The sequence below is a fragment of the Micromonospora sp. NPDC048169 genome, from assembly GCF_040652815.1.
Lineage (GTDB): Bacteria > Actinomycetota > Actinomycetes > Mycobacteriales > Micromonosporaceae > Micromonospora.
On sequence record NZ_JBEZMS010000017.1, the window covers coordinates 57,672 to 115,137 of the forward strand.

Below are 57,466 nucleotides of genomic sequence, written 5' to 3' on the forward strand. Positions count from 1 at the left end.
CCAGGTGAGCAGCACCCGCCGGGCGGGGAGGCGGTCGACCAGGCGGGCGGCGATCGGTACGAAGATCGCCAGGGCGCCGGCGTAGCCGGTGAGAACGAGACCGCCGGAGGCGTACGAGCCGGTCGCGGCGACCACGGCCAGCAGGAGGCTGAGGGCCAGCATGGGTGCGGCCAACCTTGTCAACAGCAGAATGAGCGCCATCGAGCGGACCTCACGGATGGCAAAGAGTTCCCGGTAGGCGCGCATTTATCCTCCAATGGTGGCCGGAACGGCCGTCCACTCCGGCAGGATCGACCGAATCTGGATGGTCATGCCGTCGCAGTAGGCGATGTTGTCCTGTAGCGGCTGGTCGGCGTGGAACGGCATCTTGCGCCGGTACGGGTGCCTCAGCAGCAGCGGCCCGTTCCCGGACAGTGGAACGCTGTCCAGGTCGGCGAGGATCGCCACGGCCGCCGGCGGCGCCGTGACCTCCATCGAACCGTCCGGCCGTGGTGCGACCCGCAGCTCGGTGAATGCATAGTCGGGCAGGGACGGCTTTTCCCGGTACACGAACGGGCGCGCCAGCAGGTCCAACTCGAAGAGGGCGCGGGCGTCCGGGTCGGACCAGAACGGCTGCGTGCGGACGAACCCGGCCAGCAGCCGGGTGTATTCGGCCCGCTCGCCGTGCAGGAGCATGTGCAGGTAGGTACCGCTGTTGAGCAGGTAGTAGTTGCCCAGGTCTCGGACCGAGTCGGCGACGAACCGGCCGATCGGCGAATCCTCCCGGTGACCGGCGAGATACCGCGCGGCCGCGGCGAACAGCTCGTCGAAACTCATCGCCCCGGTGCGGTCGAGGTAATTGGCCAGATAGTAGAGGCCACGCAGACTGTAGAGGCCGTGGACCGCGTAGTAGAAGGCCACGCCCTCGCGGTACTGCTCCTCGGTCACCCACTTGGTGGCGACCACCACGTCCGCCTCGGCGGCCGGGTCGGGCACCCGGCGGACCGTGATGCCGAACCGCTCCCGGTTCTCGTAGATCGGCGTGTTGTGCAGCAGCAGTTGCGGGTATACCACGATGGTGCCGCTGCGAGCGCGGCACAGCTCGGCGATGCCCTTGCGGAACGACTCTACGGTCTCGCCGGGCAGCGGCCAGATCACCTCGGTGTAGGAGCTGATGTTCTGCCCGCGGAGCGTCTCCTGCAGAGTCGTGTAGGTCGCCGGGCGGATGTTGTCCCGCTCGATGAGCTTCAACACGCCGCTGTCCATCGACTGCAACGACACCGGCTGGCTGGTCAGCATGCCGCCGTCGACCAGCAACCGGGTGATGTCCGAGACCCGGTCCGGCTTGTTCTTGGCGGCGCTCATGCCCATCATCAGCGGGTAGCCGGTGCGCTCCCGGCAGGCTACGACATGCCGGGTGATCTCCACGTCGCGCGGGAAGATGCCCCAGTTCGCGTCGGCGATGTAGAGCACGCTCAACTCGTTGTCGCTGATCCAGGTGATGTCGTCGAGGACGCGCTGGGTCTCGAACCGGTTCACCTTGGAGTTGGTCGCCGCACCCCAGAAACAGAACCCGCAATTGTATGGACAGCCGCGATTGGTCTCCAGGATGGCGTAGGTGTAACGGCCCGGCTCGAACACCCCGCCGAGGTACGGCGAGGGAATTTCGCTGAGTTCCTTGATCCGCTCGGGCCGGTCGGTGGTGACCAGCTCGCCGTCCCGCCAGAAACTGATCCCGGGCACCCCCGACAGGTCGCGCTCGTCGTTCAGCAGCGCCCGCAGGTAGGCGCGGAACGTCCGCTCGCCCTCGCCGTTGCAAACGGCCACGTCGGGTCGGCTCGGCGGCACGTATCGCTGCGCATGGCCCATCACCTGCGGGCCGCCCAGCAGGAAGCGGGTGCCCGGACGCCGCTCGGCGAGCTCGTCGACCAGCCAGCGGACCAGGCCCATGTTCCACACATAGCAGCTGAATCCGTAGACGTCGCTCGACTGCTCGACGAGGTCGGCCAGGATCTGCTGGCGGTCGGCGGTCACCGGCGCGTCGTAGAGGCGCAACTCGACATTGTCCGCGATCTCCGCAACTTCGCGAGCGTAGGCCCAGAGGCATCCGGAGGCCAGGGGAACGATGTTTGCGAACGTCGCCAGCTCGACCAACGTAACAGTCTTCACTGTTCTCGAACTCCCCCGTCGAACACGAATTGTCGATCGTCGCTACTGCCGACCCATTCAGCATGCCCGAGTTCCGCCGAGATGAAAAGGCGCGAGGCTGTTGACACTGGGTCTGACGAGGTCATATGGTGCGGACTTGCTGGTGCTCGCTCGGGCTGGGGAGGACGCCGTGACCAATCCGTTCGATGACGACGACGCCGAGTTCACGGTCCTGGTCAACAACGAGGGCCAGCACTCGCTGTGGCCCATCTTCGCCGACGTGCCGGCCGGCTGGCACGTTGTGCACGGTCCCGGCACCCGAGCGGCTTGCCTCGCCTACGTCGAGGAGAACTGGATCGACATGCGCCCGCGAAGCCTCGTCGACCGAATGAGCGGCACCGGTTCGTCCTGAACGCACTGGTCGCTGCCCCGGGGCGGCGGCCGGCCGCCGGTCAGACCTCGCGGTAGCGCGCCTCGCTCTCGATCAGTTGCCCCGCTGCACGGCGTTGACGTGGGCCGGCCCGGACCGTGGCCTCGGCCGCGCGTTGGCAGACCACCCGATTGTCTCGTCGCTGACGTGGCGGGACGCCCCGCCGGTCGTGGATTTGGCCGTCACTGGTCTGCAGCACCTGTCGCTGGCTGGCGCGGATGTTCGCGAGGTGCGGCTGCCCCGTGGCCTGCACGGCCTTGAGCTGGCCGCAGTGGCCCGGGGCCTGACCGTGTCCGCGGCGGACGACGGCCGATGGCTTCGTCTCACCCTGACCGGCGCCGACGCGGGAACTACGGTTCCTGCCGGCCTGCACGGTGTTCGAGAGGTCGCCCTGGACGGCAGCGGCACCATGTCCGCTGCTGCCCTGGAGGAACTGAAGGAATTGGAGAGCCTCCGGATCTACTGGCGCAAGCCCCCGGGTCACCTGGTCGATGCCGCTGCCCTGGCCAGCTTGACCCATCTGGCCGTTCTCGAGTTTGTCGATGGCTACGGCCTGGACGCGGATACCCTGCCAGACCTGGCCTCGCTGACGCAGCTGAGCATCAGCGGTCTACGCCGATCGATCGTGCCCGCCTTGAAGGCCCGGTACCGCGGCACCGGGGTGCGCCTGGTCATCGAAGGCGCGAAGCCCGATACGTGGCTGGCCGCCAACCTGAACAACCCGTTCCGGGACTGGGTCGACGACGAGGCCCGAGGCGGAGCCGCCGCCTGCAAGGCATACGCCAGCGCGGTCCGCACCATTGACAAGCTTCCGCAGGACCACGGTGGGCGGGCCGACGAAGCTGAAGCGGCCTTGCGCAAGCTGGTCGAGGCGCTCAACGGCATCGACCAGAAGTACGAGATCATCGACACGCTACGCCGAGAGGAAGCCTTCGACGCGTTCGTGGAACTCGCCGCCCGGGCTGAAGTGCCAGCGCATCTGGCCGACCAGCGGTTCGACGAGTGGCGTGACTTCTAACTGACTCCATGCGGGCCTGCTGCCCGCGTCTCCGGGCGATGCAAGATCAGACCAGGCTCCACCGGTATCGGGTTCGCCCGGTTGGATACCCCCAGCAACCGCTATCGCCACTGACGGCGCGGGTTCCATCCGATGTACGACGTCATCAATGAGGCGGGTCTCGGGGCGGATGGAAGGGCGGGGTTGGCCGCCGGCGGGAGAGAGGTCGCCTGGGGGCAGGATGGCGGGGTGGCGGTGGGGTTGGACTGGGCCGGCTTCGAGGGTGCGCTGGTGGACGCGTTGGTGCAGGCCGTTCGGTCGGCCGTCACCGAACATCCCGGCGAACGGTTCTACGCCGCAGTGCTGGACGGTGTCTACCGCGAGACCGATGGTCAGATTACGCTACCCAACCTCGGGATGAACAGTGAGCCCTTTTCATCCTGAGTAGCGGCTGGTCTCGACGCGGTGCAGGACGAGGATGGCCTGCACGATCGCGGTCGCGCGGCGGGGGCAGCAACGCCGTTTGGTCAGGACCTTCCAGCACTTGAGCGTGGCGATGGCGCGCTCGCCGCAGGCGCGGATACGGGCATGTGCGCGGTTGACGGCCTTCTGCCGGCGGGACAGCTTCGGCCGGTAGCGGTGGCGCTTGAACGGCGTGCGCACGCTCCCACCGGCTGCCTGATAGCCCTTATCCGCGAACGTCATCACTCCAGCGCTGGTCAGCGCCTCGATGATGCCGTGAACGCGGGCGGCGCTCAGGTCATGGGTGGCACCGGGCAACGCGGCCGACGCCCAGACCAGGCGACCTACCGCGTCCGCGATGACCTGCACGTTGACCCCATGCCGCTTGTGTTTGCCCGAGTAGTAGGGCCTCTGGTCGGCGACCCGGTCGATCGAAATCAGCGTGCCGTCGAGGATCGCGCACGCCAGCTGGCGGACTCGGGCCATGACGGTAGCCAGGTCGTCGGCGGCTGCGGCGAGCAGGTCGACGGCTTCGCGGACGTAGCGCCAGGCGGTGGCGACGCTGATGCCGAATCCGGCGGCGAGGCGGGTGTAGGTGTCGCCGTTGCGCAGGTGAGCGAGGGTGAGTAGGGCTTGCCGGCCGGGGTCCAGGCGCCGCCACCGGGATCGACGCTGTCGGCGGTGGGTGCGGACGAGCTCGGCGAGGTGGTTCAGGGTTCGGCTGGACAGCGGGATCGTGGCGGGGTAAGACAGCACGGCGAGGCTCCCGGCAGGGGCATCGGATCTTGGTCGACTGCTGTCCTACCTGGAGCCTCGTTCTCATCGATCTCGAGGGCACCTGCACCCGCCGTGACCAGCATGATCACGATGAAAAGGGCTCAGTATCGAGGCGTTGGCGCAGCTTCCCGTCGAGGACCAGGCGGATGTTCGGTGAGCGCAGCCGACTGGGACCACTACGACGACGAGTGGCTTGCCGGAGACCTGGCCCGAGATTGGAGCGGCAACTGACCGCGGAGGCCTGCCGAGGGACAACGCGGCAGTGGCAGGCGACGTTCCGCAGGTACCTTTCAATGCTCGGGGGTATTGCGACATCACTGTCGACGAGGTGGACGAAGCGATCCGCGGGCTGGCCTCGCCACACGTCGTCATCCGCCGGCACGCGGTGTGCGTACTCGGCGAACGACGTCTCGGTGCCACCGTCGCCGGACGAGTCATGCCGCTTCTCGGACAGACCGTCAGCCAGGACCCGGACGCCACCGTGCGGAGGCTGGCAATCCTGTCCCTGCTGTGGTGGCGCAAGGACCCCCACCGGTACGCGAACGTGGTGCGCGAGGCGCTCAACGACCCAGCCGCACAGGTCCGCGAGGTCGCCGCCTACTGGCTGCGGGAACAGGATGGCCGACCGGCGTGACCGCCTTCGTGCTTTGGTGGGGATGGCGCGGACGTCTGTAACGACGGCAGCTCGGCGGTGGTGCTGGTGGCGGACCTCCGCGCCGCGTCGTGCCAGATCAGCGGGTTGAGGTCGTCGGGGCCCGGTGGGCTGGGCAGTTCGATGAGGGTTTTCTGGCGGGCGAACCGTATGGTCACTCGCCACCCTCGATGACCCACCCTTGCCGAGATTCAGCGCCGCGTCGGGGGTTGCCATCGACGCGCCCTTCTCTCTGATGCCACACTGCTAAAATCACGGCATGAGCACCCATGCTGAGCATGGGTGCTGCAAATTTGTGTTTAGCTCCCCCCTCGGACACGACCATTGCCCCACGGTGCGCGTTGAGATCCACTTCAGCGCGCACCGTTTGCGTTTCTGGCTGGTAGTTCAGTCGGAGGCCGAGTTGCCGGTAGACATCGACCTTGTCAGCGGTAGTATGCGTCGCCGTGGTTGTACTGGCCCTGCATGCGACGGTGGCAGGCTGCGCAGTAGATGAGGCCGCGGAACACGTAGGGGTAGCGGGTGCGCTGCCGGACGTGTTGTCCGCCGGCTCCTCGGCCCCGACGCTGCAGGATCGCTTGGGCCTGCTCGAAGGTCGCGTATACGAACACCAAGTATCGGTCCGCTGAACAGGGATGACATGGTGCACTCCCGAAGAGCCGACGACTTTCGGAGTCAGTCTTCACCGAGCGGCGGCGTAGGTCGGATCCTTGATCTGGCAGGGATCGGGTTCACGACTGCCTTGGGTGACCGAGGGCTCCTACGCTGAAATGTGTGGAAGATGTCGATGACGCCCGCGAGCTCGTTGAGCAGCGGATGCGCGCCACGGGGTTCGAGGAGGACATCCTCGACAAGGTCTTGGATCTGCTGGAACGCTTCGACACCGATCGGGAGAAGCTGTTCGAGGAGATGCTCTCCAAGCTGGAGCAACCGGGCTATGACGGCCTGACCGACCGGTGGGAGACCAACTGCGAGCAGGCCGACGCGCTGATGGAGCGCCTCGAATCGGACATCCGGTCGGTGCTGGAGGACAGCCAGGCCAACGCCATGTCCGTCGACGAACGGTGGACCGCGGTCGGCCCGCGTGACTTCCTCGCCGGGGAGCGCAAGATCTGGGCGCAGGTCGCCCGGCTCGACGTCCCCGAGGTCGCCACGCTGATGAGCAAGGTCCTGGAGGCCGACCTCGCGCTCATCAAGAAGTGCGAGGAGGACCTCAAGAACGCGCGCAGCAACGACGCGATCGTCGAGCAGCTGCTCCTCAAGAACTTCGGCTCCATCCAGGACACGGTCAAGAGCCTGCTCGTCAAATACCTCCCGACCTCGGGCGCCCGCCTGATCGTCCTCTTCATGAAGGACCCGTCGTCCAAGGAGGCCGCCAACGAGGCGATCAAGAACTTCGAGAAGCTCACCGCGGAGAACCTCATGGCGGCCAAGCAGAAGCGTGCCGCGAAGCAGACGGTGGTCGACAACATCAAGCTGCTGACCGCGGCCCGCGAACAACTCGACGAGGACTGGATCGACAAGCTCTTCGCCCGCGGCGCCGAGGCGGCGGGGAACTGGCGCGGCATCGGCGCGTCCGGCGACTACCGGGCCACCGACTGGGACTGGATGAAGGAGAACGTCCTCGACCGAGGGCTCGACACGCGGGCCGAGGCGGCCAAGGAGCAGTCCAGCAAGCTCTACGACGAGCTCTTCCCCACGCTCGTGGAGGAGAGCACCAACGCCTTCGCCCAGCTGACCGATGATCCGGGCACGCTGGCGAAGTTCAACGAGGAGCTGGCGAAGGCCTCGGCATCCCTGGAGTCGCTGCTGGCGACCGAGGAGGAATACGTCAGGGACCTGGCCGAGGGACCCTACAAGCAGACGGGTCTCGCCGCGTTCGCCCAGGTCAGAGACGCGGTCAAGGTGGGCTTCAAGCTGCTCGCGGACAAGACGGAGGAAGCCGACGACGAGGTGAAGAAGTCATGACCGACCTTTTCGTCGCGGCTGGCGGCCCGGTCGGAGACGGCACCCGGGCCCGGCCGTTCCACGACCCGTGGCTCGCCCTGCGGCAGGCTGCGCCCGGCGACCGCATCCACATCGCGGCGGGCACCTATACCGGGCGCGGTGAGCGCTCCTCGTGGGTCGTCGACACCCCCGAGCTGACAGTGCTCGGCGGATACAGCCCCGACTTCGCCCGCCGTACCCCCTGGCAGACACCGACGGTCTTCGCGGCAAAGGCCGGCCTGCGCGTCCCGAACGAGCCGAACATGCTCCAGGGCATCGGCGGCCACGACGGCCTCGTCCTGGACGGGCTGTTCTTCGACGGGGCCGGGCGCGACGACTACGACGAGCAGGGCGGCCTGCGGCGCGCCTCCTACGGGGACGGCCCGCTGGTGAGCCTGCGCGGCGAGCGCATCACCGTCCGCGACTGCGGCTTCGCCAACGGCAGCTCCGGCGGCGTCGAGCTCGGTGGCGACTCCGCGGTCTTCGAGAACAACATCGTCGTCAACTGCGTCGGCCTCAGCCTGCTCACCGTCCGTGACGGCGCCCCCGAGACCCCGGCCGCGGTAAGCCGCAACACCTTCGCCTTCGCCCACGACGACTCCGACCCGCCGCGCGGCTCCGGCGCCGACCGGGCCGTCGGCGTACGGGTCGGCGGCGCTGCCGCGATCGCCGACAACGTGTTCGTCGGCTGCGGCAACGCGGCCATCGCCTGCCTGCGCGACGTCGGACAGATCGCCATCGACCGTAACCTGTTCTTCGCCACACCGCGCGACATCGTGCGCAGCCGGGTGCCGGGCGCGGAGGCCGAGCTCACCGAGGAGTACGCCGCGGAGCTCGAAGACGTCGGCCTGCGCTCGGCGGCCGGCAACACCGTCGGCGACCCACAGCTGACCGGGCTCCCGGCGGCGTGGCTCGACACGTACACGGTGGACGTCGCCGTCACGTACGAGCGCCCGCCGATCGCCGCCCTCAACGCGCTGCGGGAATCGGCCGGCCTCGGTGAGCTGCCGTCCACATCAGACTTTGATGTTCAGCGGCCCGTCATGCGCCGGCTCGCCCCGGCCGAGGTGCTCACCCTCGCGGTCGGCGCGGCGCCGGGCGCGCATCCCGCCGACCTGGCGGCGCCGGAGCCGTTCACCGAGCTCCCGGCCGGTCCGGCGTACCAGGCCGTCGACTGGGCGCGGCTCTACGAGGCCGACCCGGCGCTCGCCGGAGCCCCGGTGCAGGTGCGGGCCGGGGTCGGCTTCGACCAGAACACGCAGATCCTCCCCGAGCTCGCGGAGACGCACATCGGCGTCGCCGTCTACGAGCCCGGCACCGACAACAGCCCGTGGTGGGCGCTCGCCCCGCGCTACGGCCTCGTCCATCACCAGACTGAGGAGGCCGTACGGTATTCGCGCGGCCTCGACGTCGAGTCCACGTACCTGCTCCGCGGCACGTACCGCCTCACGCCGCCCGGCGGGCGTCAGAGCGCCACCATCGTCCTCGACTCCCTCGCGCCCGTGCTCGACGTCACGGCCCCCGAGCCGCCCCGGCCGGCCGGGCGCGACTGGTTCGTGCGGGCCGGATCCTCCGGCGGGGACGGCAGCCGCGAGGCGCCGTTCCGCGACCCGTTCCAGGCCCTCGAAAAGGCCGCCGAGGGCGACCGCATCCTCGTCGCCGCGGGTGAGTACACGAGCCGCCTGCGGTCGGGCACGTGGCGCATCCCCGTACGCAACCTGACGCTGCTGGGCGGGTGGGACGCCGAGTTCGCCGCGCGCGACCCCTGGCGACACCCGGTGCGCTTCGTGCTCACTCCGGAGACCAAGGCGAAGGGCATCTTCGGCGATCCGGTGCTCACCGGCGAGGACTCGGGGGAGGGCCTCATCCTCGACGGGTTCATGTTCGACGGGGCGACCTACAACGCGTACGCCGACAGCGGCGCCCTCGACGCGGGCCATTCCCAGTCGGCGGCGCTGCTCGACCTGCGCGGCGGCAGCGGCGGCATCACCGTACGCAACTGCGTCTTCGCCAACGCGGCGTACTGCGCCGTGCGGCTCAGCGCGGCGTACGGGACGTTCGAGAACAACGTGGTCGTCAACACGAGCGGCACCGCCGTCCGTATCCAGGCACCGGGCGCGGGCCCCTGGGCCATCCGCGGCAACACGGTCCTGTTCGCCGCCGACCCCACCGGCCGGGCCTCGACCGGGCAGTCCACGACCGGCTGCCTGCTGGACATCTCCGGCCGGGGTGTCATGCGGGTCGAGGCCAACGTGCTCGCCTTCGCCGACAGCATCGCCGTCCGCGCGACCGTGCCCGGCCAGAACCTGCTGCTCGACGGGAACGTGCTCGCCGCCAACCTGTACGCCGACCTCCACGACGGCCGCCACGTGCTCGTCGACGCCGAGAACCGCGACCGGGTGTTCCGCGACGCCCCGTTCGGCGCTCAGACCGGCACCCGGTTCGAGCTGCCGGCGGTGCCGGTCGACGCCGCGTACGCCCACCAGGCCGTCGGCCGCCTCTCGGCGCTGGCCGCCGCGATGCCGAAGGACGGGCTCAACGCCGCCGCGGCGGCGCTCGGCGTCTCAATTGCGGCGCCGAAGACGGAGGCACCCGTCGAGGCGGCGCCCCCGGAGCCGAAGAAGGAGCCGTCAGTCGCCGACCTGCTCGCGGACCTCGGCCGGGCCCGCGAGGCGTTCGAGGCGAAGGACGCGTCCCCGCCGGCCACAGACACTCCGCTGTACTGCCCGGTCTATCCGGTCGAGGCGGCGCTGAGGCTGGCCCTCGACGCCCCGCCAGGCGAACCCGGTGCCCACGCCCCGCCTTCATGATCGAAGAGCTTGTTCCGGCCACAAGCCGCGGGCGGCGCTTCAGGTGGAGGTGCGTTTCCGCCACGCCCGCAAGCGGTCACGCAGCCAGTGGTAGCTGGCCTTGGGCGTACGGGATTCGGTGCCGTAGTCGACGTGGGCCAGACCGAAGCGGGGCCCGTACCCGCGGGCCCACTCGAAGTTGTCGATGAGCGACCAGTAGAAGTACCCCCGCAGATCGAGCCGGTCGTCGACGGCGGCCGCACGGGCCGCCGCCGCCAGGTGCCCGGCTACGAACGAGATCCGTTCCGGGTCCGGCTCGGGTCCGTCCCGCAGGTCGGCGCAGCCGTTTTCCGTCACGTACACGGCAGGCAGGCCCGGGTAACGGTCCGCGAGCCCGGTCAGGGTGTCGAACAGCCCTTGCGGCTCCACCGGCCAGCCCAGGTCGGTGGTGGGCAACCCGTCCGGCCGTAGCTGCCGGACCCCGATGTCGAACGCGCTGCGCAGCGCCGGGTCGGGCTGCTCGTACGGGGCGTCGGCGACGTGCACCCGGTAGTAGTAGTTGACACCGAGGAAGTCCAGCGGCGTGGAGATCACCGCCAGGTCACCGTCCCGGCGAAACGACAGATCGCTCACCCCGGCGTAGAGCCGCTCGAACCCGGGCGGGTACGCGCCGCCCAGCACCGGATCCGTGAACTGCCGGTTGAGCATGAGGTCCTGCCGTTCCGCCGCCGCCCGGTCGGCCTCGGTATCGCTGGCCGGCACGGCGGGGGAGAGGTTGAGCGTGATGCCGACGCGCGACCGCGGGCCGGCGGCGGACCGGACTGCGGCGACCGCCCTGCCGTGCCCGAGCAGCAGGTGGTGGGCGGCGGCCAGAGCACCATGTCCTTCGGCGGTGCCGGGAGCGTGCCGGCCCTCCGCGTAGCCGACCATCGACGAGCAGTACGGCTCGTTCAGCGTGATCCAGTCCTGGACCCGGTCACCGAGGACGCCCGCCACCGCGGCGGCGTACTCGGCGAACCACTCGGCGGTGTCCCGTACCCGCCAGCCACCCTCGTCCTCGAGCGCCTGGGGCAGATCCCAGTGGTACAGCGTGACGAACGGCCGGATGCCGTGCCCGCACAGGGCGTCGACGAGCCGGTCGTAGTAGTCGAGGCCCCGCCGGTTCACCGCGCCCCGCCCGGCCGGCATGACCCGTGGCCAGGCGACCGAGAAACGGTAGGCATCCACGCCGAGGCCGGCCAGCAGGTCCACGTCCTCCCGCCAGCGGTGGTAGCTGTCGCAGGCGACCGAGCCGGAGGTGCCGTCGTCGACGGCACCGGGGCGGCGGCAGAAGGTGTCCCAGATCGACGGCCCGCGGCCGTCCTCGTCGACCGCCCCCTCGATCTGGTACGCCGCTGTGGCCGCGCCCCAGATGAAGCCGGCCGGCAGGTCCGGCAGCTCGGGCAGGTCCGGCCGGGCTGCGGGCGCGGCGGCGCCTTCGGACGTGGTGGTCATCCCTTCACCGCCCCCTGCATGATGCCGTCGACGAGGTGCCGGCCGAGGAGCATGAAGACGACGAGGATCGGCAGCGTGGCGAGCAACGTGCCGGTCAGCGTCAGGGTGTAGTCGGTGGTGTAGCCGCTGGCCAGTGCGGAGAGCGCCACCTGCACGGTCGCGTTGTTCTGCAGCACGACCAGCGGCCAGAAGAAGTCGTTCCACGCCTGCATGAAGGTGAACAGCCCGAGCACCGCCGCGGCGGGGCGGGCCGCCGGCAGGACGATGTGCCAGTACAGGCCGAACGTGCTGGAGCCGTCGACGCGGCCGGCCTCCAGCAGTTCGTCGGGCACGGCGCGGCCGAGGTACTGGGTCATGAAGAAGACGCCGAACGCGGTTACCAGCCCAGGCACGATCACGGCGGTGAGGCGCCCGGTCCAGCCGAGGTCGGCCATCAGGATGTACAGCGGGATGATGCCGAGCTGGTGCGGCACCATCGAGGTCGCGATGGCCACGACGAGAAGCGCCTTTCGGCCTCGGAACCGCAGTTTGGCGAAGGCGAACCCGGCCAGGGTCGAGAAGAACACCACGGAGACGGTGATCGAGCCGCTGACGATGAAGGAGTTCACCAGGGCCCGGCCGAAGTCGGTCGTGTCGAACACGCGCGCGATGTTGTCGAAGAGGTGCCCGCCGGGCACCAGGGCCGGCGGCACCTTCGTGACGGCTTCGCTGGTCTGCGAGGACACGACGATGGACCAGTAGAGCGGGAAGACCGACCCGGCCACGACCGCCAGCAGGGCGCCGTAGCTCCAGACCGAGCCCTTGCGTGGATACCCGAAGCTCCGGCGCCGGTGGGACCGGCGTTGCGGCGGCGAGGGTGTGGTGCCGGTCTGTGTGGGGTCCGCGAGGGTGGTCACGGCATCCTCCTCAGTCCTCGTCCTTGGCGATGCGCCGGGTGAGCAGGAAGTTGATGATCGCGAAGATGGCGATGACCAGACAGAGCGTCCACGCGACCGCCGAGGCGTAGCCGAAGCGGAACTCCCGGAACCCCTGCTCGTACATGAACAGGGCGACGGTCTGGAACTGCCGGTCGGAGCCGCCGGTGGGCGTCTGGGAGCTGGCGAACAGCAGGGGTTCGGCCATGATCTGCAGGCCGCCGATCGTCGAGATCACCGTGGTGAAGATGATCGTCGGCCGCAGCATCGGGACGGTGATCCGCCTGAACTGCTGACCCTGCGACGCACCGTCGAGGTCGGCGGCCTCGTACAGGTGGTGCGGGATCGCCTGCATCGAGGCGAGGTAGATGAGGGCGTTGTAGCCGGTCCACCGCCAGGCGACGATGAACGAGATGGCCAGGTGGGAGCTCCAGGTGTTGGCCTGCCAGTCGATCGGGCCGATGCCGACGAGGCCGAGCGCCCAGTTGACCATGCCGAAGTCGCGGCCGAACAGCTGGGTGAAGACGATCGTCACCGCCACGATCGAGGTGACGTTGGGCAGCAGCACGCCCATCCGTAGCGCGGTGCGGGCCCGCAGCCGGTGGTTGAGCAGGTGGGCGATCCAGAGCGCGGCGAGCAGTTGCGGCACGGTGGACAGCACCCAGATGCTGAGTGTGTTGCCCAGGGCGTTCCAGAAGTACGCGTCCTGCAGCATCTCGCGGTAGTTCGCGAGGCCGACCCAGCGGTGCGACCCGGAGTCGAGCAGGTCCCAGTCATTGAACGAGACGTACGCCGTGTACAGCAGCGGGAACAGCCCGAACGCGGCGAACAGCAGGAAGAACGGCAGGATGTAGAGGTAGGGCGAGCCCTTGGTGTCGAGCCGGCTCAGGCCGGCCCGCCGGGCCTGGTGGAGGTAGGTGGCCATCGTCGATCCTTCGTCGCCGGGGGCCGCCGGCGGTCAGGGGCGACCGCCGGCGGCGCGGGTCGAGTTACTTGGCGAGGCGCTCGACGTCGCTGACCATCTGCTTCCAGGACTCGTCGGAGCTCTGCTTGCCCTGTTCGATGCGGACGAGGGCGTCGCGGATGGTGGTCTGCACGTCTCCGGCTCGCGGGCCCTGGTACTGGGGCTTGAGTTGCTTTGCCGCGGTGGTGAAGAGCTGGCCCACCGGGGCGTTGTTGAAGAAGGCGTCCTTGTACTGGGCAATGTCGGGCTTGTCGTACAGAGCCGGGATGGACGGCAGGTTGCCCCGCGCGGTGAACACCTTGGCCTGCTGTTCCGGGGCGGTCAGCCACGCCGCGAGCTTCTTGGCCTCCTCGATGTGCTTGCCCTGCTTGGGAACGGTGAGGTACGAGCCGCCCCAGTTGCCGCCGCCGCCCGGGACGCTCGCCACGTCCCACTTGCCGGCGGCGTGCTTCGCCTGGTCCTTGATCTTGGTCATCATCCAGGCCGGGCACGCGATGGTGGCGAACTGGTCCTTCGCGAAGCCGTTGTTCCACTCCTGCGAGCTGCCGATCAGCTTGGCCGACAGGTTGCTCTGGATCGCCTTCACCGTCAGGTCCCAGGCCTTTCGGACATCGGGGCTGGTGCCCACGACGATGGCGTTGTCCTCGTTGTAGTACCCGACCGGGGCCTGGCCGATGATGGCGTTGAACAGTTGGCCTCCGCCATCGAAGAAGGCGCTGCCGGCCGGGGCCTTCGCCGCGTACCGCTTGCCGAACTCGATGTACTGGTCCCAGCCGCTGCCCCAGGCGGCCGACACCTGGTCGCGGTCGAACGGCATGCCGGCCTTCTCGAACAGGTCACGCCGATAGCAGATGGCCAGGCCGCCGACGTCGGTGCCGTACCCGATCTGCGTGCCGTCCTTGGCCAGCGACGCCGCCCACTTCCAGTCGAGGTACTCGGACTGGCGGTCCTTGCCCAGGTCGACGAAGAGGTTGCCCCGCTCGCGCATCTGCGCGATGAAGCCCGTGTCGACGCCCTCGATGTCGCCCGCGCCGGAGCCGGTGGCCAGGTGGGTGATCAGGTCGCGATGATGGTCGTTGTAGGCGGCCGTGCGCTCCTGGATCGTGATGTTCGGATGCGACTTCTGGTACTCGGCGTACAGGTCCTGGTACCCGAAGTTGCCGAACAGGTTGACGTTCAGGGTGATCTTTTCGTTGCCGCCGCCGGAGCCTCCGTCAGTGCCGGTGCCACACGCGGTCAGCAGTACTCCGGCGGCCAGGGTGGCCGCCGCCAGTCGCAACAGTCGGTTTGGGTGCATGCCAGGGAACCCTTTCGTGCGATGTAACCGGTTACCTGAAACCGGTTACATTGTCGGCGAAGCGATGGTGGTAGGGGTGGGTGGAATTGGATGAAGATCGGATGCCGGCCGGGTTGCGGGTGACCGCCGGTGAGCGCCTTTCCTGGGAAGTGTGAACGGGTTCGGCTAGGGGGTGTCAAGTTACAAAACGGTAACGGTCGATGCGTCTTGACCGGCGGACATCGCTGGCGCTACGGTCGTGAAACCGGTTACAGAGAAGGCACCACATTGACCACTATCAGGGAGTTGGCGCGCCGCTCCGGCGTGTCCGTCGCCACCGTGTCCCGCGTCTTCAACACCCCCGAGGTCGTCAGCCAGCACACCCGCCAGCGCATCCTCGACCTGGCCGCCGAGATCGGCTACCTGCCGAACGGGTCGGCCCGGACGCTCGCCACGAAGAAATCCAACATGGTGGGCCTGGTGTGGGACACCGACCATCGCCGCCCTGGATGGCGCCACCCATTCCTGCAGGAGATCCTCGTCGCGCTCAAGACGGCGCTCAGCGCGCACGGGCTGAACCTGCTCATGCTCGCCGGCCACGACGCGGCGGGGCCCGACGACGGGCAGCGATACGTGCGCGCCGTCCGCCAGCACAACCTCGACGGCGCCGTCATCATCGACAACGGCACCCGGGACCCAGCCGTGCTCGCCCTCGTCGAAGCCCAGGTGCCGTGCGTCGCTCTCGACCTGCGGGTCGACGGCCCGGCGTCGACCTACATCACCTCGGACAATGCCGGCGGCGCGGCGCTCGCCGTGCGCCACCTCGTCGAACGCGGCCACCGGCGCATCGCCACCATCACCGGCCCGCTGCGAACCTGGCCGGGAGCCGAACGGCTCGTCGGCTTCCGGGCCGCGCTGGCCGGGGCCGGCCTGCCGCTCGCCGACAGCCACGTCATCGAGGGAGACTTCTATCTCGACGGCGGTCACGCCGCGATGAACCGGCTGCTCGCCCTCGACGACCGCCCCACCGCAGTGTTCGTCGCCGGTGACGAGATGGCTGTCGGCGCGATGCGGGCGGCCCAGGCGGCCGGCCTACGGATCCCCGACGACATCGCGATTGTCGGTTTCGACGACATCGAGGTGGCCGCGCTGATCCCGCCCGGGCTCAGCACCGTCGCCCAGAACAAGCCCGGCTTCGGCACGGCCGCCGCCGAGGCGCTGGTCGCCATGCTGCACGGCGGCGACGACCCGCCCAAGCCGACCGTGTTGCCGACGACGCTTGTCGTCCGCGGCTCCACCTGACCCGAACCGCGCGACGTCGGCGCCGTCCCGCTCTGGATCGTGCTGCTGCTCGCGGTCGCTGTTGCCGGAGCCGCTGTCACCGACCCCGCAATCGGGCCTGCCTCGGCGTCACACCTGTGCCTGTGCCTGGGCGAGGTCGCGGCCGGCGGTCTAGCCGGCGGCCAAACAGTGATGTAGTCGGGCCATCCCTTCGTCGATGCGGTGCGCGTCGATCATGCCGTACCCGAAGATCACTCCCGGCGGATCGGGTGCCGCGGCGGCGATTTCCGGAAAGCTCGCCACGACGACGCCGGCAGTCCGGGCCCGGACGAGCGCATCGGCGGCGGTGGCTCCCCGCACCATCGCGCTCAGGTGCAGGCCGGCCGCCGACGGCACGACCCTGAGGTACGCCGACAGCGGGCCGGCGAGCGCAGCCGCGATGCGTTCGTGGCGCTGCCGGTACACCCGGCGGACCCGCCGCAGGTGCCGCGTGAACATGCCCTGCTCGAGGAAATCCGCCATGGCAGCCTGCAGGGGCAGGTTGGTGTGCCAGTCGGTGACGAATTTGGCGGCGTGCAGGGCGTGGCGTAGCGACGGCGGATGGATCAGGAAACCCAGTCGCAGCGTGGGCAGCAGAACCTTGGAGAACGATCCGACGTAGAGGACCCGGCCGCTGCGGTCGAGGCTGTGCAATGGTTCCAGCTGCTGTCTGGTGTAGCGGAACTCGCTGTCGTAGTCGTCCTCGACGATGGCCGCGTCATGCCGCCGGGCCCACGCGAGCAGCTCGACGCGCCGCCGCAGCGACAGCGCCACGCCGGTCGGGTACTGGTGGGACGGCGTCACATAGACGAGCCGAGCGTTCGCGGGCAGCGCGTCGACGATCAGGCCCTCCTCGTCGACCGGGACGCCGGTGACCCGGACGCCCTGGGCTTCCCATACGAGTTTCGCAGGTTCATAGCCGGGATTCTCGATCGCCGCCGTGGCGCCAGGTTCGAGCAGCACCCGCCCGACCAGGTCGAGCGCCTGCTGCACGCCGCAGGTCATCAGCACATCCCGCGGATTCGCCCTGATGCTCCGGGCCGTGCCCAGATGACGGGCGATGAGGGTACGCAGTCGGAAGTGGCCGGCCGGCTCGACAGGCATCCCGGTGCCGACGGCCGTCGGCCGGAACTGGTTGCCCAGGAGCCGGCGCCAGGCCGCGTACGGGAACAACCGCGTATCGGGCGCACCGACCCGGAAGTCGAACTCCGGTGCGTCGCCGAAATCGGGCGGCACCGGGATCGACGGCCACACGGCGCGCGGCGTGAGAGGTCCGGACGGCAGCATGGGCGCGGTCGGCTCTGCGAGGGGCAGGGCGTTGACGAACGTTCCGGAGCCCGGCCGCCCGGTCAGATAGCCCTCGGCCACCAGCCGCTCATAGGCGGTCGTCACGGTGTTGCGCGAAACCTGGAGCTGCTCGGCCAGATCCCGGCTGGAGGGCAGCGCCTCGTCCGGGCGAAGCCGCCCGTCCAGGACAGCATCGCGTAGCTGCCGGTAGATCTGCCCCGCCAGGATCCCGTTCCGGTCCAGCCGCACGGCCACATCCACGTTCCGAGATCCTAAGTGGCACCGTCAAGGTGCCGGCGAATTGGCTCTGGGCGACGACCACCGCGGCTTCTACGGTGATGACGAGGGCAGGGAAGCAGAATGCGATCGGCATTCCGCCGGACTGTGACCGTCTGGATCGCAGGACGATTGAGCGCACAGTCCACCGCGAACATCTGTGCCCGGTCGGTAAGAAAAACCACCGGAAGGAAGAACCATGGTGCGATCCGTAAGACGTATGACCGTGATCTGCGTGGCGCTGGCGGCAATGGCGACCGCCCTGGCAGCTCCAGCTCAGGCGGACCAACGTGGCGTTGGTGCGGAGGCCGCAACTACCGAGCCGGCGACCCGGACCAGCAGCATTACCACGATCAGCAGCGATATGGCGCTGCTCTCGACGAGCTGCCGTACCTTGAGGGATTTGAACCCCTGGACGTACCTCAGCGCGAGTTGCACGCGTAGCTCGTTGTACCCCTCCGCGGCCTACAGCGTCTGGCTGACATGCTGGGACGTGAGCGCTGGGGTGTCGTACACCGCGTTCGGGCGGGCTTACACCGCACCGTGGACGTCGTACGGACCCACGTCGACGGCACAATGCGACGCTGGCGACTATGCGACCAGCGGCTTTGTTCACACGTCCTGACGCCGAAAGCGCGGGCTGAGCAGCCGGCGGCCGGGACGGTTCGGGAGCCGCTCGGGGGGCTTCCGAACCGTCCCACGTTCAAGCCGTAGGTGCGGCAGCTGACGGCGCGAACGTGCCAGAACCTGTTGCCCCCGCCGGTGACGATCCTCTACGGTCTGCTCAAGCGGTGGGCGGTGCGGTCCGCATCCGACCGACACCGCCGGGTGCTCGTCGCGCGGGCCGGGACGGTGGAGTCCCGGGCCACCCCGTCGGCGGCGTCGCGGCGGTCGTGTGACTCCCAGCTCGTACTCCGGGTGGTGCTGCCCGGTGTGGCTCCGCGCGGAGCCGACGGCGAGCGGGCCACGCCGATCCCCACCGGAGAATCCCGTGTTCCTCAGCCCGCACGAGCAGGACCGCCTGCTCGTCCACGTCGCGGCCGACGTCGCTCGCCGCCGCCGCGAGCGCGGCCTGCGACTCAACTATCCCGAGGCCGTCGCGATCATCGTCGCCTTCCTGCTGGAAGGGGCCCGCGACGGACGGTCGGTGGTCGACCTCATGTCCGCCGGCCGGACGGTGCTCGGCCGCGAGGACGTCCAGGACGGCATCCCCGAGATGCTGAGGGAGGTGCAGGTGGAGGCGACTTTCCCGGACGGTACCAAGCTCGTGACGGTGCACCACCCGATCCCGTGATCCCGGGGGAGATCCTGCCGGCGGCCGGCCCGGTCGAGATCAACGTGGGTCGGCCGGTGACCACAGTGGTCGTGGTAAACACCGCCGACCGTCCGGTGCAGGTCGGCTCGCACTACCACTTCGCCGAGGCCAACCCGGCCCTGATGTTCGACCGGAACGTCGCCTGGGGTCAGCGTCTCGCCGTTGCGGCGGGTACCTCGGTCCGGTTCGAGCCGGGGGTGAGCCGCACCGTCGAGCTGGTCCCGCTCGGCGGCGCACGCGTCGTGCCCGGTCTCCGCGGCGAGTGCGCCGGATCGCTGGACGAGGCGCCACCGACCGCCCCGGGAACGGAAGCGCCGACGACCGACGGGCCGGCGCGGTGAGCGCCGTACGGCGGGACCGCTACATCGACCTGTACGGGCCGACCACCGGCGACCGCATCCGGCTGGCCGACACGAGCCTCCTGATCGAGGTGGAGACCGACCACTGCGTGGGCGGCGACGAGGCGGTCTTCGGCGGCGGGAAGGTGATCCGCGAGTCGATGGGCCAGTCGCGGGCCACCCGCGCGGCGGGCGCCCTCGACACCGTCGTCACCGGCGCGGTGGTGCTCGACCACTGGGGCGTGGTCAAGGCCGACGTGGGTCTGCGCGACGGGCGGATCGTGGCGCTGGGCCGGGCCGGCAACCCGGACACCATGCCCGGCGTCCACCCCGAGCTGGTCATCGGCCCGGCCACCGAGGTCATCGCCGGCAACGGCCGGATCCTCACGGCGGGCGCCGTCGACACCCACGTGCACTTCATCTGCCCGGAGATCGTCACCGAGGCGCTGGCCAGCGGCGTCACCACACTCGTCGGCGGCGGCACCGGCCCCGCCGAGGGCACCCGGGCGACGACTGTCACCCCGAACGCCTGGCACCTGGCCCGCATGCACGAGGCGCTGGACACGCTGCCGGTAAACGTGCTGCTGCTCGGCAAGGGCAACACCGTCTCTCCGGAGGCGCTGTGGGAGCAGTTGCGCGCCGGCGCGGGCGGTTTCAAGCTGCACGAGGACTGGGGCACCACACCGGCGGCGATCGACGCCTGCCTGCGGGTGGCGGACGCCTCCGGGGTGCAGGTGTCCATCCACACCGACACCCTCAACGAGGCCGGCTTCGTGGCCGACACGCTGCGGGCGATCGCCGGCCGGGCCATCCACTCGTACCACACCGAGGGCGCGGGAGGCGGGCACGCGCCGGACATCATCACGGTGGCCGGCGAGCCCAACGTGCTGCCGTCGTCGACCAACCCGACCCGGCCGTACACCGCCAACACCCTCGCCGAGCACCTGGACATGCTGATGGTCTGCCACCATCTCAACCCGTCCGTGCCGGAGGACCTGGCCTTCGCGGAGAGCCGCATCCGGCCGTCCACGATGGCCGCCGAGGACCTGCTGCACGACCTCGGCGCGATCTCCATCATCGGCTCCGACGCCCAGGCGATGGGCCGCGTGGGCGAGGTGATCCTGCGAACCTGGCAGAGCGCGCACGTCATGAAGGAGCGGGTCGGCGCGCTGCCGGGCGACGGCGCGGCCGACAACCACCGGGCCCGCCGGTACGTGGCGAAGTACACCATCTGCGCGGCGATGGCGAACGGACTGGACCGGGAGATCGGCTCGGTCGAGCCGGGCAAGCTGGCCGACCTGGTGCTGTGGGATCCGGCGTTCTTCGGCGTACGCCCGCACCTGGTGCTCAAGGGCGGCATGATCGCGTACGCCCAGATGGGTGACGCCAACGCGTCCATCCCGACGCCGCAGCCGGTGCTGCCGCGCCCGATGTTCGGGGCGTACGGCGCCGCGGCGTCTGCCACCAGCCTGGCGTTCGTCGCGCCGGCCGCCCTCGACGCCGGGTTGCGCCTCGACGTGCGGCGGCGGGTGGTGCCCGTGGCGGACGTGCGCTCGCGGGGCAAGGCCGACCTGCCGGAGAACGACGCGATGCCCCGGATCGAGGTGGACCCGGACACCTTCACCGTGCGGATCGACGGTCAGGTGGTGGAGCCGGAACCGGTGCCACGCCTGCCGATGGCCCAGCGGTACTTCCTGTTCTGATGGCGACGTCGAGTCTGCTCCTGCTGCTGGCCGACGGTCGATTCCCGGCCGGCGCGCACGCCCACTCCGGTGGCCTGGAGGCCGCCGTCGCCGCCGGCCGGGTCACCGACCTGGCCACGTTGGAGGCGTTCCTGGCCGGCCGGCTGGCCACCGCCGGGCTGGTCGGCGCGGCGTTCGCGGCGGCGGCGCACCGGGCGGTGACGTCGGCCGGTTCCGCCGTACGCGGTTCCGCGCTGGTGTTGCTCGACGCGGAGCTGGACGCCCGGACGGCGGCACCGGCGCTGCGCACCGTGTCCCGTCGCCAGGGACGGGCTCTGCTGCGCGCGGGCCGGGCCGTCTGGCCGGAGGCGTCCTTCGACGACCTGCCCTCCACACCTGGCGGAGCGCACCAGCCGTTGGTGCTCGGGCTGCTCTGCGCCGCCGCCGGCCTGAGCCGCGCCGAGACCGCCACTGTCGCCGTGCACGGGACGGTGACCGGTGCGGCCAGTGCGGCCGTACGCCTGCTCGGCCTCGACCCGTACCGGGTCCAGGCCCTGCTGGTCGGTCTCGCCGGCCTGTGCGACGGCACCGCCGCCGCGGCGGCCCGGGCCGCCGACGACCCGCCCGAGCGGCTGCCCGCGGCAGCCGCGCCCCTCGCCGACATCCATGCCGAAGCTCATGCCACCTGGGAGGTGCGTCTCTTTGCGTCCTGACACCGCTGTGCCGACCGCTGCGCCCACTGCCGGCCAGCATCCTGCCCCGCACGACGAGACCGTTCCGCACACCCACCCCGAACCGGGGGTGGACCCGCATCCGCCGCTGGCGCGAGCCGGCCGGGCGCTGCGCGTCGGCATCGGCGGGCCGGTCGGATCCGGCAAGACCGCCCTGGTGGCGGCCCTGTGCCGGGCGTTCGCCGGCGAGCTGCGACTCGGCGTGGTCACAAACGACATCTACACGACCGAGGACGCCGACTTCCTCAAGCGGGCCGGCGTGCTGGACCCGGCCCGGATCCGCGCCGTGGAGACCGGTTGCTGCCCGCACACCGCCATCCGGGACGACATCGGGGCCAACCTCGACGCCGTGGACGAGCTGGCCGAGGCGGTCGGCCCGCTGGACCTGGTGCTGGTCGAGAGCGGCGGGGACAACCTGACCGCCACGTTCAGCCGGGGCCTGGTGGACCGGCAGATATTCGTGGTCGACGTGGCCGGCGGGGACAAGGTGCCGCGCAAGGGCGGACCGGGGGTGACGTCCGCCGACCTGCTCGTGATCAACAAGACCGACCTGGCCCCGATGGTGGGCGCGGACCTGGCCGTCATGGACCGGGACGCGCGGGCCCGGCGCGGCGACCTGCCGACCGTGTTCCTGTCGATCGTCGGCGACCCGACGGCGGGGCGGGTCGCCGACTGGGTCCGCCACGAACTCGCCCACCACGCGGCAGTGCACCCGACCGCCGCGCGGGTCGGCCCGGCCTGATGCGCGCGTACGCCCGGCTGGTGGCCCGGGCCGACGGCCGGGGCGGCACGGTCCTCGCCGAGCTGCGCGGTGAGACGCCGCTGCTGCTGCGGCAGACGCCCGGCGGCGGTCGTGGCGTGACCGTGTACGTCGTCGGCGGTGCGGCCGGCCCGCTCGCCGGCGACGACCTGCGGCTGGAGATCGACGTGGGACCGGGGGCGGCAGTACGGCTGCACACCGTCGCCGCCTCGGTCGCCCTGCCCGGCCGGCCCGGCGTCGTGTCGCGGATGGCGGTCCGCGCCGTGGTGCGCGACGGCGGCGTACTGCACTGGCTGCCCGAGCAACTGGTCGCGGCCGCCGGCTGCGCCCACCTCGCCGAGTCCCAGGTGGAGCTGGCCGCGGGGGCGAGGCTGACCTGGCGCGACGAGGTGATCTGCGGCCGGTACGGCGAGGCGCCGGGCGGCGCGGTCGTCCACACCCGGGTCGACTACGACGGCCGGCCGCTGCTGCGTCAGTCGCTCGCAGTGGGACCGGGCGCGCCCGGCTGGGCCGGCCCCGCGGTGCTCGGCGGCGCGTCGGCCACCGGGTCGCTGCTGGTGGTGGACCCGTCGCTGCCCCACGATCCCGCGACGGTCGAGGGCACCGTCGCCCGGCTGCCCCTGGCGGGTGGCCCGGCAACACTGTGGACCGCCACCGCTGCCGACGCGCACACGCTGCGCGCCCACCTCGAAGGTAAGCCGCTGCTCACCGAGGTGGAGTGAGGCGGGGGTCAACGGCGAAGGCCGGCCGCCTCGGCGTCGTCGCGGCGACCGGCCGGGTCGAGCCGGGCGATCAGGTCGGTGAGGTGGTCGAGCAGGGCGGTGTCGGCCGGTACGCCCGCCTCGGCGAGGCTGGCCCGGACCCGCTCGTCGAGGCGGGCGTGCTCGCGGCGGCCCCGGGCGGTCAGGTAGGCCCGGATACGCCGGCGGTCCAGCGGGTCGATCCGCCGGAACACCAGGTTACGGTCGACGAGCTGGTCGACCAGCTTGGTGAGGGTCCCCGGCGGCAACGACGCCTCGGCGGACACCTCGCTCATCGGATGGCCCTGACCGTCGGCCAGCAGGCAGAGCACCCGCCACGCCTCGGCGGTCAGGTCGTCGTCGGCCAGAACGGCGGCCAGCCGGCGGGAGAGCAGCCGTTCGGCACGGGTGAGCGAGCGCAGCAGATCGGCTGGCGCCCCGGGCACGTCTGACATGGGACTCCCTGGGCCGGTGGCCCTGCCATGGTAGCGACTCGTCCCGGTCCGTGGAGAGCTATGGTTTTCCCACGTCGGCCGGGCAATCATGGGCTCATGTCCGCGCCGGCACCGCCGTGGCTCACCGTCGATCGGGCCGTGGTCAGCATCGCGCTGGTCTACCCGATGCGCGGGCCGGCGGGGATGTTCGGCCCGACCTGCGAACTCTGCGCCCAGCTCGCGGTCGAGGAGATAAACGCCGCCGGCGGGGTGCTGGGCCGCGAGGTGCGGCTGGTGCCGGTCGACGGTGGGGCCCCGCCGGCCGAGGTGGCCGCCCAGGTGGAGGCGCTGGTGTCGGTGGGCGCCGTGCAGGGCGTGACCGGTTGGCACATCTCCTCGGTGCGGCAGGCGCTCGCGCCCCGGGTCGCGCACCGCGTGCCGTACGTCTACACCGCACTGTACGAGGGCGGTGAGCGTACCGAGGGGGTCTATCTGACCAGCGAGACGCCGGACGCCCAGCTGTGGCCCGCGATGCGGCTGCTCGCGGGGGAGCAGGGCGTGCGCCGCTGGTTCGTGGTCGGCAACGACTACGTGTGGCCCCGGCGTACCGCGCGGGCGGCCCAGCGGTACGCGCTGCGCGGCGGTGGCCGCGTGGTGGGGCAGGCGTTCCTGCCGTTGGAGACGCACGACTTCGACGACGTGTTGCGCCGGATCGAGCGCAGCGCGGCCGACGCCGTGGTGATGCTGCTCGTCGGCGCGGACGCGGTGCGGTTCAACAGGGCGTTCGCGCGTGCCGCGATGGACCAGCGCTGCCTGCGGCTCAGTACCCTGATGGACGAGAACATGCTGCTGGCCAGCGGGGCGGGCGCGACGCGGCGGCTCTACAGCACGGCGGGTTTCTTCGCCGGCCTCGTGACGCAGGAGAACCTCGACTTCCACGGCGAGTTCGCCCGCCGGTTCGGGGTGGAGGCGCCGCCGCTGGGCAGCCTGGGGGAGTCCTGCTACGAGGGCGTGATGCTGCTCGCCGCCCTGATCGGGCAGGCCCGCACCCTCGACGTACGGGCGATCGAGACGGCTGCCGACACGGTGGCGTACCACGGGCCGCGAGGTCGGCTGGAGCTGCGTCGACGGCACGTGCGCCAGCGGATCTACCTCGCCGAGGCCGACGGTCTCGACTTCACAGTGCTCGCCCAGATCTGACCGTCAGGTATCGACCCTTGACACGTCCACCCGGCCCGGCCCTAAGATGCTTCCTGCGTGAAGTATCTACCTCCGGGGCGGATACCGCGAATGCCTGTCCACCGTCGGCGGAATCTGTCCGCCGGCCATTGTGGTGGCGCAATTCTTCGGCGAAATAATCACGGCTGACACCGTTTCCCGTGGGGCGGTGTCAGCCGTTCTCGCACGCGTTCTCTCCGGGTGCCCGGGAAACAGTCAATTAAGGACTGGGAAACCTCCGCGCAATCATGCCGGTCAACGCTTTGCGTGCCCGTATCCGATGCGATGACCACAGGCGACGTCCACCCGTCGACCTCGGCATCGCCAACTCCACCGGACCGCACCGACCGTCCTTTCGCTACTTGAGTGCACCGCAGGGAGACTAGATGCCACTTCTTCGGGGCCGCCGCATCCTGGCGGGTGCCATGACCCTCGTCGCCGCGGCGGCCATGACCGCGTGCGGCAGCAAGACCAGTGACGCGGGCGGCGCGGCCGGCGTCACCGCCGACGTCTCCGGCGACACCGTCAAGGTGGGCCTGCTCAACTCGCTCTCCGGCACCATGGCGATTAGCGAGGTCACCGTCCGCGACTCCATCATGCTCGCCGTCGAGGAGATCAACGCGGCCGGCGGCGTGCTCGGCAAGAAGATCCAGCCGGTCGGGGAGGACGGCGCCTCGGACTGGCCCACCTTCGCGGAGAAGGCCGAGAAGCTCATCTCCGAGGACCGGGTCGCAGCCGTTTTCGGCTGCTGGACGTCGGCCAGCCGCAAGGCGGTCAAGCCGGTGTTCGAGAAGAACAAGGCGCTGCTGTTCTACCCGGTGCAGTACGAGGGGCTGGAACAGTCGCCCTACATCTTCTACACGGGCGCGACGACCAACCAGCAGATCGTTCCCGGGCTCGACTATCTCAAGGCTCAGGGAACGAAATCGGTCTACCTGGTCGGCAGCGACTACGTCTTCCCGCGAACGGCGAACAAAATCATCAAGGCGTACGCGGCGGCGAACGGCATGACGGTGGTCGGCGAGGATTACGCGCCGCTCGGGTCCACCGAATTCGGCACGATCGTCAACAAGGTCAAGTCATCCGGCGCGAAGGCGGTCTTCAACACCCTGAACGGCGACAGCAACGTGGCGTTCTTCAAGGAGTACAAGTCGGCCGGGCTGACCGCCGCCGCGATGCCTGTGGTGTCGGTGTCCATCGCCGAGGAGGAGGTCAAGAGCATCGGCACCCAGTACCTGGAGGGTCAGCTGACCGCCTGGAACTACTACCAGACCACGCCCGGCACGGCGAACGGCAAGTTCGTGGCCGCGTACAAGGCGAAGTACGGCGCGGACAAGCCGACGAGCGACCCGATGGAGGCCGCCTACGTCAGCGTCTACCTGTGGAAGGCGATGGTCGAGAAGGCCGGCGCGTTCGACGTCGAGAAGGTCCGCGGCGCCTCCGACGGAATCACCTTCGACGCGCCGGAGGGCCTGGTCACCGTCGACGGCAAGACCCAGCACATCGCCAAGACCGCCCGCATCGGCAAGGTCGGCGCGGACGGCCTGATCAGCGAGGTGTGGAACTCCGGCAAGCCGATCGCGCCGGACCCGTACCTCAAGACCTATCCGTGGGCGAGCGGCCTGAGCTGACGACGCCGGCCCCGGGCGGGCACCGCGACGCCGCGCCCCGCCCGGGTCCCTCGACCAGCAGTACGGGAGTACCCACCGTGACAGTCCTCTTCGGTCAACTCTTCACCGGCATCAGCATCGGCGCGGTGCTGCTGCTCATCGCGCTCGGGCTGGCGCTGACCTTCGGCCAGATGAACGTCATCAACATGGCGCACGGCGAGTTCATCATGGCCGGCGCCTACACCACGTACGTGCTGCAACAGAGCATCACCGGCGCCGGCCTGTCGCTGCTGGTCGCGCTGCCGGTGGCGTTCGCGGTCGCCGGCACGATGGGGGTGCTGCTGGAGATCCTGCTGATCCGCCGGCTCTACGCCCGTCCGCTGGACACCCTGCTGGTCACCTGGGGCGTGTCCCTGATGCTGCAACAGCTCGCCCGGGACATCTTCGGCAGTCCGAACGTGCAGACCCGCGCGCCGGACCTGCTCACCGGCAACGTGGCGGTGCCCGGCGGGCTGACGGTCGCCAACAACCGGCTGTTCATCCTGGCCCTGGCCCTGGCCGCGGTCGCCGCCCTCACCCTGGCGCTGCGGCTCACCCCGCTCGGGCGTCGGATCCGCGCGGTGGTGCAGAACCGCGACCTCGCCGCGGTGTCCGGCGTCCCCACCGCCCGGGTCGACCGGACGACCTTCTTCCTCGGCTCGGGCCTGGCCGGGCTCGCCGGGGTGGCGCTCACCCTTCTCGGCCCGATCGGCCCGACCATGGGCACCAACCTGATCATCGACGCCTTCCTGGTCGTCGTGGTCGGCGGGATCGGTCAGCTGAAGGGCAGCGTGATCGTCGCCTTCGCCCTCGGGGTCCTCCAGGCCACCGGGGAGTACCTCACGACCCTCAGCGTCGCCAAGGTGATCGTCTTCGTGGCGATCGTCGCGTTCCTCCAGTGGCGGCCACAGGGCCTGTTCACCCTGCGGACCAGGAGCCTCGCATGACCGCCGTGACACCCGCGCCGCCGAGCACCGCCGGCGCACCGGCCCCGGCCGGCATCGCGCCTCCGAGCCGGCCGGGTGGCCGGTCCCGGCTGCGTGCGGCGGCGGGGTTCGCGTTCGGCGCGGCGCTGCTGTTCGCCGTCGCGCCGCTGGCGCTGTCGGACTTCCGGCTGGCCCTGCTCGCCAAGTACCTCTGCGTCGCCATGGTGGCCGTCGGCATCGGCATCGCCTGGGGGCGCGGCGGCATGCTCACCCTCGGCCAGGGCGTCTTCTTCGGCCTGGGCGGCTACGCGATGGCCATGCACCTCAAGCTCGCCGACGCGGGTCCCGGTGGGATGCCCGACTTCATGCAGCTGTACGGGCAGCTCGACGAACTGCCAGTCTGGTGGCGGCCGTTCGCCAGCCCGTGGTTCGCGCTGCCGGCCACGGTTCTGCTGCCGATGGCAGTCGCCTTCGGGCTCGGCTCACTGGTGTTCCGCCGCCGGGTGCGGGGCGCGTACTTCGCGATCCTCAGCCAGGCTCTCGCCGCCGCCATGGTGATCCTGCTGATCGGCCAGCAGGGGACCACTGGTGGCACCAACGGGCTCACCGACATCCAGGGCTTCTTCGGCTACGACCTGGACGACCCGGTCAACCAGCGGATGGTCTACTTCATCATCGCCGGCGTCCTGCTCGCGCTGCTCGCGCTGGCCCGCCAGCTCATCCACAGCCGCTACGGGGAACTGCTCGTGGCGGTACGTGACAGCGAGGAGCGGGTCCGTTTCCTCGGCTACGACCCGGCGTCGGTCAAGCTCGTCGCGTACGTGGTGGCGGCGGGTATGGCGGGCCTCGCCGGGGCACTGTTCGTGCCGGCGGTGGGCATCATCTCGCCCGCCCTCATCGGCATCGTCCCGTCGATCGAGTTCGTCATCGGTGTGGCGGTGGGCGGCCGGGCCACGCTGCTCGGGCCGGTGCTCGGCGCGGTGGCGGTCGCCTGGGCGCGTACCGCCCTGTCCGAACGTTTCCCGGGCACCTGGACGTACCTGCAGGGTCTGCTCTTCGTGGTGGTGGTGGCGTTCCTTCCCGGCGGCCTGGCGTCGCTGTGGGCGCTGGCCCGCCGCCGCGCCGAGCGGGCGGAGGCGCACCGATGAGCGACGACCGGCTGGACGGGCTGTCCGTCCGTGACGTGCGGGTCAGCTTCGACGGCTTCACCGCCGTCGAGGGCGTCTCGCTGGAGGTTCCCGCCGGTGACATCCGGTTCCTGATCGGGCCGAACGGCGCCGGCAAGACCACAGTGGTCGACGCGATCACCGGTCTGGTGCGGGCCACCGGCTCGGTGCGCTTCGGCGACCAGGAGCTGCTGGGTCGCCCGGTGCACCGGATCAGCCGGCTCGGCATCGGCCGGACGTTCCAGACGTCGACGATCTTCGAGGAGCTGTCGGTCGTGCAGAACCTCGACATCGCTGCGGGCGCCCGCCGCGGCTGGGCCACCCTGGCCCGGCGTCGGCGGGGGATCCCCGACGAGGTGGCGGCCGCGCTGGAGACCATCGGGTTGACCGGCCGCGCCGACCAGCTCGCCGGCACGCTCGCGCACGGCCAGAAACAGTGGTTGGAGATCGGCATGCTGCTGGTGCAGGACGCGCGGCTGCTGTTGCTCGACGAGCCGGTCGCCGGGATGAGCCACGAGGAGCGCGACGCCACGGGCGCCCTGCTGGAGACGGTGAGCCGGGATCGCACGGTGGTGGTGATCGAGCACGACATGGACTTCCTGCGTCGCTTCGCGCGCAGCGTCACAGTGCTGCACGCGGGGAGGGTGCTCAGCGAGGGCACTGTGGCGCAGGTCCAGGCGGACCCGCGCGTGCAGGAGGTCTACCTCGGCCACCCGGTCGATGCCGGGTCGGTCCCCAGCGGTCTGGAGGCATGATGCTGACCCTGCGTGGGGTGCACGCCGGATACGGGCGTTCCCGGGTGCTGCACGGCGTGGACCTCGCCGTCCCGCCCGACGGGGTGGCCGCGGTGCTCGGGCACAACGGCGCCGGCAAGAGCACCCTGTTGCGGGTCGCGGCAGGCCTGCTGCGCCCGACCGCCGGCACCGTCGAGCTGGACGGCGAGGACGTCACCCGTCTCGCGCCGCACGAGCGGGTGGCGCGCGGCATGGCGTACGTCCCGCAGGGCCAGCAGTGCTTCCCGCACCTGACGGCGGCGGAGAACCTGCGCCTCGTCGCCGACGGCCGGCGCGACGGCGCGGAGGCGACAGCGGAGGTGCTGGACCTGTTCCCGGCGCTGCGTCCGCTGCTGCGGCGGCGCGCCGGGCTGCTCTCCGGTGGTCAGCGTCAGCAACTCGCCATCGCCCGCGCGTTGATCACCCGGCCGCGGCTGCTCATGCTCGACGAGCCGACCGAGGGCATCCAGCCGTCGGTGGTCGCCGAGATCCAGGAGCGGATCGTCGAGCTGACCCGGCAGTCCGGCTTCAGCGCGCTGCTCGTCGAGCAGCACCTCGGGTTCGCGCTGCGGGTGGCGAACCGCTACCACGTCCTCGAATCCGGCCGGGTCACCTCGCACGGCGACGGGGGAGTGACGGCGGAGCGGGAGGTGCGCGCGGCCCTCGCGGTCTGACCGATACGTCGGTATCGATTTACATTGACGGCTGTCTTTACTAAGATCGTGGCTGGGAGTCGCCAAGCGCTGCTGGGCAGCAGTGCCGTCCACCTGGTGGGCGGCTTGAATCGATCGGCGTCCTTCTCCGGGGTGGGCACCCAGCGAGGGCCACTGGGCGTCGGCGCATCCACTGGAGCATCATGAGAATCTCACGGACAGCACGCCGTCTGGGACTGGCCGCGGTCGCAGTTCTCGTCGCCTCGTTCACGATGGTCGTGGTCAACCAGGCCGGTCCGGCCTCGGCGCACGGATCGGTCACCAACCCGCCGTCACGCAACTACGGATGTTACGAGCGCTGGGGTGCCGACCACCTCAACCCCACGATGGCGCAGACCGACCCGATGTGCTGGCAGGCGTGGCAGGCCAACCCGAACACGATGTGGAACTGGAACGGCCTGTACCGCGAGAACGTCGGCGGTAATCACCAGGCCGCGGTGCCGGACGGGCAGCTGTGCAGCGGTGGTCGCACCCAGAACGGCCTGTACGCCTCGCTCGACGCGGTCGGCGCGTGGACCGCGAAGCCGATGCCGAACAACTTCACGCTGACGCTGACCGACGGTGCCAAGCACGGTGCCGACTACATGTTGATCTACATCACCAAGCAGGGTTTCGACCCGACCACTCAGCCCCTCACCTGGAACAGCCTCGAACTGGTGCTGCGCACCGGCAGCTACCCGACCACCGGGCTCTACGAGGCGCAGGTGAACGCGGGCAACCGCACCGGGCGGCACGTCGTCTACACCATCTGGCAGGCGTCCCACCTCGACCAGCCGTACTACCTCTGCAGTGACGTGATCTTCGGTGGCGGCGGCAACCCGCCGCCGACGACCCCGCCGCCCACCACGCCGCCGCCCACCACCCCGCCGCCGACGACTCCGCCGCCCACGACCCCGCCGCCGGCCGGGAACGGTGCCTGCACCGCCACCTTCCGCAAGACGAACGAGTGGTCCGGTGGATTCGGCGCCGAAGTCACCGTCCGGGCCGGCAACGCCGCCATCTCCGGATGGACGGTGGCGTGGACGTGGCCCAACGGCCAGAGCATCACCAACTCCTGGAACGCGACGGTCACGTCGAGCGGCTCGTCGGTCTCCGCGTCGAACGTCGCCTACAACGGCTCCCTGAGCGCCAACGCCACCACCAGCTTCGGCTTCAACGCCTCCTGGAACGGCACCAACTCCACACCCAACCTCACCTGCACCGCTCGGTAACAGCGTCTGCGGTGGGGTGGCGCGTGCCGCACCACCCCACCGCCGGCGCCCTCCGCCACCATCAGGAACCGCGACGAGGTGAGGAACGAGCATGATTTCCCGGGTGAGCGTCAGCGGCTGGTACCGAAGCCGCTTCGTGTGGATCGAGGTGTGCCTGCTGGCCGCGTCGCTCGGCGCGGCCGCCGTGGTCACCTCGACCACCCCGAAGACGGACCCGGCAGTTCTCCGCCAGGAGATCCTGACCCGGATGCGTACGACCCTCGAACAGGCGGACCCGGCACAGCACCAGCACGCCGGGCACACCCCACAGGTGCCAACCGGAGAGCAGGCCGTGCCGGCGGTCGTCTGCGGAGTCCATGTCTACGGCCACGAGCCCACCGGGGCCGCCACGTTGGCCGACGTCCAGACGGTCTACGGCTTCCACCTCTGCGGCGTCGCCGAACAGAAGCGCCATTGGGACGGGGCGGTCAAACTCGTCGGCCCGGTGATCATGGACATGACCACCCGGCCTCCCGGCATCAAGGTGGTCGAGGCGACCGCCGGCGTCAGGTTCGTCGACCGGCTACGGGAGATGTTCCCCGACAAGTACGAGGAACTGGCACTCAGGGAGGCGTTACCCGAATCGGAGATGGCTGACCTGCGGCGCCGGTACGACGCCGCCGCCGGCCTCTGACCACGCCGACCGGCCGGCTGGGGCGGCACGCGGCGGCCAACGCGCGACGTACGCGCTCGGTGAGCGGAGCGAAGCCTGCCGATTGTCGCCCCGGCCTGGCATGGTGGAGGCATGTGCCGGAACATTCGCGTGCTTCACAACTTCGAACCACCCGCGACCGACGACGAGATCGAAGCCGCTGCCCTTCAGTATGTTCGCAAGGTCAGCGGCGCGACTCGGCCGTCGGCGGCAAACGAGGAGGCGTTCGCCGAGGCGGTCCGCGTCGTGGCGGAGGCCACCCGGACCCTTCTCGACAGCCTCGTGACGAAGGCGCCGCCCCGCGACCGGGAGATCGAGGCCGCCAAGGCGAAGGCGCGCGCGGCCGAGCGCTACGGGCGTCGAGAGGATGATGGTCCCGCCCTGGCCGGATGACCGCCTTCGTGGTGCGGCACGGGGCCGAGCCGATGATGTCCGCGCAGCGCGACCGACGTGCTGCTTCGTGGTCGCGTGTCCGTCGTCGCTGCCGCGCGGTCTCGTCGTGGCCTCGCGGGCTTCGTGACCGATGAGGAATATCTGACCCGGCCGGGTACCTACCGTGGCGTCGCGCCGTCCGCCCGGCGAGTGGGGAGCCGGCGACGAGCGGCGGGGCGGCTCCTCGGTGTCTGTCCTGGGTCGGCGTTCGCGGCCGTTCGTGCACGCGCATCGCGGTCCGCGCCGTCGTACCCCGCGCCGTCGTGCCCCGCGCCGTCGTGCCCCGCGTAGCGCGGGTGACTCCGTGCCGCCCCGGCCCGGTCAGCCGACCCGGCGCCGTGTCCCCGGGCACGGATCCCATCGATGTCAAGAAATACCAGCATGTCGCGCCGATGTCGGGCGGCTCGTCGGCGCACCCGCGGCCCTGCGCATTTTGGAAGATGCACATCTGCCCGGCGGACTCGAAGATCGGTGCGTCGGGTCGGTCGGGGGGAGATTGCCGGTCGGCACATGCGAGAGGGGGAAGCGGTGTCGAACGGTTCCATCGCGTCCCGCATCCACGAGCAGGCTGAGCGGACGCCCACGGCGACGGCGTTGCGCTGGCGGGACCGGCTGGTCAGCTACGCCGAGTTGGTCGAGCTGGCCGCGAAGGCGTCCGCCCATCTGGCCGGCGTGCCGACGGGCGAGGCTCCGGTGGCGGTGCGCGCCACCAAGTCGCCGGAGTCGGTGGCGGCGGTGCTGGCCTGTCTCGCCGCCGGGCAGCCGGTGCTGCTGCTCTCCAGCGACCTGGGTGCGCAGGTCTTCGACGCGCTCGTCGAGCGGGCGGGGTGCGCCGCGGTCCTCGCGGTCGACGACGGGGGCCTGCGGGTCCGGCCGGTCCCGGTCGCCCGGACGGCGCCCGCGCTCCCGCCGGGCACCTGTCTGCTGCTGACGACCTCCGGATCCACCGGGCTGCCCAAGATCGTCCCGCTGCCGGCCGCCGGCGTGGGCCGGTTCGTCGACTGGGCCGCCGGCCAGTTCGGCGTCACCGCGGGCACCCGGGTGCTCAACTACGCGCCACTCAACTTCGACCTCTGCCTGCTGGACGTGTGGGCCACCCTGTGCCACGGCGGCGAGGTGGTGCTGGTCGACCCGGCCCGGGCGGCCCAGCCTCGCTACCTGCTGGAGTTGTTCGCGCAGGCCGGGCCGGCTGTCGTCCAGGCGGTGCCGATGTTGTTCCGGCTGCTCACCGAGGCGGGCGACGGCAGTGCCTTCCCAGAGGTCCGGCACGTCCTGCTGACCGGCGACCACACCCCACGCCGGGTCCGTGCCGCGCTGCCGGCCGTGTTCCCCCGGGCGACCTTCCACAACGTGTACGGGTGCACCGAGACCAACGACAGCTTCCTGCACACTTTCGGCCCCGAACAGGCCGCGACGGACGACGTGCTGCCCCTGGGCCGGCCCATCCCCGGGGTGGAGGTCGCACTGCTCGACCAGGGGCAGGTGCTGACCGGCCCCGGCACGGGCGAGCTCGTGGTGGCCACGCCCTTCCAGGCCGACGCCTACCTCGGTGACGAGGCCCCGGGGGACCGGTTCTTCCGCCGGGTCACCGACCGGGGCGAGCGCACCTGGTACCGCACCGGGGATCTGGTCCACCGGGGCGCCGACGGCCGGCTCACCCTGGCCGGTCGCAACGACTTCCAGGTCAAGGTCCGCGGCGTACGGGTCAACCTCGAGGAGATCGAGCGGGTCATCCAGACCCACGACCAGGTCGTCGAGGCGGTCGTCGTCGCGTTGCCCGACCCGGCGGCCGGCACCCGGCTGTACGCCGTGGTCCGTACCGGAGGCGACGGCCCGAGTGGCCTCGCCCTGCGCACGTACTGCGCCGCCCGGCTCACCCGGGTGGCGATCCCCGAGATTTTCCGCCTGGTCACCGAACCGCTGCCGGTGGGACCCACCGGCAAGGTCGACCGCCGTCGGGTCTGTGACCACCTGATGAGGGAGCTGATATGAGCCTCGCCGACGAGATAACCCGGTACGTGGTGTCGGAGTACCTTCCGGGCACCGCTCCCGAGGAACTCGATTCCAGCTACGACCTGCTCGACACCGGTGTGGTGGACAGCCTGCGGCTGCTCCAGCTCATCGCCTGGCTCGGCGAGCACTACCGGATCCCCATGGACGACCTGGACATCTCGCCGGACAACTTCCGGTCGGTCGACGCCATGGCCGCCTTGGTCACCACCGCCCGAACCCACGCCGCCATCGGCTGACCGGACGAGGACTGAAACTGATGATCGTTCGCACGAGGGAAGAGATCGAGCCCGTGGAGTGGGGCAACGGTCTCAGCTACCGGTACCTGCTCACGACCGACAAGATGGGCTTCACTGTGTGCCACACGGTCGTACGCGCAGGGACCAAGTCGCGGCTGGAGTACCGCCGCCATCTCGAGGCATGCTTGTGCGTCGGCGGTCAGGGCTCGGTGGTGACCGCGGACGGCTCCCAGACCTGGGAGCTGCGGCCCGGGGTGCTCTACGCGTTGAACGAGCACGACGCCCACTTCCTGATCGCCGCGCCCGACACCGATCTCGAGCTGATCAGCATCTTCAACCCGCCGCTCGTCGGCACGGAGCGACACAACCTGGACTCCGTCGAATTCTCGCAGTACTGAGGCCGGGCATGCGCTGGAATGACGAACAGCGGGCTTTGCGCGACGCGGCCGAGCAGGTCGGACGGCAGGTCGGCGCGGACCATCTGGAGCGGGACGCCAGCGGCGAGTTCTCCTGGGACGGGTGGAAGCGCCTCCGCGCGACCGGGTTGTTCGGACTGCCCTTTCCCGAGGCGTACGGCGGCCTCGGCCGTGACCTGCCGACCACGATGTACGTCCTGGAAGGGCTCGGTTACGTCTGCCGCGACGCCGGGCTGACCTTCTCCGCCTGCACCCACCTGGTCAGCACCGGAGTCCCGTTGCAGCGCTTCGGCTCTCCGGCGCTGCGGGAGCGGTACCTGCCGGAGATCGCCGCCGGCACGATGATCGGCGCGCACGCGATCACCGAGCCGGCCGGCGGCTCCGACGTGACCAACATGGCCACCACCGCGACCGCGCAGGACGACCACTTCGTGCTGCGCGGCAGCAAGGCGTTCGTCAGCAACGGCCCGATCGCCGACCTGGTGGTCGTCTACGCCCGTACCGGCCGCCCCGGTAACCCGACAGCGGTCACCGCGTTCCTGGTCCGGCGGGACTCGCCCGGACTGAGCGTCGGCGGGCCGATCGGCAAGATGGGGCTGCGCACGTCCCCGCTGTCGGAGGTGTTCCTCGACGACGTGCGGGTGCCGCGCGACCATGTCGTCGGATCGGTCGGCGCGGGCCTGCTGGTGCTCGACGCGGTGATGCGGTGGGAGATCCTGTGCGGTTTCGCCGGGGTGCTGGGCGAGATGCAGCACCGCCTGGAGCGGTGCGTCGAGTACGCCCGCACCCGCGTCCAGTTCGGGGCCGCGATCGGTTCCTACCAGTCGGTGTCGAACCGGATCGTCGACATGCGCATCGACCTGGAGACCTCCCGCAAGTGGCTCTACGACACCGCCGAGCGGATGGCCGCCGGGGAGAACGTCGCCACCGATGTGGCGATCGCCAAGCTGGTCGTCAGTGAGAGCAACGTCCGGTCCGCACTCGCCGCCGTGCAGGTATTCGGCGGATACGGCTACACCACCGAGTACGGGCTGGAAAAGGACCTGCGCAACGCGGTGTCCGGAACCATCTACTCCGGTACCTCGGAGATCCAACGTCAGCGGGTGGCGGCCCTGATGGGGCTGGGTCGGACCGCCCCGGCGGCCGGCTCGACAGGGGGGCGCACGACATGAGTGACATCGACCCGGCACTGGTACGGGCCACCGAGTTCCTGGACTACGACTCGCCCGTGGTGCGCGGCTTCGTCCGAGATGCCCTCGGCGACGACGCGGGCGGCTCGGACGTCGACAAGGCGGTCCGGTTGTACTACGCCGTGCGGGACGGCATCCGCTACGAGGTGTACGGCGCGGACCTCTCCCGCCGTGGGCTCACCGCCAGCGGGGTGATCGAGCGCGGCTTCGGTTTCTGCGTACACAAGTCGATCCTGTACGCGGCGGCGCTGCGCGCGGTCGGCGTGCCGAGCCGGATCGTCTACGGCGACGTCCGCAACCACCTGGCCTCGCCCCGGCTGCGGGAACTCGTCGGCGGCGACATCTTCCGCTTCCACAGCCTGACCTCGGTCCACCTGAACGGCACCTGGGTCAAGGCGACTCCGGTGTTCAACAAGATGCTCTGCAAGCTCTACCAGATCAGGCCGCTGGACTTCGACGGGCTGTCCGACAGCCTGTACCACCCCTTCGACGAGCAGGGCCGGCAGCACATGGAGTTCCTGCTCATGCGGGGGGAGTTCGACGACGTCCCCTACGACCTCGTGGTGGAGGGCATCCGTTCGGCCCATCCGCTGCTGTTCGCCAGCTCGCACACGACGGCCGCGGGCTCGCTGGTGGCCGAGGCGACGGCGCCGGACGGCTCCCGTGCCGGGGGTGACCAGGTCCCCGCCTGAGTTCCGGTCCGGTCGGCGGATCCGCGCGGCGTTCGCGCGGATCCGCCGTTCGGCGTGCCGTCGCGCCGCTTCGTCGCGTGGTGGCCGGGGCCGGCAACGTGAGAGAAGACAACGGAAGGCCGGCCTGGCGATCATGGAAGCAGCGCCGGCCGCTGCGACGCCCGCCACGAGCCGTGCGGTCAGCTGAACCGTTCACCCTCGCTGCCGGCAGCGTCAGCTACCGGAGTTCGGAGACCAACCATGGCGAAGATCGGCAAGAGGATGCGCGGCATGCAGCAGTCCTCGATCAGGGCGATGACCGCGCGGTGCCAGGAACTCGATGCCATCAACCTCGCGCAAGGGCTGTGCCAGGTGCCGCCGCCGCCGTCGTTGCTGGTCGAGAGCGCCCGCGATTTCGGGAAGGTGGACCACTCGTACAGTCCCGCCGAGGGCCTGGGCGTCTTCCGGGACGCGGTCGCCGACCGCCTCAAGCGGCACAGCGGGCTCAGCGTGGACCCGTCCACCGAGGTCGTGACCACGATCGGCGCGACGGGCGGTCTGCTGGCGACGCTCACGGCGCTGCTGGACGCCGGTGACGGCGTGCTCGTCTTCGAGCCCTTCTACAGCTACCACCTGTCAGCGCTGAAGGTGCTGAACCTGCGCCCCGAACCGGTGCGGCTCGCCGCGCCGACGTTCGAGATCACCGAGGAGGGCCTGCGGGCCGCCATCACCGAACACACCCGCGCGATGATCGTCTGCACGCCGAACAACCCGAGCGGGCGACGGTTCACCGAGGCGGAGCTGATGATCGTCTCGGCCGTCGCCGAGGAACACGACCTGCTCGTCATCAGCGACGAGGTGTACGCGGACATCTACTTCGGTTCCGACCCGCACCTCGCCCCGGCGACCGTCGGCGGCCTCGGCGAGCGGACGCTGACGATTTCCTCGCTGTCGAAGTCGTTCAGCATCCCCGGCTGGCGGCTGGGCTACGTCTGCGGCCCGGCCCCCCTGATGAGTACGGTGCGGCTCGCCGCCGACGCGCTGGTGGGATGCGCGGCCACCCCGTTGCAGGAGTTCGGCGCGCGGGCGCTGCGGATGGGTGACGACTACTACCGCGACCTGCGTGCCACGTACGACGGCAAGCGCCGTGCCCTGGCGGCCGGCTTCACGGCCGCCGGGCTGTCGCCCAACGAGCCCGAGGGTGCCTACTACCTGCTGGTCGACTGTTCCGCCATGGGAGTGGCGAGCGGGACGGAGGCAGCCGAGGTCCTGCTGGAGAGGACCCGCATCGGCACGGTGCCCGGCGAGGCGTTCTACCTCAACCCGCCGGAGCGGCCGTACGTGCGGGTGTCCTTCTCCCTCTCGAACGACGTGATCACCGAGGTCGTCACGAGACTGGCGAACGGGGTGCTGTGACAGGGCCGGGCCGGCGGCCCCGCACGGGGCCGCCGGCCCGGGCGCTGCCGTGCGTTCCGGCCGGCCTCACCGCTTGGTGACGGCGAGCACCTGACTGTAGTAGCGGGTGAGGTGCCGGTCGTAGTAGAGGAACTCGTAGGGCACGCCCTCGTGCTGGCCGACCTCCGACCACTCGTCGCTGTCCACCAGCTCGTGCAGGTCGCTGACCCAGTTCGCCTCGTCGGTGTACTGGCTCTCGAAGGCCAGCGGGCTGGAGAGCACGAGCAGGCCGCCCGGACGCAGCAGCCGCGCCGCCGCCGACACGACCTGGCGTGGGTCCGGCACCCGGTCGACGACGTTGAGCACGCTGACGAGGTCGAAGTGGCCGGCCTCCCGGGGCACCTGTTCGGCCGGCACCGGGTAGACGGTGGCCTTGTCGTCCGGCTTCGGGATGTCCGCGGCGTCCACGAGGCGGAAGTCCGGCCGCTCGGAATCACGCGGTGGCATGGGGAACCAGCCGTCGAACGGCTCGCCGCACAGCAGGCGCCGCGCCCACACGTTGAACATGTCGGCCGGTTCCGACAGCACGCGCTCCTCGTCGCCGAAGCCGCGGCGGGCCATCTCGTACAGGAAACGGCCCGTGCCGCCACCGACGTCGAAGACCCGGGCCGGCGGCTCCGCGGACGGCCACCACTGCACCACGAGGTCGGCCGTCGCGCGGGCGAAACGCCCCGCGACCGGCGGCTCGGCCCGCGCGAGGCGGCGGTCCGGCAGGGCCTCGGGCAGGACGACGTCCCCCCAGTCGGTGTACAGGTAGCTACCGAGGAAGGCCTGCGAGGCGTAGTTCTCCATGACCTTGGGTGAAACGGTCGACACGTCACTCTCCTGGTCGGCCCGGCGATTGGTCAGGCCAATGCTGCCCGCCGGAGATCGACCAGTCATCTCCCATGTTGCTTCATGCCGGCACGATGTGATGTTCCGTCCGCGCTCCCTCGGCGCGGGTCATCGCTCCGCCCGCACCGGCTCGCCGCCGGCAGGACTCCCGACGCTCTTCTCGGACACGAAATCGCTCCGGACGACCCGAAGCAGCGCGACACCCAGTCCCGCCGCGGCGGCGACGCCGGCCATGACGAGGAAGGCGGAGATGCCGAGCTGGGTGTAGGCGAGAGCACCCAGCAGCGGGCCCACGACCATTCCGGTGTCGGACACCATTCCGAAGGCCCCGAAGGCGCGCCCGAGCAGATGCCGCGGCACGCGGTTCACCCCTTGCCGGGTCACCAGGTACAGCACCGGCTGAGCCGTCATGAACAGCAGCAGGCCGGCACCCATCGCCACCACGCCGTCGAACAGGCCGACCGCGGCGAGACCGACCGCCTCGGCGCCGAGGGCGTACGCGGCGATCACCAGCAACGGCCGGGACTCCACGAACCCGGCGCAGGTCATGGCCACGACCATGAACATCGCCAGCCCGGCCGTGTAGATCGCCGAGGTGTAGGCGACCCCGTTGCTCGTGAACGTGTCGAGGTGCAGGGGGACCACCGGTTCCAACGCCGAGAACAGCGCGTTGTTGATCAGGTCGAGCACCGCGAAGAGAGCCACCAGGAGAACCAGCGGGCGGACGGCTCCCGTGCTCCATCGCTCTGCCTCGGCGGCCGGCGGCTCGGCCTCCACCGGCTCGGTCCGGAGGCCGAGCAACAGCACTCCGCCGGCGGCGGTCACCACCGCGCCGGCCAGGAACACCCCGGTGAATCCGAGTACGGGGTGCAGCAGACCGACCACGGCGGGACCGAGCACCATGCCGGCCGTGCAGCAGCCACCGAACCAGCCCAGCACGCGGGCTGATCCGTAGCGCGAACGGGCTCCCAACGAGCTGGCCAGCTGGTAGAGCACCGGCATGGTGAGGCCCTCGGCCACACCCCAGGCGAGCCGCCAGGCCAGCACCTGCCAGCCCGCGGCGGCGAAGGCCAGACCGAGCACTGCGGCTGCCGTCAGGCTCATCCCCAGGAAACCCAGCACCTGCGGACGTGGCGTGCGGTCGACCAGGATCCCGCCGATCGGCTGCGTCAGTGCCTTGGCCACGGCGAAGCCGCTGAACGCGGCGGCGATCTCCAGGGCGGACATCTGGAACCGCCCGGTCAGCTCCGGCACCAGGGGCACCAGCATGGTGTACGCGATGTTCATCATCACCGCGGACAGCAGCAGCGCCGCGATCCCGGTCCGTCTGCCGGTGGTCATGGATGCTGCGCTAGTCCCTCGTAACCGGCCACTGTCAGCAGGCCTTCGTGCACGGTCGTCAACCGCGGGCGGTAGACGTCGACGTCCTGCGGGTCGGCCGCGTACCACAGCCCCCAGAGGTGGGTGCCCTTGAAACCGTGCTGCTTCTTGAACGTGTCGTTGCCCCGGCCGAACTCGATGACGTCCCAGCCGCGCTCCACACCCTGCGCGAGGAGTTCGTACAGCATGAACGGATAGGGGCTCACCTCGTGGTAGACGCTGGCGTCGGTGCCGGCGCCCCAGATGTAGAGCCGGCGGTCGTGCTCAAGCGACACGGACACCCCGATCGTCCGGTCCTCCCAGACGGCCCGGATCAGACTGGCGTACGGCGTGGACAGCACCGCCTCCAGGGTGGTGCTGTCGTACAGCGCCGGCCAGCCGTGCTTGACCGACGAGCCGTTCGTCAGCTCGAGAACCCGGTCGATCTGCGCCACCGCGTCAGGGCCCGTCTCCTCGACGAGTTTGACGCCCTTCTCGGTGGCCCGGCGCCAGCGGCGTCGCCAGTCGGTCCGCTTCCTCGTCTTGACCTCACCCATCACCGGGTCCGGTCCGCTGCCCGGGTTCTTGTAGTAGGCGGTGTCCAGGCGGGCGAAGACGTCGGGCGGCCGGACGGCGGCCCACTGGCGGGCCGGACCGGGTGGCAGGTTGAGCACCAGGACCCCGGCCGCACCGAGGTCTCGCGCCTGCTCGCGGGTCTCGTCGACCAGGGCGGCCACCGCCGACTCGTCACCGGCCAGATATGCCGGGCCGTAGACGGAGTAGATCGAGCCGACAGTGAGTACCGGCCGGTCCCAGACGACGCCGCTGCCGGTGTCGTTCTCGAGGCCCTGCCAGAACGGCGAGTATTCCAACAGGTAGCGCGGCGCCCGACCCGGGTGGATGACACGTCGCCGCTCGATGGTCGCCCGTGTCCACGCGTCGAGCCATTCCTGGGTGTCGAACACCGTCGGCCGGTGGGACTGCGCCTCAGAGGACGGCGTGACGGTCATGGAAACTCCTCCGTACCGCGGACATTCCACCTCTCAAACTAGGCCCGGACCGCGCTCGCGGGCGAGAGCCGCTTCCGAAGAGCGCATTTTCCGAGATGGATGTCCGAACACCCGCACGATCGAAGATGCTCATCGCGCCGGGCGGTTGCGACGATGGCGCTCATGACGCGATCCATCGCCTGGCATGACGGCATGACGGGCGGGGACCACGGCTTCGGCGGCCCTGCGGGCTCCGTGACGGCACCGGGCCTCGGCGCCGGCGCGCCGCTCGACGACGTGCTGCCCGAGCAGGTGAAGGACCTGAGCGAGCAGTTCGACGGCTACCTCGTCGAACTACGTGCCGCGCGGCGCGAGATCGACGAGTACGCGACGTACTGCGTGCGCAACGAGCTGCCGGTGGACGAGCCGGTGCTCGCGCAGCTGGTAGCCGCGACGCACCAGGTCGGTATGCGGATGGCCCGGCAGCAGCATGCCCTGCTCGCCGCCTCCACCACGGACGCGGCGGACCTGCTGGGCGCGAGCGAGGCGGTCCTGCGGTTCGGCGTGGCGACGCTGGCCTATGTGCGGCACTCGCTCGACTGGTCCGCGAAGTCCTACGGGCAGTCGGCCCAGGTGCAGTTCTTCGGCACCCAGTCCGAGGCGTGGCCGACGATCCACTACGACCGCAACGGTACGCACGCGTCCGTGATCCGGGTCGAGCGCCAGCTGCTGGAGTTGCTCGGCCTCCCGCCTGACCGGTTCGCAATCGGGGTGACCTCCTCCGGCATGGCGGCGTACACCTGGATCGAGGCGTTCCTGCTGCGGGACCGGCTCCGTGCGGGCGACACGATGCTCCTGGCGCCCTACATCTACTACGAGGCGGCGCAGCAGCTCCACGCGCTGCCCGAGATTCGGGCCGAGCGGGCGACCGGGTACACCGTCGAGGAGTTCATCGCGGACGTCGTCCGGCTCCGCCCGAAGGTCATCTTCGTCGATCCGCTGGCGAACAACGTGCGGCAGCGGATGTTTGACCTCCCCGAGCTCTTCCGGCGGCTGCGCGAGGTGGTGACCGAACGCTGCACCGTGGTCGTGGACGGGACGATGACCGGCGCGTCGCTGCAGCCGGCACTGCTCGCCTCCGACGACCGGCTGGAGGTCATCTACTACGAGAGCTGCACCAAGTACCTCCAGTTGGGCATGGACTTCGCCCTCGCGGGTCTCGTGGCGTACCCGATCGAGCTGGCCGAGCGGATGGACATGCTGCGCCGCAACACCGGCCTGGTGCTCGCCCGGCACAACGCCGAGCTTTTCCCGCGCTACGAGGTCTCGGTGCACCGCAGGAGAATGCGACGGATCTGGGCCAACGCCGAGAGGGTGGCGACCCTCCTGCACGCCGATCCTCGGGTCAGCTCGGCCGGGATGGTGCACCACCCGGTGCTGCCGCACCACCCGGACCGGCGGCTGGCCGCCGACCTGCCCTACGGCAGCGGCATCGTGACGTTCCTGTACCACGATCACGTACGCAACGAATGGGACAATCTCGACACTGTGGTCGACCACATCCTGGTGCGGGCCAGGACGCGTGGCATCCAGGTCACCAAGGGCGTGAGCTTCGGCTACTCCGTACCGAGGGTGTGGGCGCAGAGCGTCAGCACCACCGAGGAGGAGTACAGGTATGTGCCGATCCCCGACGACGAGCCGCGGTTCCTCCGGCTCTACGTGGGGGACCGGATGCATCAGGTGGAAGGCCTCGTCGAGGCCATCGCCGAAGCCATCGTGGGATGACAGGAGGCGGTATGGGTGACCTGATTGACGGCCTGGACGGATGGGTGCTCCGGCCGGGGGACCGTGACTACGACGACGCACGCGCCGCCTGGAACGGGATGGTCGACCACCGGCCCCGGATGATCGTCAAATGTGCGAGCGTGCGGGACGTGGTGGCCGCCGTGCGCACCGCGCGCGACGCCGGGCTGGAGATCGGCGTGCGGTGCGGCGGACACGCCGCACTCGGGCCGGCCGTGCCGGAGAACGGTCTGCTGATCGATCTCCGGCCGCTGCACGGTGTACAGGTCGACCCGGCACGTCGCACCGCCGTCGTCAAGGGCGGAACACTGCTCGGCGCGGTCGACCGCGGATCACTTCCGCACGGTCTGGCGACCACGACCGGAAGTGTCTCGCACACCGGGGTCGGCGGGTTCACGCTCGGTGGCGGCATGGGCTGGCTGGCCAGGCAGTACGGACTGGGCTGCGACAACGTGCTGTCGTTCGAGGTGGTCACGGCGGCGGGGGAGGTGCTGCGGGCGAGCCGGACCGAGCATCCGGACCTGTACTGGGGGCTGCGCGGCGGTGGCGGGAACTTCGGCGTGGTCACCGAGTTCGAGTTCCGGCTGCACGCGGTCGACCCGCGGGCGCTGGTGGCGGAGCTGACCTTCCCGATCGACGCCGGTCCGGCGGTGCTGCGCGGCTGGCGGGATCTCAGTGCCATTGCGCCGCGCCAGGCCACGTTCACCGCGTCGGTCTCCGACGCGGAGGTCACCGTCGGGTACGTCTGGGTCGGCGATCCCGACCAGGGCAAGGGCCTCGTGCCGGAGCTGTGCGGGCTGAGCCGGCCGGTGCGCGAGCGGGTGTACGAAGCGAGCTATCACGAGCTGCAGACCAGGGACGACGAGGCGGATCGGCACGGCCTGCGCCAGTTCTCAAAGGACCACTACCTGTCGACGTTCCCGGACGCGGCGATCGAGGCGTACCTGTCCCGTGGGGTGCGGGACGGCAGCGGCGAGGGACTGCCGGGCGGCTGGCTGGAGGCGTACGGCGGGGCGATCGCCGAGGTGCCGGACGAGGAGACCGCGTTCGGCCACCGGCAGACGCTCTTCGAGTTCGGGGTCCGCTCGTCGTGGACCGATCCCGCCGAGGACGCCGACCGGATCGCGGTGACGAAGCAGGTGGCGGCGGCGCTCGAACCGTTTGCCAGCGGGGTCTACGTGAACATGCTCAGTGACGACGGGACCGACGGTGTCCGCCGTGCCTACCCGCCCGCCAAGCTGACCCGGCTGGCCGAGGTGAAGCGGGCCTACGACCCGGACAACGTGTTCCACCTCAACCAGAACATCAAGCCGGCGCCCTGATCGTCGCCGACCCGCGAATGCGGAAACCCGCCAGGTCGCGTCCGGCGGAAGGGAGGACGCGACCTGGCGGGCCCGGATGGTTCAGGGCATCAGGCTGCCGCGATGGCCTCGATCTCGAGCAGCCAGGACTCGTCCCAGCATCCGGTGATGATGATCCCCAGAGCGGGCCGGTGGCCGCCGAGCATCTCCTGCCTGATCTTGGAGTTCATCTCCCGGTCGGAGCGATCGGCCAGGTAGGTGGTGACCTTGACGAGGTTCTCGACGGTCATCCCGGCCTCGTGCAGCACCGCCAGCACGTTGCGCCAGACCAGCCGGCACTGTGCCTCGAAGCCCTCCGGCACCGCTTCCTCGGCGGTCAACGGCGCTTGACCGGTGATGAAGAGCAGCCGCTGCGCACCGGTGACGAGCGCACCCTGGGAGAGCCCCGGATCGGCGAGATGCGGGGGATCCACGTTGGTGAAGTTCATGCCAGCGATGCTAAGAAGTCCCTACCCGGGTGTCATCCTCGTGCGTGCTCAGTTGCCCCGTGGACGACCGGGCGCTCCGGTCCCGCACGGCCGGGACGACGGCGATCAGCAGCAGCGCCGCGGTCAGCGCGAAACCGGCCGGGTAACTGAGGATGTCGGCCACGAAACCGAATCCCACGGCGCCTATCCCGAGCCCGGCGTCGTAGGCGAAGTTCCACAGCGCGCTCGCCCGGCCGAACTCGGCCTTGTCGACCCGCTCGAACAGCATCACCATCGTCACGTTCTGCCCCGCGCCGAAACCGATGCCGAACAGCACCATGCCCGCGATCACCGCGACCGGGCTGTCCAGCCAGACCACGCAGAGGGTGCCGACGGCCGCCGAGAGCACGGCCGGGACCAGCAGCCGGGACACGCCGTGACGGTCGGCGATCCAGCCCGCGGCCCAGCGCGCCAGCGCGACCAGGCACGACTGGATGAGCAGAGCCAGCGCGGCCAGGCCGCGTGAATCCGCCGACACCGCCAGCGGCAGGAAGGTGGCGAACACGCCCGAGGCCACCGCGAGTGCCGTGAAGATCAGCGTCGGGCGGGCCAGCGCTCCTGTCATCCCCTTGAAGACCCTGGGCTCCTGCTCGACCCGGCCGGCCCTGGACGGCAGGAGGAGCACGGCGATCACCCCGGCCAACCCGATCACCGTCATCGCCGTGAAGATCGTCGAGAATCCGACGTGGTCGGTGAGCCACACCCCGGCCGGCAACCCCACGACGGCCGGTATCGCGCAGATGACCCCGTACAGCCCGAGGGCTTCCCCGCGGCGTTCGGGTGGGACCAGTTCGGCGACGAGGGCGCCGCCGGCGACCACGAAGATGCCGAACCCGGCGCCCCGCACCAGCGACACCGCGATGACCAGCTCCACCGCCGCCGAGACGGTCAGCAACAGCGACGGCACCGCCAGCAGGAGCAGCCCCAGCGTCAGCACCGTCCGATAGCCCCATCGGGCCAGCAACTTCGGCGCGGCCAGTTCCAGCAGCACCGTGGACAGCATCATCGCACCGGTGGACAGACCGGCACCGACGTCGCCCGCGTCCGACCCGCCGGCATAGAGCGGGACGACCGACAGGAGCAGGAAGAAGTTCGTGAGCGCGCCGAACGCGGCCAGCAGCAACAGGACCATCTGGCGGTTCAGGATCGGCGTCGGAGTGGTCGTCCGCCCCTGGCGCTTCGAGAGGTCGGCCGCTCCCGTGCTGCGCGCCTGCTTCGCGGGTGGCGCCTGCGGGTCGACATCCATGACAGCGTCGTATCCCCTCACCGGCAATGTAGCCCAAGATTCGTGACAAGTGTGCCCATGCCTACCGACCAGGTCGACGTGATCCGGCAATTGAGCAATTTGGAACAAGATTTCGTGGCGTGGCCACAAAGTAGCATCAGAGCTGGCGTGACGATGTCCGCCGGAGCGGCGTTCCCGGTACAGCCGGCCCGAGTTGGAGGAGCACGTTGCCAGAGCACACGCGGTCGACGGCCGACGACAGCGGCGAGCCGCGGGTCCTCTCCGGCGGCCCGCCGGCAACCACGGGGCCGGTCGGCGACGTCGCCGGGCCGCAGGCGTCCGACCAGGTTAAGGACCTGGTCAAAGCGCTGGACAGCTGCGCCTGGGAGCTGAGCACGGCACGGCACGACATCGACGAGTTCGTCGGATATTGCGAGCGCAACACGCTACCGGTGGACGAGCCGGTCGTCGCCGCCCTGGTCGCCGCGGCCGACGCGGCCGGCGAGCGCATCGCCGAGCAGCGGCACCTGCTTCTGACACTGTCCGCGATCGACGCGAGCCTGCTGTCGGCGAGCGAGCTGGCGCTCCGCTTCGGGTTGGCCACGCACTCCTATGTCCGTGGTGCGCTGGAATGGCGTTCGGCCGCATTCGACCAGTCGGTGGCCGTGCAATTCTTCGACCTCCGGGCGCAGGGCTCACCAATCGTGAACTACGAGCGCTACGAGCACGATCCGGTGCGCCGGGTCGAGGCGCAATTGCTCGACGTTCTCGGCCTGTCACCGGAGCGCCATTCGATCAGCGCCACCTCGTCCGGTGTCGCCGCCTACACCCTGGTCGAGGCATTCCTGCTGCGGGAGCGGTTGCGCAACGGCGACCTGGTCCTGATGGCGCCGTACATCTACTTCGAGGCGTCCGAGCAGTTGGTCACGCTGCCGTTCGTCCGGGTCGAGCGGGCCTCCGGGTACGGCGTCGAGGAAATCATCGCCGATGTCGTGCACTACCGGCCGCGAGCCCTCTTCGTGGACCCGCTGTCGAACACGGCCGAGCAGCGGATGATCGACCTGCCCGGCCTGCTGGCCCGGCTGCGCTCGGCGGTCATCGAGCGGACCACAGTCGTGATCGACGGCACCATGCTCTCCGGTGGCATGCCGGCCGACCTGCTGAACAGCGACGACAAGGTCGAGGTGCTGTACTACGAGAGCGGCTCGAAGTACCTCCAGTTGGGCATGGACGCCGGCATGGCCGGCATGGTGGCCTACCCGGTCGAGTTGCGGGAGGCCTTCGACCGGCAACGCCGCAACACGGGATTGATCCTCTACCGGCACGGCGCGGACCTGTTCCCGCGGTATCAGCGATCCTTCTATCGTCGGCGGATGACGCGGATCGGCGCGAACGCCCTGCGGATCGCCGAGTTGCTGCGCGGCGACCACCGGGTCACCGATGCCGGCGCGGTCTTCTACCCCGGTCTGCCCGACCACCCCGACGTCCGGATCGCCGAGCGGCTGCCGTACGCGGGTGGGTGTGTGACGTTCCTGTTCCACGACCGGGACCGCAACACCAAGGGTGAGCTCAACCTGCTGTTCGACCGGATCTTCGCCTACGCCCGCGTCTCGGGCGTGCAGGTGACCAAGGGAGCCAGTTTCGGCTTCTCGATCCCACGAGTGTCCGCCGCGGACGCCTTCGCCGAGGGCGAGCCCCCCTTCCTGCGGCTCTACGCGGGCGACCGGGCCGACCAGCTCGAAGCGCTCGCCGAGGCGTTCGCCCAGGCCCTCGCCGACCACGTCGGCGTGTCGCCCCGCGATCTCGCGGGTGACGGCTCACCCCGGATTTCCCGAGTCCCATAACTGCCGCCCCAACGGGAGCCCTTGGATGCGCAATGTGCTCATCATCGACTACGCCGGCCGGGGCCACGCCTTCGCCGACCTGTTCGTGAGAACCGACCCGGACGTCACCGTGCACCTCGCCCCCGGTTGCGCGGCGATCACGGACGATCGCATCGTCTCGGCGCCCTGGCTGGACATCTACCACTCCGGCCCGGTCGTGGAGTACGCCCGGGAGATCGGCGCGGACCTGGCCATGCCGGCCCATCCCAGATCGCTGACCGAAGGGTTCGTCGACGAGCTGCGCGCCGCGGGGATCCCCACCATCGGCCCGGACCGGTCCGCGACCCGTCTCGAGTCCAGCAAGAAGTTCACGAAGGAACTGTGCGTGAAGTACGGCATCCCGACCGCGGGATACCGGTACTTCGAGGATCCGGCGGCCGCCATCGCGTACGTGCGCTCGGTCGACGGCCCGCACGTGGTGAAGGGCAACGAGTCGTGCCAGGGCAACGGCGTCTTCATCTGCGACACCGAGGCCGAGGCGATCGACGCGATCAACCGGCTGATGGTCTCCCGGGACTTCGGCCCCGGCGGACGAACCATCATCATCGAGGAGAAGCTGGTCGGCCGGGAACTCCTGTACTTCGCGCTGGTCGGCGGGGAACACCACCTGATGCTGCCGATGGCGGTCGACTACCCCCGGTCCGACGACGGCAACCGCGGCGTCATGTGCGGCGGCATGGGCGCCTTCTCGCCGAGCCCGGACGACACACCCGAGGAGATCGAGAGGTTCGAGCGTCAGATGCTGCGGCCGCTGCTTGCCGCGATCAACGCCGAGGGACTCCACTACACCGGGGTGATCTACGTCGGCTGCATGCTCGTCGGAGACCAGCTCCACCTCATCGAGATCAACGCCCGGATGGGTGACCCGGAGGCCGAGGTGGTGTTCCCCCGGATCACGACGAACTTCACGGAGGTGGCCGCGTCCATCCTGGACGGCAGCCTCGACCGGCAACCGCCGCTGGCCGTCACCGACGAGTGTTTCGTGAACGTCGTGGCCACCCAGGGGCCGACCAGGGAGCCCGGCCGGTCATTTCCCGGCTGGCCCTACGGGGAGTACGGCCGCGGCTATCCCATCACCGGTCTGGACGCCGTGGACCGGGACCGCTGCCTCGTCTTCTACGGTGCCGCCCGCACCCGGCCCGACGGCCAGCTGGTCACCGACGGGGGCAAGAGCATCAACCTGGTCGGTCGCGGCGCCACGCTCGACGAGGCGGCCTCGCACGCCTACCAGGCGATAGCCGAGGTGAGCTTCCAGGGCATCCGGTACCGCAACGACATCGCGAAGGCCATGCCGTGGGATTGACGCCGGACCAGGCCCGGCGCCGGTGACGACAGGGGGACCGTCCTGCGGGAGGACGGTCCCCCTGTCATTCCGGCAGGCTTCACCCCGGCAGGACGAAGGGGATGGTGAGCCCGTCGTGCGCGTGGGCGCACCGGCATTCCCCCTGGTCACCGAGCCCCGCCACGGTCCGCAACACGAGTTCGCGCAGCCGCTCGACGTTCTCGGAGAACACGCGGAAGACCTCGTCCTGTGCCACCGCGCTCTCCTCGTCGATGCCGGCGTCGAGGTCCGTGACGAGAGCGATCGAGGTGTAGCACATGGCCAGCTCGCGAGCCAGCGACGCTTCCGGAAGGCCGGTCATGTTGATCAGCGACCAGCCCTGCCGAGCGTAGTACTGCGACTCGGCGCGGGTGGAGAACCGCGGGCCGTTGATCACGACCATCGTCCCTCCGTCGACGGCGGGCTGCCCGAACTCGGCCGCGTTCTTCACCACCGCGGCCCGTCCGTCCGGGCAGTACGGATCCGCGAAGCCGACGTGCACGGCGCCGGTGTCGAAGAAGGTGGCGGCGCGGCCACTGGTCCGGTCGACCACCTGGTCGGGCACGACGAACGTGCCCGGCCCGAGCTCGGGGCGCAGCGAGCCGACCGCGCAGGGGCCGAGGACCTGGCGTACGCCGAGCGACCGCAGGGCCCAGAGGTTGGCACGGTAGTTGATCACATGGGCCGGGTGCCGGTGGCCCTTGCCGTGCCGGGGCAGGAAGACCACCTCGCGGCCGCCGACCACGCCGCGCACCAGACTGTCGGACGGCTCCCCGTAGGGAGTCTCGACGCTGACCTGCTCGGCTTCCTCCAGCAGCGAGTACAGCCCGCTGCCACCGATCACACCGACCGGCGTGCTTCCCGCCATGATGCCGCTCCTTCCCGCTGCTTCGTGGTGCTGGCGAACTCGGCCAACCGGCCGGCGGCGGTGGCGATCACCGCGTGACTCTTGCAGAACGCGAACCGGACGAGGTGCCGCCCCGCCTCGGTGTCGGCGTAGAACGCCGAGCTGGGGATGGCGACCACGCCCGCCTTGGTGGCCAGGTCCTGGCACAGCGCGGTGCCGTCGAGGTAGCCGACCGACCGGGCGTCCGCCTGGAGGAAGTAGCCCGCCTCGCAGGAGAAGCACTGCCATCCGGACGAGGTGAGCGCGTCCCGTAGCGTGTCGCGGGCGGCCGTGAGACGCGCCCGGAGCTCGTTCAGCCAGCCGTGCCGTTCGGGCAGCGCCGCGGCGACGGCGTACTGGAACGGCGTGCCGCCGGCGAAGGTGAGGTACTGCTTCACCGTCCGCACGGCGGCGACCATCCGCGCGGGCCCGCACGCCCAGCCGACCTTCCAGCCGGTGGCGTTGAAGGTCTTGCCCGCGGAGGAGATGGTGAGCGTTCGCTCCGCCATCCCCGGCAGCGAGGCCAGCGGGACGTGCCGGATCCCGTCGAAGGTCAGGTGCTCGTAGACCTCGTCGGTGACGGCGATCAGGTCGTGCCGGCGGCAGACGGCGGCGATGTGGGCCAGCTCGGCCGCCGAGAACACGGTGCCGGTCGGGTTGTGCGGCGTGTTGACCAGCACCGCGCGCGTGCGTGGGGTCACCGCCGCGGCCAGCTCGTCGGGATCGAAGGTGAAGCGGTCGTGCTCCGGACGCAGCGGTACGGTGCGCCGGCGGGCCCCGGCCATGGTGATCGCCGCGCTGTACGAGTCGTAGTAGGGCTCGAACACCAGGACCTCGTCGCCCGCCGGGACCAGAGCGGCGATCGCGGCGGTGATCGCCTCGGTGGCGCCCGCGGTCACGAGGATCTCGGTGTCCGGGTCGTACGGTGTGCCGTAGTCGGCCGACCGCTGCTCGGCGATCGCGCGGCGAAGCTCGGGCACACCCGGCAGCGGCGGATACTGGTTGTGCCCGGCGAGCACCGCCTCCGCTGCGGCCTTGAGCAGCTCGGGAGGACCGTCGCTGTCCGGGAAGCCCTGACCGAGGTTGATCGCGCCGGTTCGGTTCGCCAGCGCGGTCATCTCGGCGAAGATCGTTCTGCGGAAGGCCGCGAACTTGGGGACGAGCACGTCGTTGCTCACTCAGGCCACCTCCGTTCTCGCGCCGAACCCGGCGAGGTCGTCGACCACCCGGTGGGTGCCGAAGTCGGTCTCGCAGCCGGGCCGGCGTACGCCCACGGCCCGCCAGCCCGCCGTCCGGGCGGCGTCCAGCTCGGCCCGGCTGTCGGACAGGAACAGGATGTCGCTGCCGTCCGCGCCGATGGCGTGCGCGATCCTCCGGTAGGAAGCCGGGTCCCGCTTGGGGCCGCCGGTCACCGTGTCGAAGTGCCCCGCCAGGTAGCCGAGCAGATCCCCCTGGTCGCTGCGGGAGAACCAGAGCCTCTGGGCGAGCGCGGAACCGGAGGAGTAGATCCAGCAGGGCGTGCCGAGCCGGTGCCACTCGGCGAGTGCCGGCGGCACGTCCGCGTAGAAGACACCGGACAACTCACCGGCCAGAAAACCCTGCTCCCAGATCAGCCCGTGCAGCGTCTTGAGCGGGCTGTGCTTCGCGTTCTGGTCGTGCCAGTCGAGCAGCGTCCGTACCACGTCGTCGAGGTCGTAACCGTCGCCGAGCAGGCCGCGAACCCCGGCGACCACCTCGCGGGTGCCGGGGCGGTCCTGCCGCACCCAGCTCTCGATCCGATCGCGGGCGTAGGGGAACAGCACGTCGTGCACGGCTGACAGCGGGCTGACCGTGCCCTCGATGTCGAGGACGACCGCACCGGTCATGAGGTGGACGCGGGAGCGAGCAGTTCGTCGAGGGTCGGGATCCGGGACGCGATCTCCGAACCGGTGAACTCGGCCACCCAGCCGTCCTCCTCCTGGAAGAACCGGATGGCGCAGAAGTGCGGCCGGGTGCCCATGTCGAACCAGTGCGTCGTGCCCGCCGGGACCGACATCAGGTCACCGGCCGTGCAGACCACGGCGTAGACCTTGTCACCGAGGTGGAGGTAGAAGCATCCGCTGCCCTCGACGAAGAAGCGGATCTCGTCCTCGTCGTGGGTGTGCTCGTTGAGGAACTTCGTCCTGGCCGCCTCCGCCTTGGCCGGCCACTCCGGGTCGGCGTCGTTCGGCACCATCCGGACCACGTCGACGAGCGGGTACGGGCCCTCGGCCGAGAGCCGCTCCACCTCGGAGGCGTAGGCGGCGAGCACCTCCTCCTGCCCGGCGTCCGGGGCCAGCGGGACGGTCGCCCAGCGCTCGAGCCGGATGCCGTGCGGCGCCAGCTCGGCGGCGATCTCGGCGATGTCCTCGGTGCGCGTCAACACGTTCGTACCGTCGTCCTTGGGCATGACCTGTAGCAGGGTCATCTCAGATCTCCTTGTCACTGATGGCACGTCATGAGCGGTCGACCAACAACGTGAGCTGGCACATCGCCTCCAGGCATTCCATGCGGTTGCGGGCGATGTCCAGCGTCGGCCCCCACGTGGTCGCCCCGTGATTGCCGATGAGCATCACCGGCGGCGCGTCCGCGGCGATGCGGTCGAGGACGTCGCCGGCGATGCGGGGCACGTGGGCGTGGTTGTCGAACACCGGAACGACGACCTTGGACGGATCGGAGAGTCCGAGCCCTTTGATGATCTCCAGGTCCGTGAACGTCACGTTGTCGGCGCCGCGCCGCGCCGCCAGGATCGCCGTCGCGGTGGCGTACGGCGGGTGGGCGTGGACGACCGCCTGGGACTCGGCGGACAACCGGTACAGCGCCGCGTGGATGGTGGTCTCGGCCGACGGCCTCGGGGCGTCGGCCCGCACCGGGCGCGCGTCGTCGATGCGGACCTCGACCACGTCGGCGCCGGTGATCGAGCCCTTGCTGACGCCGCTGGCGGTGATGAGGGCGGTCTCGCCACCGGGCATCCGGATCGAGAGGTTGCCCGCGGTGCCCTCCAGCCAGCCGCGGGCGTAGAGCGCGGCGGCGGTCTCGGCCAGGGCGTTGCCCGCGCCGTCGACGGACCAGGTCATGAGACCGGCTCACCCACTGGCGGTGCCGACAGCGGCGTCGTCAGCGGGCGGAACGGCCCGGATTCGGTGACGACGGCGGTCACCAGCTCCGCGGGCGTGACGTCGAACGCGGGATTGAACACAGCGGTGCCCGCCGGCGCGACCTCCACCCCGCCGAACGCGGTGACCTCACCGGCCGCGCGCTCCTCGATGCGGATCTCCGTACCACTGGCCAGCGACATGTCCAGGGTCGACTCGGGTGCGACGACGATGAAGGGGACGCCGGCACGGTGCGCGGCCAGCGCGAGCGAGTAGGTGCCGATCTTGTTGGCCACGTCTCCGTTCGCGCACACCCGGTCCGCCCCGACCAGGACGCAGTCCACCATGCCCGAGGCCAGAGCGGCCGGCCCGGCCGAGTCGACCAGCATGCGGTGCGGGATGCCGGCCTCGGCCAGTTCCCACGCGGTGAGCCGGGCGCCCTGCAGCAGCGGCCGGGTCTCACCGAACAGCACCTCGGCCACGTGGCCGGTGCCGGCGAGAACGCGGATGGCGCCGAGCGCCGTGCCCCACGCCGCAGTGGCCAGACGGCCAGTGTTGCAGTGGGTCAACAGCCGCAACGGCTTCCGCCCGCACAACCGCCGGACGAGTTCGGCGGCCTCGTCGGCGGCTGCGCGGTTACGCTGCTCGTCCTCGACGAGGATCGCGTTCGCCTCGGCGAGCACGGCGTCTGCACCGCCGCTGAGCTCGCCGATCACCCGGCGTACCGCCCAGCTCAGGTTCACGGCGGTCGGCCGTGCGTCGGCTATCCGCCGGGCGTCGGCGCGGACGGCACCTTCGTCGCAGACGCCGTCGCGCGTGTGCGCCCGCGCCGACATCGCCACCGCGAGCGCACCGGCGACTCCGATGGCCGGGGCCCCCCGGATGGCCAGGCGCTGGATGGCGTCGATCACTTCGCCCGGCGTGGTGAGCCGCAGCAGCCGGTACTCGTGCGGCAGGGCGCACTGGTCGACCGCTTCGACGGCACCGTCCCGCCAGGCGATGGAGAGACTCATGCGCGTCAGTCTCGCAACCGGCCGGCCGGGCGGGCATCTTCGATCGTGCGGACAGTGCCGAGGGCGGATCCTCGGTCGTGCGGACGGCCAGCCCACGCGGGCCGGCAGTGGCGGTAGAGCAAGGCGAGAGGTGCGTTGCGTCTCCGGAATCGAGAAGCATGGCTGCATCGACAGAGATGCCGAGACCGGTAGGGGTGGCGATGACCACGAACGAACTCGACCGTGCGCCAGTCGGACCCGGCGGAGTTGATCGCAGGGAATGGGCCAGAGTGGCGGCCGAGGTGCTCGGGTGCGCGACCGAGACGATCGAGGAGCGCGCCGACACCGCATCCTTCATCGATCTGGGCGGCACCTCCCTGCGAGCGGCCGACTTCGCCGCCCGGGTCGAGCGCCGGCTGGGCGTCGCGCCACCGTTGCGCGCACTGCGGGCGGCCGTGCCGCTCACGGAGGCCATGGCGCAGGCGACCGCGTACCAGCCGGTGTCGGCCGGCGACGACAGCACCGCCGTGGACCGGCCGCTGCTGACCGGCCAGGCCGGCATGCTCCTGGCCGAGGACATGATCGACGGTCGCCCGGTGCGGGTGATCTTCACGGCGGAGAGCGCCGTACCCTTCGATCCGGAGCGGCTGCGGTCGACGCTGGCCGCGCTCACCCGCAACCACGAGGCACTGCGCACCATCTTTACCTCCGGCGCCGCCGCGCGTGCCGAGCGCGAGGCCGCCGCGTCCTCCCACGGCGGGTACGTCTCCGGGTCTCCGGGCGACGACTTCAGCCGCCGGGTGCTGCCCAGCTGGGAACCGCGGCTGATCGAGCAGCGGCTGTCACCGCCGGCCGGCGGTGACGTGGTGGCCATCGTCCACGGCCAGCTCTCGGCCGCGCCGGGGCTGCTGCGGCCGTTCGAGGAGCCGCCGATCCTGTTCGTGCACACCCGGGTCGAGGGTGGGCCCGACCTGCTGAGCGTCCTGTTCCATCACACGTTGATGGACGGGTGGGCGCTGGGCCGGTTCTGGCACGCGTTCGCCCACGCGTACGCCACGGGCGTCGCCGAGCCCGGGCCTTCGCCCGACCTGATCGCGGCCTGGCATCGGGAGATCAGCGAGAACGGGCGGCTGGCGGAGCTGACCCGCCTCGCCGTCGAGGACCTCGCGGGGCTGCCCGACACCGTGCCACTGCCCGTCGACCGCAAGCGGCCCGAGGTCCCCGACGTGACGGGCGTGCACCTGCCGTTCAGCCTGAGCGCCGAGCTGCGGAACCGTGTCGAGGCGACCGCGCAGCGGCTCGGCGTGCCCCACACCGTCGTCGTGTGCAGCGCCTGGGCGATGGCCGTGGGGCGTCGGGCCGGTCTGCGGGACCTGGCCATCGGCGTCGCGATGTCCGGGCGGGAGGCCATTCAGCTGCACGACGTGCTCGGGCTGTGCGTGCGGATCGTACCGGTACGTTTCCAGATCGGCGGCACCCGTACGGTCGCCGAGCAGCTGCGCGCCTGGGCCGCCTCCTGGTCCGCCGCCACCGGCCGCTCCGAGCTGCCGTTCGAGGAGATCATCCGGGCGCTCGGGAAGGAGGAGGTCCGCGATCGGACGCCGGTCATCCAGGCCGTGTTCGAGGCCCACGACGAGCTGGTGGGCGACCGGCTGCGCGCGGGTGGGCTGGACCTGCGGCTGCACGAGGGATACGGCGGCTCGTCCATGATGGAGACGACGCTGTTCCTCACCAACTGGGGTGAGCGGCCGTCGTTGCAGCTGGAGTACCAGCCGAGCGTCTTCCGGCCGGACGAGGCGGTCGCCCTGATCGAGGGCTTCACGGCGGCGCTCGAGGAGCTGGTCACGGACCTGGACGCGCCGGTGTCGACGGTGCGGGCCATCTCGGCGGGGCAGCGGCGGTGGCTGGAGGAGCTCTCCGACGGGCCGGCCACCGACTGCGAGGCGGATCTGTGGCACCTCTTCGAGGAGACGGCAGAGCGTTTTCCGGACGAGGTGGCGGTCGATGACCTGACGTACGACGAACTGCTCGCCGCCGTGCGTACCCAGGCCGCCGCCCTGGCCCAGGTCCGCCCGGGCGACCGCGTCGTGCTGGCCGTACCCCGCGGTGTCGCCGAGGTCGTGGCCGTGCTGGCGGTGCTGCATCGAGGAGCGACCTACGTGGCGGTGGACCAGGCCGCCCCACGTGACTGGCTCGCCCAGATCCTCCGCCAGGTCTCGCCCGTGGCCGTCATCGGCGCGCCCGAGGTGGCCGAGCTGGCCGGCCGGCCGTCGGTCGAACCGTGGACGCCTGCGATGCCGCTGGAACCCGGGCCTGAGCCGGCGCCCGCCGACCCGGGCCGCTTCGCGTACATCGCCTTCACCTCCGGCTCCAGCGGAAGGCCCAAGGGCGTTCCCGTGCCGCACCGCGCGGTGGTCCGCCTCATCCGCGACGCCGACTATGCGCGCAAGGGCCCCGGCGAGCGCTTCCTGCGGGCCGCGCCCCTGGCGTTCGACGCGTCCACGTTCGAGATCTTCGGGTCGCTGCTGTCCGGCGCCGGCCTGCAGGTCCTTCCGGACGGGCCGGTCGCCCCGACCGAGCTGGCCCGGTTCCTGATCGAGCGTGAGGTCACCGTCGCGTTCCTGACCACCGGCCTGTTCCGGCTCATGGCCGACCACCGGCCCGAGGCGTTCGCGCGTATGCGTCAGGTGATCACCGGTGGTGAGGTCACACCGCCACAGCA

The 57,466-nt window shown here is 70.5% G+C and carries 53 protein-coding genes (2 of these 53 only partly in view); 33 read left to right on the top strand and 20 right to left on the bottom strand.

Translation table 11 applies throughout. The annotated features are described in order from the left end of the window. On the bottom strand, positions 1–201 hold the beginning of the coding sequence (locus tag AB0D28_RS16940; protein ID WP_269705234.1) for an MFS transporter. The gene continues 1,086 nt to the left of window position 1, outside the view; 201 of the gene's 1,287 nt are visible here — the first part of the coding sequence; it begins with the start codon at positions 199–201; its stop codon lies beyond the left edge, outside the window. A 45-nt stretch (positions 202–246) separates the two neighbouring features. Next, complete coding sequence (locus AB0D28_RS16945; RefSeq protein ID WP_357386633.1) at positions 247–2,034, bottom strand: cobalamin-dependent protein; 1,788 nt, start codon at positions 2,032–2,034, stop codon at positions 247–249. Positions 2,035–2,317: 283 nt separating this feature from the next. Here AB0D28_RS16945 and AB0D28_RS16950 point away from each other — a divergent pair, with 283 nt between their 5' ends. From AB0D28_RS16950 to AB0D28_RS16960, 3 genes are all read left to right on the top strand, one after another. Then, positions 2,318–2,539, top strand: a complete 222-nt coding sequence (locus tag AB0D28_RS16950) for an MbtH family protein (RefSeq protein WP_269705236.1) — start codon at positions 2,318–2,320, stop codon at positions 2,537–2,539. A gap of 94 nt (positions 2,540–2,633) precedes the next feature. Then, complete coding sequence (locus AB0D28_RS16955; RefSeq protein ID WP_269705237.1) at positions 2,634–3,575, top strand: hypothetical protein; 942 nt, start codon at positions 2,634–2,636, stop codon at positions 3,573–3,575. Positions 3,576–3,707: 132 nt separating this feature from the next. Further along, positions 3,708–3,998 carry a hypothetical protein gene (locus AB0D28_RS16960; protein WP_269705238.1) on the top strand — a complete coding sequence of 97 codons (291 nt, stop codon included), beginning with the start codon at positions 3,708–3,710 and terminating at the stop codon, positions 3,996–3,998. On the opposite strand, the gene AB0D28_RS16965 is transcribed toward AB0D28_RS16960, so the two are convergent. After that, the gene (locus AB0D28_RS16965) at positions 3,990–4,772 is read right to left on the bottom strand and encodes a transposase family protein (RefSeq protein WP_269705239.1); all 783 of its coding nucleotides are present in this window, start codon (positions 4,770–4,772) and stop codon (positions 3,990–3,992) included. The genes AB0D28_RS16960 and AB0D28_RS16965 overlap by 9 nt on opposite strands. Before the next feature lie 349 nt (positions 4,773–5,121). Between AB0D28_RS16965 and AB0D28_RS16970 the strand changes: the two genes are divergently transcribed. The 3 genes from AB0D28_RS16970 to AB0D28_RS16980 all read left to right on the top strand — a co-directional run bounded on the left by AB0D28_RS16970 (position 5,122) and on the right by AB0D28_RS16980 (position 10,241). Beyond that, entirely contained in the window at positions 5,122–5,427 is a 306-nt protein-coding gene (locus AB0D28_RS16970; protein WP_269705240.1) for a HEAT repeat domain-containing protein, read from the top strand. Between the two features lie 792 nt (positions 5,428–6,219). Continuing rightward, complete coding sequence (locus AB0D28_RS16975) at positions 6,220–7,413, top strand: hypothetical protein (RefSeq protein WP_357386636.1); 1,194 nt, start codon at positions 6,220–6,222, stop codon at positions 7,411–7,413. After that, positions 7,410–10,241, top strand: coding sequence for a right-handed parallel beta-helix repeat-containing protein (locus AB0D28_RS16980; protein ID WP_357386638.1), 2,832 nt, complete (start codon positions 7,410–7,412; stop codon positions 10,239–10,241). The genes AB0D28_RS16975 and AB0D28_RS16980 overlap by 4 nt, the downstream gene beginning before the upstream one ends. A 39-nt stretch (positions 10,242–10,280) precedes the next feature. On the opposite strand, the gene AB0D28_RS16985 is transcribed toward AB0D28_RS16980, so the two are convergent. From AB0D28_RS16985 to AB0D28_RS17000, 4 genes are all read right to left on the bottom strand, one after another. Next, entirely contained in the window at positions 10,281–11,714 is a 1,434-nt protein-coding gene (locus AB0D28_RS16985; protein WP_357386640.1) for a GH1 family beta-glucosidase, read from the bottom strand. Then, positions 11,711–12,490: a carbohydrate ABC transporter permease gene (locus AB0D28_RS16990; RefSeq protein ID WP_357386747.1), complete on the bottom strand. Its 780-nt coding sequence runs from the start codon at positions 12,488–12,490 to the stop codon at positions 11,711–11,713. Before AB0D28_RS16990 ends, AB0D28_RS16985 begins: the two co-directional genes overlap by 4 nt. 130 nt (positions 12,491–12,620) lie before the next feature. Further along, positions 12,621–13,553, bottom strand: coding sequence for a sugar ABC transporter permease (locus AB0D28_RS16995; RefSeq protein WP_357386642.1), 933 nt, complete (start codon positions 13,551–13,553; stop codon positions 12,621–12,623). Between the two features lie 64 nt (positions 13,554–13,617). After that, positions 13,618–14,889: an ABC transporter substrate-binding protein gene (locus AB0D28_RS17000; RefSeq protein WP_357386644.1), complete on the bottom strand. Its 1,272-nt coding sequence runs from the start codon at positions 14,887–14,889 to the stop codon at positions 13,618–13,620. Between the two features lie 267 nt (positions 14,890–15,156). On the opposite strand from AB0D28_RS17000, the gene AB0D28_RS17005 reads away from it, so the two are divergent. Beyond that, complete coding sequence (locus AB0D28_RS17005) at positions 15,157–16,170, top strand: LacI family DNA-binding transcriptional regulator (RefSeq protein ID WP_357386646.1); 1,014 nt, start codon at positions 15,157–15,159, stop codon at positions 16,168–16,170. A gap of 150 nt (positions 16,171–16,320) precedes the next feature. Here the strand turns inward: AB0D28_RS17005 and AB0D28_RS17010 are convergent, their stop codons facing one another. Further along, on the bottom strand, positions 16,321–17,736 hold the full coding sequence (locus AB0D28_RS17010) for a PLP-dependent aminotransferase family protein (RefSeq protein WP_357386648.1): 1,416 nt from the start codon (positions 17,734–17,736) through the stop codon (positions 16,321–16,323). 1,006 nt (positions 17,737–18,742) lie between these two features. On the opposite strand from AB0D28_RS17010, the gene AB0D28_RS17015 reads away from it, so the two are divergent. Genes AB0D28_RS17015 through AB0D28_RS17040 form a run of 6 tightly spaced genes read left to right on the top strand, consistent with a single transcriptional unit; the run spans position 18,743 to position 23,299 of the window. Next, positions 18,743–19,045, top strand: a complete 303-nt coding sequence (locus AB0D28_RS17015) for an urease subunit gamma (protein ID WP_073827834.1) — start codon at positions 18,743–18,745, stop codon at positions 19,043–19,045. Further along, a complete protein-coding gene (locus AB0D28_RS17020; protein WP_357386650.1) occupies positions 19,042–19,407 on the top strand; it encodes an urease subunit beta in 366 nt (121 codons plus the stop codon). Before AB0D28_RS17015 ends, AB0D28_RS17020 begins: the two co-directional genes overlap by 4 nt. Continuing rightward, positions 19,404–21,107 (top strand): urease subunit alpha, encoded by a 1,704-nt coding sequence (locus AB0D28_RS17025; protein ID WP_357386652.1) that lies wholly within the window; start codon positions 19,404–19,406, stop codon positions 21,105–21,107. Before AB0D28_RS17020 ends, AB0D28_RS17025 begins: the two co-directional genes overlap by 4 nt. Next, positions 21,107–21,799, top strand: a complete 693-nt coding sequence (locus AB0D28_RS17030; protein ID WP_357386654.1) for an urease accessory UreF family protein — start codon at positions 21,107–21,109, stop codon at positions 21,797–21,799. Before AB0D28_RS17025 ends, AB0D28_RS17030 begins: the two co-directional genes overlap by 1 nt. Further along, the gene (gene ureG, locus AB0D28_RS17035) at positions 21,789–22,559 is read left to right on the top strand and encodes an urease accessory protein UreG (RefSeq protein WP_357386656.1); all 771 of its coding nucleotides are present in this window, start codon (positions 21,789–21,791) and stop codon (positions 22,557–22,559) included. Before AB0D28_RS17030 ends, ureG begins: the two co-directional genes overlap by 11 nt. Next, positions 22,559–23,299 carry an urease accessory protein UreD gene (locus AB0D28_RS17040; RefSeq protein WP_357386658.1) on the top strand — a complete coding sequence of 247 codons (741 nt, stop codon included), beginning with the start codon at positions 22,559–22,561 and terminating at the stop codon, positions 23,297–23,299. The genes ureG and AB0D28_RS17040 overlap by 1 nt, the downstream gene beginning before the upstream one ends. Before the next feature lie 8 nt (positions 23,300–23,307). On the opposite strand, the gene AB0D28_RS17045 is transcribed toward AB0D28_RS17040, so the two are convergent. Then, a complete protein-coding gene (locus tag AB0D28_RS17045; RefSeq protein ID WP_357386660.1) occupies positions 23,308–23,772 on the bottom strand; it encodes a MarR family transcriptional regulator in 465 nt (154 codons plus the stop codon). A 96-nt stretch (positions 23,773–23,868) separates the two neighbouring features. On the opposite strand from AB0D28_RS17045, the gene AB0D28_RS17050 reads away from it, so the two are divergent. The 15 genes from AB0D28_RS17050 (at position 23,869) to AB0D28_RS17120 (ending at position 38,472) form a co-directional block, all read left to right on the top strand. Further along, entirely contained in the window at positions 23,869–24,951 is a 1,083-nt protein-coding gene (locus tag AB0D28_RS17050; protein ID WP_357386662.1) for a substrate-binding domain-containing protein, read from the top strand. Between the two features lie 404 nt (positions 24,952–25,355). Next, entirely contained in the window at positions 25,356–26,600 is a 1,245-nt protein-coding gene (gene urtA / locus AB0D28_RS17055; protein ID WP_357386664.1) for an urea ABC transporter substrate-binding protein, read from the top strand. Positions 26,601–26,677: 77 nt separating this feature from the next. Continuing rightward, entirely contained in the window at positions 26,678–27,565 is an 888-nt protein-coding gene (urtB, locus tag AB0D28_RS17060; RefSeq protein WP_357386666.1) for an urea ABC transporter permease subunit UrtB, read from the top strand. Continuing rightward, positions 27,562–28,692 carry an urea ABC transporter permease subunit UrtC gene (gene urtC / locus AB0D28_RS17065; protein WP_357386668.1) on the top strand — a complete coding sequence of 377 codons (1,131 nt, stop codon included), beginning with the start codon at positions 27,562–27,564 and terminating at the stop codon, positions 28,690–28,692. The genes urtB and urtC overlap by 4 nt, the downstream gene beginning before the upstream one ends. After that, positions 28,689–29,465 carry an urea ABC transporter ATP-binding protein UrtD gene (urtD, locus tag AB0D28_RS17070; RefSeq protein ID WP_357386670.1) on the top strand — a complete coding sequence of 259 codons (777 nt, stop codon included), beginning with the start codon at positions 28,689–28,691 and terminating at the stop codon, positions 29,463–29,465. The genes urtC and urtD overlap by 4 nt, the downstream gene beginning before the upstream one ends. Further along, positions 29,462–30,157 carry an urea ABC transporter ATP-binding subunit UrtE gene (gene urtE, locus AB0D28_RS17075; protein WP_357386672.1) on the top strand — a complete coding sequence of 232 codons (696 nt, stop codon included), beginning with the start codon at positions 29,462–29,464 and terminating at the stop codon, positions 30,155–30,157. Before urtD ends, urtE begins: the two co-directional genes overlap by 4 nt. Positions 30,158–30,339: 182 nt before the next feature. Then, the gene (locus AB0D28_RS17080) at positions 30,340–31,407 is read left to right on the top strand and encodes a lytic polysaccharide monooxygenase (RefSeq protein WP_357386674.1); all 1,068 of its coding nucleotides are present in this window, start codon (positions 30,340–30,342) and stop codon (positions 31,405–31,407) included. A gap of 91 nt (positions 31,408–31,498) precedes the next feature. Beyond that, a complete protein-coding gene (locus AB0D28_RS17085) occupies positions 31,499–32,080 on the top strand; it encodes a hypothetical protein (protein WP_357386676.1) in 582 nt (193 codons plus the stop codon). A gap of 111 nt (positions 32,081–32,191) precedes the next feature. Beyond that, positions 32,192–32,491: a DUF2277 domain-containing protein gene (locus tag AB0D28_RS17090; protein WP_357386678.1), complete on the top strand. Its 300-nt coding sequence runs from the start codon at positions 32,192–32,194 to the stop codon at positions 32,489–32,491. Positions 32,492–33,058: 567 nt separating this feature from the next. Further along, entirely contained in the window at positions 33,059–34,522 is a 1,464-nt protein-coding gene (locus tag AB0D28_RS17095) for an AMP-binding protein (protein WP_357386679.1), read from the top strand. After that, on the top strand, positions 34,519–34,779 hold the full coding sequence (locus AB0D28_RS17100; RefSeq protein WP_357386681.1) for a phosphopantetheine-binding protein: 261 nt from the start codon (positions 34,519–34,521) through the stop codon (positions 34,777–34,779). The genes AB0D28_RS17095 and AB0D28_RS17100 overlap by 4 nt, the downstream gene beginning before the upstream one ends. Before the next feature lie 20 nt (positions 34,780–34,799). Continuing rightward, positions 34,800–35,177: an ectoine synthase gene (locus AB0D28_RS17105; protein WP_357386683.1), complete on the top strand. Its 378-nt coding sequence runs from the start codon at positions 34,800–34,802 to the stop codon at positions 35,175–35,177. A gap of 8 nt (positions 35,178–35,185) precedes the next feature. Further along, a complete protein-coding gene (locus tag AB0D28_RS17110) occupies positions 35,186–36,367 on the top strand; it encodes an acyl-CoA dehydrogenase family protein (protein WP_357386685.1) in 1,182 nt (393 codons plus the stop codon). Further along, positions 36,364–37,077: a transglutaminase domain-containing protein gene (locus AB0D28_RS17115; RefSeq protein WP_357386687.1), complete on the top strand. Its 714-nt coding sequence runs from the start codon at positions 36,364–36,366 to the stop codon at positions 37,075–37,077. The genes AB0D28_RS17110 and AB0D28_RS17115 overlap by 4 nt, the downstream gene beginning before the upstream one ends. A gap of 240 nt (positions 37,078–37,317) precedes the next feature. After that, positions 37,318–38,472: an aminotransferase class I/II-fold pyridoxal phosphate-dependent enzyme gene (locus AB0D28_RS17120; RefSeq protein WP_357386689.1), complete on the top strand. Its 1,155-nt coding sequence runs from the start codon at positions 37,318–37,320 to the stop codon at positions 38,470–38,472. A gap of 66 nt (positions 38,473–38,538) precedes the next feature. Here AB0D28_RS17120 and AB0D28_RS17125 read toward each other — a convergent pair whose 3' ends face one another. The 3 genes from AB0D28_RS17125 to AB0D28_RS17135 form a co-directional block, all read right to left on the bottom strand. Continuing rightward, positions 38,539–39,327 carry a methyltransferase domain-containing protein gene (locus tag AB0D28_RS17125; RefSeq protein ID WP_357386691.1) on the bottom strand — a complete coding sequence of 263 codons (789 nt, stop codon included), beginning with the start codon at positions 39,325–39,327 and terminating at the stop codon, positions 38,539–38,541. A gap of 126 nt (positions 39,328–39,453) precedes the next feature. Continuing rightward, entirely contained in the window at positions 39,454–40,686 is a 1,233-nt protein-coding gene (locus AB0D28_RS17130; RefSeq protein ID WP_357386693.1) for an MFS transporter, read from the bottom strand. Beyond that, a complete protein-coding gene (locus tag AB0D28_RS17135; protein ID WP_357386695.1) occupies positions 40,683–41,714 on the bottom strand; it encodes a GNAT family N-acetyltransferase in 1,032 nt (343 codons plus the stop codon). The genes AB0D28_RS17130 and AB0D28_RS17135 overlap by 4 nt, the downstream gene beginning before the upstream one ends. Before the next feature lie 162 nt (positions 41,715–41,876). On the opposite strand from AB0D28_RS17135, the gene AB0D28_RS17140 reads away from it, so the two are divergent. Next, positions 41,877–43,478, top strand: a complete 1,602-nt coding sequence (locus tag AB0D28_RS17140) for a PLP-dependent transferase (RefSeq protein ID WP_357386697.1) — start codon at positions 41,877–41,879, stop codon at positions 43,476–43,478. Positions 43,479–43,489: 11 nt separating this feature from the next. After that, positions 43,490–44,818, top strand: a complete 1,329-nt coding sequence (locus AB0D28_RS17145) for an FAD-binding oxidoreductase (RefSeq protein ID WP_357386699.1) — start codon at positions 43,490–43,492, stop codon at positions 44,816–44,818. 89 nt (positions 44,819–44,907) lie between these two features. Here AB0D28_RS17145 and AB0D28_RS17150 read toward each other — a convergent pair whose 3' ends face one another. Both AB0D28_RS17150 and AB0D28_RS17155 read right to left on the bottom strand, forming a co-directional pair. Then, positions 44,908–45,285: a RidA family protein gene (locus AB0D28_RS17150; protein ID WP_357386700.1), complete on the bottom strand. Its 378-nt coding sequence runs from the start codon at positions 45,283–45,285 to the stop codon at positions 44,908–44,910. A gap of 10 nt (positions 45,286–45,295) precedes the next feature. Next, positions 45,296–46,699 (bottom strand): MFS transporter, encoded by a 1,404-nt coding sequence (locus tag AB0D28_RS17155; protein ID WP_357386702.1) that lies wholly within the window; start codon positions 46,697–46,699, stop codon positions 45,296–45,298. A gap of 77 nt (positions 46,700–46,776) precedes the next feature. Here AB0D28_RS17155 and AB0D28_RS17160 point away from each other — a divergent pair, with 77 nt between their 5' ends. Together AB0D28_RS17160 and purD are read left to right on the top strand one after the other, a co-directional pair. After that, on the top strand, positions 46,777–48,393 hold the full coding sequence (locus AB0D28_RS17160) for a PLP-dependent transferase (protein ID WP_357386704.1): 1,617 nt from the start codon (positions 46,777–46,779) through the stop codon (positions 48,391–48,393). Between the two features lie 25 nt (positions 48,394–48,418). After that, a complete protein-coding gene (gene purD, locus AB0D28_RS17165; protein ID WP_357386707.1) occupies positions 48,419–49,735 on the top strand; it encodes a phosphoribosylamine--glycine ligase in 1,317 nt (438 codons plus the stop codon). A gap of 79 nt (positions 49,736–49,814) precedes the next feature. Here the strand turns inward: purD and AB0D28_RS17170 are convergent, their stop codons facing one another. Genes AB0D28_RS17170 through mtnA form a run of 6 tightly spaced genes read right to left on the bottom strand, consistent with a single transcriptional unit; the run spans position 49,815 to position 54,765 of the window. After that, positions 49,815–50,621, bottom strand: a complete 807-nt coding sequence (locus AB0D28_RS17170) for an S-methyl-5'-thioadenosine phosphorylase (protein WP_357386709.1) — start codon at positions 50,619–50,621, stop codon at positions 49,815–49,817. Then, entirely contained in the window at positions 50,594–51,817 is a 1,224-nt protein-coding gene (locus AB0D28_RS17175; protein ID WP_357386711.1) for a pyridoxal phosphate-dependent aminotransferase, read from the bottom strand. Before AB0D28_RS17175 ends, AB0D28_RS17170 begins: the two co-directional genes overlap by 28 nt. Continuing rightward, positions 51,818–52,504, bottom strand: coding sequence for an acireductone synthase (gene mtnC / locus AB0D28_RS17180; protein WP_357386713.1), 687 nt, complete (start codon positions 52,502–52,504; stop codon positions 51,818–51,820). It lies immediately after the preceding gene. Further along, the gene (locus AB0D28_RS17185) at positions 52,501–53,085 is read right to left on the bottom strand and encodes a cupin (protein ID WP_357386715.1); all 585 of its coding nucleotides are present in this window, start codon (positions 53,083–53,085) and stop codon (positions 52,501–52,503) included. The genes mtnC and AB0D28_RS17185 overlap by 4 nt, the downstream gene beginning before the upstream one ends. A 28-nt stretch (positions 53,086–53,113) precedes the next feature. Continuing rightward, the gene (mtnB, locus tag AB0D28_RS17190) at positions 53,114–53,734 is read right to left on the bottom strand and encodes a methylthioribulose 1-phosphate dehydratase (RefSeq protein WP_357386717.1); all 621 of its coding nucleotides are present in this window, start codon (positions 53,732–53,734) and stop codon (positions 53,114–53,116) included. After that, positions 53,731–54,765, bottom strand: a complete 1,035-nt coding sequence (gene mtnA, locus AB0D28_RS17195) for an S-methyl-5-thioribose-1-phosphate isomerase (protein WP_357386719.1) — start codon at positions 54,763–54,765, stop codon at positions 53,731–53,733. The genes mtnB and mtnA overlap by 4 nt, the downstream gene beginning before the upstream one ends. Before the next feature lie 269 nt (positions 54,766–55,034). Here mtnA and AB0D28_RS17200 point away from each other — a divergent pair, with 269 nt between their 5' ends. Then, positions 55,035–57,466, top strand: the 5' portion of a protein-coding gene (locus tag AB0D28_RS17200) for an amino acid adenylation domain-containing protein (protein ID WP_357386721.1). 691 nt of this gene lie beyond the right edge of the window; the window shows 2,432 of its 3,123 coding nt (coding positions 1–2,432); the start codon lies at positions 55,035–55,037; the stop codon falls past the right edge of the window.

Coding starts and splice junctions, on each gene's coding strand:
- AB0D28_RS16985 (WP_357386640.1), bottom strand. CDS start 11,714: ATGACCACCACGTCCGAAGGCGCCGCCGCGCCCGCAGCCCGGCCGGAC.
- mtnC (WP_357386713.1), bottom strand. CDS start 52,504: ATGACCGGTGCGGTCGTCCTCGACATCGAGGGCACGGTCAGCCCGCTG.
- AB0D28_RS17080 (WP_357386674.1), top strand. CDS start 30,340: ATGAGAATCTCACGGACAGCACGCCGTCTGGGACTGGCCGCGGTCGCA.
- mtnB (WP_357386717.1), bottom strand. CDS start 53,734: ATGACCTGGTCCGTCGACGGCGCGGGCAACGCCCTGGCCGAGACCGCC.
- AB0D28_RS17085 (WP_357386676.1), top strand. CDS start 31,499: ATGATTTCCCGGGTGAGCGTCAGCGGCTGGTACCGAAGCCGCTTCGTG.
- AB0D28_RS17040 (WP_357386658.1), top strand. CDS start 22,559: ATGCGCGCGTACGCCCGGCTGGTGGCCCGGGCCGACGGCCGGGGCGGC.
- purD (WP_357386707.1), top strand. CDS start 48,419: ATGCGCAATGTGCTCATCATCGACTACGCCGGCCGGGGCCACGCCTTC.
- AB0D28_RS17170 (WP_357386709.1), bottom strand. CDS start 50,621: ATGGCGGGAAGCACGCCGGTCGGTGTGATCGGTGGCAGCGGGCTGTAC.
- AB0D28_RS17090 (WP_357386678.1), top strand. CDS start 32,192: ATGTGCCGGAACATTCGCGTGCTTCACAACTTCGAACCACCCGCGACC.
- AB0D28_RS17145 (WP_357386699.1), top strand. CDS start 43,490: ATGGGTGACCTGATTGACGGCCTGGACGGATGGGTGCTCCGGCCGGGG.
- AB0D28_RS17105 (WP_357386683.1), top strand. CDS start 34,800: ATGATCGTTCGCACGAGGGAAGAGATCGAGCCCGTGGAGTGGGGCAAC.
- AB0D28_RS17050 (WP_357386662.1), top strand. CDS start 23,869: ATGTCCGCGCCGGCACCGCCGTGGCTCACCGTCGATCGGGCCGTGGTC.
- urtC (WP_357386668.1), top strand. CDS start 27,562: ATGACCGCCGTGACACCCGCGCCGCCGAGCACCGCCGGCGCACCGGCC.
- AB0D28_RS16995 (WP_357386642.1), bottom strand. CDS start 13,553: ATGGCCACCTACCTCCACCAGGCCCGGCGGGCCGGCCTGAGCCGGCTC.
- AB0D28_RS17140 (WP_357386697.1), top strand. CDS start 41,877: ATGACGCGATCCATCGCCTGGCATGACGGCATGACGGGCGGGGACCAC.
- AB0D28_RS17120 (WP_357386689.1), top strand. CDS start 37,318: ATGGCGAAGATCGGCAAGAGGATGCGCGGCATGCAGCAGTCCTCGATC.
- AB0D28_RS17150 (WP_357386700.1), bottom strand. CDS start 45,285: ATGAACTTCACCAACGTGGATCCCCCGCATCTCGCCGATCCGGGGCTC.
- AB0D28_RS16980 (WP_357386638.1), top strand. CDS start 7,410: ATGACCGACCTTTTCGTCGCGGCTGGCGGCCCGGTCGGAGACGGCACC.
- AB0D28_RS17135 (WP_357386695.1), bottom strand. CDS start 41,714: ATGACCGTCACGCCGTCCTCTGAGGCGCAGTCCCACCGGCCGACGGTG.
- mtnA (WP_357386719.1), bottom strand. CDS start 54,765: ATGAGTCTCTCCATCGCCTGGCGGGACGGTGCCGTCGAAGCGGTCGAC.
- AB0D28_RS17130 (WP_357386693.1), bottom strand. CDS start 40,686: ATGACCACCGGCAGACGGACCGGGATCGCGGCGCTGCTGCTGTCCGCG.
- AB0D28_RS16960 (WP_269705238.1), top strand. CDS start 3,708: ATGTACGACGTCATCAATGAGGCGGGTCTCGGGGCGGATGGAAGGGCG.
- AB0D28_RS17185 (WP_357386715.1), bottom strand. CDS start 53,085: ATGACCCTGCTACAGGTCATGCCCAAGGACGACGGTACGAACGTGTTG.
- AB0D28_RS17045 (WP_357386660.1), bottom strand. CDS start 23,772: ATGTCAGACGTGCCCGGGGCGCCAGCCGATCTGCTGCGCTCGCTCACC.
- AB0D28_RS17030 (WP_357386654.1), top strand. CDS start 21,107: ATGGCGACGTCGAGTCTGCTCCTGCTGCTGGCCGACGGTCGATTCCCG.
- AB0D28_RS17110 (WP_357386685.1), top strand. CDS start 35,186: ATGCGCTGGAATGACGAACAGCGGGCTTTGCGCGACGCGGCCGAGCAG.
- AB0D28_RS17000 (WP_357386644.1), bottom strand. CDS start 14,889: ATGCACCCAAACCGACTGTTGCGACTGGCGGCGGCCACCCTGGCCGCC.
- urtD (WP_357386670.1), top strand. CDS start 28,689: ATGAGCGACGACCGGCTGGACGGGCTGTCCGTCCGTGACGTGCGGGTC.
- urtA (WP_357386664.1), top strand. CDS start 25,356: ATGCCACTTCTTCGGGGCCGCCGCATCCTGGCGGGTGCCATGACCCTC.
- urtE (WP_357386672.1), top strand. CDS start 29,462: ATGATGCTGACCCTGCGTGGGGTGCACGCCGGATACGGGCGTTCCCGG.
- AB0D28_RS17100 (WP_357386681.1), top strand. CDS start 34,519: ATGAGCCTCGCCGACGAGATAACCCGGTACGTGGTGTCGGAGTACCTT.
- AB0D28_RS17115 (WP_357386687.1), top strand. CDS start 36,364: ATGAGTGACATCGACCCGGCACTGGTACGGGCCACCGAGTTCCTGGAC.